General features: G+C 64.9%; 48 protein-coding genes and 2 pseudogenes (1 of these 50 cut by a window edge). 29 read left to right on the top strand and 21 right to left on the bottom strand.

Annotated features, from left to right (window positions below; all coding sequences use genetic code 11):
• On the bottom strand, positions 1-369 hold the 5' portion of the coding sequence (locus ACIP0B_RS03230; protein WP_400829733.1) for a hypothetical protein. It extends 810 nt beyond the left edge of the window; only the first 369 of its 1,179 coding nucleotides appear in the window; the start codon lies at positions 367-369; its stop codon lies beyond the left edge, outside the window.
• A gap of 183 nt (positions 370-552) precedes the next feature.
• On the opposite strand from ACIP0B_RS03230, the gene ACIP0B_RS03225 reads away from it, so the two are divergent.
• From ACIP0B_RS03225 to ACIP0B_RS03200, 6 genes are all read left to right on the top strand, one after another.
• Entirely contained in the window at positions 553-1,485 is a 933-nt protein-coding gene (locus ACIP0B_RS03225) for a LysR substrate-binding domain-containing protein (protein ID WP_400829731.1), read from the top strand.
• A 227-nt stretch (positions 1,486-1,712) separates the two neighbouring features.
• A complete protein-coding gene (gene aldA, locus ACIP0B_RS03220) occupies positions 1,713-3,137 on the top strand; it encodes an aldehyde dehydrogenase (protein WP_400829785.1) in 1,425 nt (474 codons plus the stop codon).
• An 82-nt stretch (positions 3,138-3,219) separates the two neighbouring features.
• Positions 3,220-4,536 carry a nitrate/nitrite transporter gene (locus tag ACIP0B_RS03215; protein WP_400829729.1) on the top strand — a complete coding sequence of 439 codons (1,317 nt, stop codon included), beginning with the start codon at positions 3,220-3,222 and terminating at the stop codon, positions 4,534-4,536.
• Position 4,537: 1 nt separating this feature from the next.
• Positions 4,538-5,755, top strand: a complete 1,218-nt coding sequence (locus tag ACIP0B_RS03210) for a mandelate racemase/muconate lactonizing enzyme family protein (RefSeq protein WP_400829728.1) — start codon at positions 4,538-4,540, stop codon at positions 5,753-5,755.
• A gap of 99 nt (positions 5,756-5,854) precedes the next feature.
• The gene (locus ACIP0B_RS03205) at positions 5,855-7,468 is read left to right on the top strand and encodes a GMC family oxidoreductase (RefSeq protein WP_400829726.1); all 1,614 of its coding nucleotides are present in this window, start codon (positions 5,855-5,857) and stop codon (positions 7,466-7,468) included.
• A 140-nt stretch (positions 7,469-7,608) separates the two neighbouring features.
• Entirely contained in the window at positions 7,609-8,214 is a 606-nt protein-coding gene (locus ACIP0B_RS03200) for a DUF6338 family protein (RefSeq protein WP_400829725.1), read from the top strand.
• A 118-nt stretch (positions 8,215-8,332) separates the two neighbouring features.
• On the opposite strand, the gene ACIP0B_RS03195 is transcribed toward ACIP0B_RS03200, so the two are convergent.
• Positions 8,333-9,256: a LysR substrate-binding domain-containing protein gene (locus ACIP0B_RS03195; protein ID WP_400829723.1), complete on the bottom strand. Its 924-nt coding sequence runs from the start codon at positions 9,254-9,256 to the stop codon at positions 8,333-8,335.
• Between the two features lie 117 nt (positions 9,257-9,373).
• Between ACIP0B_RS03195 and ACIP0B_RS03190 the strand changes: the two genes are divergently transcribed.
• Complete coding sequence (locus tag ACIP0B_RS03190; RefSeq protein ID WP_400829721.1) at positions 9,374-10,741, top strand: MFS transporter; 1,368 nt, start codon at positions 9,374-9,376, stop codon at positions 10,739-10,741.
• Between the two features lie 24 nt (positions 10,742-10,765).
• Positions 10,766-12,040, top strand: a complete 1,275-nt coding sequence (locus ACIP0B_RS03185; RefSeq protein WP_400829720.1) for a glucarate dehydratase family protein — start codon at positions 10,766-10,768, stop codon at positions 12,038-12,040.
• Between the two features lie 124 nt (positions 12,041-12,164).
• On the opposite strand, the gene ACIP0B_RS03180 is transcribed toward ACIP0B_RS03185, so the two are convergent.
• Complete coding sequence (locus tag ACIP0B_RS03180) at positions 12,165-13,049, bottom strand: LysR substrate-binding domain-containing protein (protein ID WP_400829718.1); 885 nt, start codon at positions 13,047-13,049, stop codon at positions 12,165-12,167.
• A 157-nt stretch (positions 13,050-13,206) separates the two neighbouring features.
• Between ACIP0B_RS03180 and ACIP0B_RS03175 the strand changes: the two genes are divergently transcribed.
• Both ACIP0B_RS03175 and ACIP0B_RS03170 read left to right on the top strand, forming a co-directional pair.
• Positions 13,207-16,236 (top strand): FAD-binding and (Fe-S)-binding domain-containing protein, encoded by a 3,030-nt coding sequence (locus ACIP0B_RS03175; protein ID WP_400829717.1) that lies wholly within the window; start codon positions 13,207-13,209, stop codon positions 16,234-16,236.
• A gap of 105 nt (positions 16,237-16,341) precedes the next feature.
• Complete coding sequence (locus tag ACIP0B_RS03170) at positions 16,342-17,511, top strand: DUF1624 domain-containing protein (RefSeq protein WP_400829715.1); 1,170 nt, start codon at positions 16,342-16,344, stop codon at positions 17,509-17,511.
• Positions 17,512-17,516: 5 nt separating this feature from the next.
• Here ACIP0B_RS03170 and ACIP0B_RS03165 read toward each other — a convergent pair whose 3' ends face one another.
• Positions 17,517-18,413: a LysR family transcriptional regulator gene (locus tag ACIP0B_RS03165; protein WP_400829714.1), complete on the bottom strand. Its 897-nt coding sequence runs from the start codon at positions 18,411-18,413 to the stop codon at positions 17,517-17,519.
• Positions 18,414-18,542: 129 nt separating this feature from the next.
• Here ACIP0B_RS03165 and ACIP0B_RS03160 point away from each other — a divergent pair, with 129 nt between their 5' ends.
• A complete protein-coding gene (locus ACIP0B_RS03160) occupies positions 18,543-19,376 on the top strand; it encodes an oxidoreductase (RefSeq protein ID WP_400829713.1) in 834 nt (277 codons plus the stop codon).
• 136 nt (positions 19,377-19,512) lie between these two features.
• Here the strand turns inward: ACIP0B_RS03160 and ACIP0B_RS03155 are convergent, their stop codons facing one another.
• Positions 19,513-20,904: an aldehyde dehydrogenase family protein gene (locus tag ACIP0B_RS03155; protein ID WP_400829711.1), complete on the bottom strand. Its 1,392-nt coding sequence runs from the start codon at positions 20,902-20,904 to the stop codon at positions 19,513-19,515.
• 104 nt (positions 20,905-21,008) lie between these two features.
• Between ACIP0B_RS03155 and ACIP0B_RS03150 the strand changes: the two genes are divergently transcribed.
• The 3 genes from ACIP0B_RS03150 (at position 21,009) to ACIP0B_RS03140 (ending at position 23,247) form a co-directional block, all read left to right on the top strand.
• On the top strand, positions 21,009-21,890 hold the full coding sequence (locus tag ACIP0B_RS03150; RefSeq protein ID WP_217892496.1) for a putrescine utilization regulator PtrR: 882 nt from the start codon (positions 21,009-21,011) through the stop codon (positions 21,888-21,890).
• A gap of 85 nt (positions 21,891-21,975) precedes the next feature.
• The gene (locus ACIP0B_RS03145; RefSeq protein WP_400829710.1) at positions 21,976-22,638 is read left to right on the top strand and encodes a M24 family metallopeptidase; all 663 of its coding nucleotides are present in this window, start codon (positions 21,976-21,978) and stop codon (positions 22,636-22,638) included.
• Positions 22,639-22,818: 180 nt separating this feature from the next.
• Complete coding sequence (locus ACIP0B_RS03140; RefSeq protein ID WP_217892494.1) at positions 22,819-23,247, top strand: molybdopterin-binding protein; 429 nt, start codon at positions 22,819-22,821, stop codon at positions 23,245-23,247.
• Positions 23,248-23,328: 81 nt separating this feature from the next.
• Here the strand turns inward: ACIP0B_RS03140 and ACIP0B_RS03135 are convergent, their stop codons facing one another.
• The 7 genes from ACIP0B_RS03135 to ACIP0B_RS03105 form a co-directional block, all read right to left on the bottom strand.
• On the bottom strand, positions 23,329-23,976 hold the full coding sequence (locus ACIP0B_RS03135) for a helix-turn-helix transcriptional regulator (protein ID WP_400829708.1): 648 nt from the start codon (positions 23,974-23,976) through the stop codon (positions 23,329-23,331).
• A 21-nt stretch (positions 23,977-23,997) separates the two neighbouring features.
• Positions 23,998-24,630, bottom strand: coding sequence for a hypothetical protein (locus ACIP0B_RS03130; protein ID WP_400829707.1), 633 nt, complete (start codon positions 24,628-24,630; stop codon positions 23,998-24,000).
• Positions 24,631-24,788: 158 nt separating this feature from the next.
• A complete protein-coding gene (locus ACIP0B_RS03125; protein WP_400829706.1) occupies positions 24,789-26,204 on the bottom strand; it encodes a purine-cytosine permease family protein in 1,416 nt (471 codons plus the stop codon).
• Between the two features lie 251 nt (positions 26,205-26,455).
• Positions 26,456-27,607, bottom strand: a complete 1,152-nt coding sequence (gene argE, locus ACIP0B_RS03120) for an acetylornithine deacetylase (RefSeq protein ID WP_400829705.1) — start codon at positions 27,605-27,607, stop codon at positions 26,456-26,458.
• Positions 27,604-28,281 carry a DUF1028 domain-containing protein gene (locus tag ACIP0B_RS03115; protein ID WP_400829703.1) on the bottom strand — a complete coding sequence of 226 codons (678 nt, stop codon included), beginning with the start codon at positions 28,279-28,281 and terminating at the stop codon, positions 27,604-27,606. The genes argE and ACIP0B_RS03115 overlap by 4 nt, the downstream gene beginning before the upstream one ends.
• A gap of 113 nt (positions 28,282-28,394) precedes the next feature.
• Complete coding sequence (locus ACIP0B_RS03110) at positions 28,395-28,811, bottom strand: RidA family protein (RefSeq protein WP_085586482.1); 417 nt, start codon at positions 28,809-28,811, stop codon at positions 28,395-28,397.
• A gap of 58 nt (positions 28,812-28,869) precedes the next feature.
• Complete coding sequence (locus tag ACIP0B_RS03105) at positions 28,870-30,174, bottom strand: flavin-containing monooxygenase (protein WP_400829701.1); 1,305 nt, start codon at positions 30,172-30,174, stop codon at positions 28,870-28,872.
• 273 nt (positions 30,175-30,447) lie between these two features.
• On the opposite strand from ACIP0B_RS03105, the gene ACIP0B_RS03100 reads away from it, so the two are divergent.
• From ACIP0B_RS03100 to ACIP0B_RS03060, 9 genes are all read left to right on the top strand, one after another.
• Positions 30,448-31,404, top strand: a complete 957-nt coding sequence (locus tag ACIP0B_RS03100) for an AraC family transcriptional regulator (protein ID WP_400829700.1) — start codon at positions 30,448-30,450, stop codon at positions 31,402-31,404.
• Positions 31,405-31,539: 135 nt separating this feature from the next.
• Entirely contained in the window at positions 31,540-32,898 is a 1,359-nt protein-coding gene (gene benA, locus ACIP0B_RS03095) for a benzoate 1,2-dioxygenase large subunit (protein WP_400829699.1), read from the top strand.
• Positions 32,895-33,383 carry a benzoate 1,2-dioxygenase small subunit gene (gene benB, locus ACIP0B_RS03090; RefSeq protein WP_085640572.1) on the top strand — a complete coding sequence of 163 codons (489 nt, stop codon included), beginning with the start codon at positions 32,895-32,897 and terminating at the stop codon, positions 33,381-33,383. Before benA ends, benB begins: the two co-directional genes overlap by 4 nt.
• 57 nt (positions 33,384-33,440) lie before the next feature.
• Positions 33,441-34,451, top strand: a complete 1,011-nt coding sequence (benC, locus tag ACIP0B_RS03085) for a benzoate 1,2-dioxygenase electron transfer component BenC (RefSeq protein WP_400829697.1) — start codon at positions 33,441-33,443, stop codon at positions 34,449-34,451.
• Positions 34,452-34,733: 282 nt separating this feature from the next.
• Complete coding sequence (locus tag ACIP0B_RS03080; protein WP_400829696.1) at positions 34,734-35,495, top strand: 1,6-dihydroxycyclohexa-2,4-diene-1-carboxylate dehydrogenase; 762 nt, start codon at positions 34,734-34,736, stop codon at positions 35,493-35,495.
• Positions 35,496-35,517: 22 nt separating this feature from the next.
• Positions 35,518-36,639: a muconate cycloisomerase family protein gene (locus tag ACIP0B_RS03075; RefSeq protein WP_400829694.1), complete on the top strand. Its 1,122-nt coding sequence runs from the start codon at positions 35,518-35,520 to the stop codon at positions 36,637-36,639.
• A gap of 16 nt (positions 36,640-36,655) precedes the next feature.
• On the top strand, positions 36,656-36,946 hold the full coding sequence (gene catC, locus ACIP0B_RS03070) for a muconolactone Delta-isomerase (RefSeq protein ID WP_400829693.1): 291 nt from the start codon (positions 36,656-36,658) through the stop codon (positions 36,944-36,946).
• A 172-nt stretch (positions 36,947-37,118) separates the two neighbouring features.
• Positions 37,119-38,045, top strand: a complete 927-nt coding sequence (catA, locus tag ACIP0B_RS03065; RefSeq protein ID WP_400829691.1) for a catechol 1,2-dioxygenase — start codon at positions 37,119-37,121, stop codon at positions 38,043-38,045.
• 79 nt (positions 38,046-38,124) lie between these two features.
• Complete coding sequence (locus tag ACIP0B_RS03060; protein ID WP_400829689.1) at positions 38,125-39,138, top strand: GlxA family transcriptional regulator; 1,014 nt, start codon at positions 38,125-38,127, stop codon at positions 39,136-39,138.
• A 64-nt stretch (positions 39,139-39,202) separates the two neighbouring features.
• On the opposite strand, the gene ACIP0B_RS03055 is transcribed toward ACIP0B_RS03060, so the two are convergent.
• Positions 39,203-40,021 carry an alpha/beta fold hydrolase gene (locus tag ACIP0B_RS03055; protein WP_400829688.1) on the bottom strand — a complete coding sequence of 273 codons (819 nt, stop codon included), beginning with the start codon at positions 40,019-40,021 and terminating at the stop codon, positions 39,203-39,205.
• Positions 40,022-40,342: 321 nt separating this feature from the next.
• Between ACIP0B_RS03055 and ACIP0B_RS03050 the strand changes: the two genes are divergently transcribed.
• The 4 genes and pseudogenes from ACIP0B_RS03050 to ACIP0B_RS03035 all read left to right on the top strand — a co-directional run bounded on the left by ACIP0B_RS03050 (position 40,343) and on the right by ACIP0B_RS03035 (position 43,471).
• Positions 40,343-41,953 carry a DUF637 domain-containing protein gene (locus tag ACIP0B_RS03050; protein ID WP_400829686.1) on the top strand — a complete coding sequence of 537 codons (1,611 nt, stop codon included), beginning with the start codon at positions 40,343-40,345 and terminating at the stop codon, positions 41,951-41,953.
• Positions 41,954-41,968: 15 nt separating this feature from the next.
• On the top strand, positions 41,969-42,217 hold the full coding sequence (locus ACIP0B_RS03045) for a hypothetical protein (protein ID WP_400829685.1): 249 nt from the start codon (positions 41,969-41,971) through the stop codon (positions 42,215-42,217).
• 153 nt (positions 42,218-42,370) lie between these two features.
• A pseudogene (locus ACIP0B_RS03040) lies at positions 42,371-42,800 on the top strand (IS5 family transposase); the annotation flags it as partial.
• A 119-nt stretch (positions 42,801-42,919) separates the two neighbouring features.
• Complete coding sequence (locus ACIP0B_RS03035; protein ID WP_400829787.1) at positions 42,920-43,471, top strand: hypothetical protein; 552 nt, start codon at positions 42,920-42,922, stop codon at positions 43,469-43,471.
• Positions 43,472-43,835: 364 nt separating this feature from the next.
• Here ACIP0B_RS03035 and ACIP0B_RS03030 read toward each other — a convergent pair.
• Positions 43,836-44,344 (bottom strand): annotated as a pseudogene (locus ACIP0B_RS03030) (IS5 family transposase).
• Between the two features lie 642 nt (positions 44,345-44,986).
• On the opposite strand from ACIP0B_RS03030, the gene ACIP0B_RS03025 reads away from it, so the two are divergent.
• The gene (locus ACIP0B_RS03025; protein ID WP_400829684.1) at positions 44,987-45,184 is read left to right on the top strand and encodes a DUF4926 domain-containing protein; all 198 of its coding nucleotides are present in this window, start codon (positions 44,987-44,989) and stop codon (positions 45,182-45,184) included.
• Between the two features lie 77 nt (positions 45,185-45,261).
• Here ACIP0B_RS03025 and ACIP0B_RS03020 read toward each other — a convergent pair whose 3' ends face one another.
• The 7 genes from ACIP0B_RS03020 to ACIP0B_RS02990 all read right to left on the bottom strand — a co-directional run bounded on the left by ACIP0B_RS03020 (position 45,262) and on the right by ACIP0B_RS02990 (position 52,811).
• Entirely contained in the window at positions 45,262-46,896 is a 1,635-nt protein-coding gene (locus ACIP0B_RS03020; RefSeq protein WP_400829682.1) for a BatD family protein, read from the bottom strand.
• Positions 46,893-48,632, bottom strand: a complete 1,740-nt coding sequence (locus ACIP0B_RS03015; protein ID WP_400829681.1) for a VWA domain-containing protein — start codon at positions 48,630-48,632, stop codon at positions 46,893-46,895. The genes ACIP0B_RS03020 and ACIP0B_RS03015 overlap by 4 nt, the downstream gene beginning before the upstream one ends.
• Entirely contained in the window at positions 48,629-49,708 is a 1,080-nt protein-coding gene (locus ACIP0B_RS03010) for a vWA domain-containing protein (protein WP_400829679.1), read from the bottom strand. Before ACIP0B_RS03010 ends, ACIP0B_RS03015 begins: the two co-directional genes overlap by 4 nt.
• Positions 49,701-50,198, bottom strand: coding sequence for a DUF4381 domain-containing protein (locus ACIP0B_RS03005; protein WP_400829678.1), 498 nt, complete (start codon positions 50,196-50,198; stop codon positions 49,701-49,703). The genes ACIP0B_RS03010 and ACIP0B_RS03005 overlap by 8 nt, the downstream gene beginning before the upstream one ends.
• Positions 50,195-51,139, bottom strand: coding sequence for a DUF58 domain-containing protein (locus ACIP0B_RS03000; protein ID WP_400829676.1), 945 nt, complete (start codon positions 51,137-51,139; stop codon positions 50,195-50,197). Before ACIP0B_RS03000 ends, ACIP0B_RS03005 begins: the two co-directional genes overlap by 4 nt.
• Before the next feature lie 5 nt (positions 51,140-51,144).
• On the bottom strand, positions 51,145-52,104 hold the full coding sequence (locus ACIP0B_RS02995) for a MoxR family ATPase (RefSeq protein ID WP_085586889.1): 960 nt from the start codon (positions 52,102-52,104) through the stop codon (positions 51,145-51,147).
• Between the two features lie 353 nt (positions 52,105-52,457).
• Positions 52,458-52,811 carry a hypothetical protein gene (locus ACIP0B_RS02990; protein ID WP_400829674.1) on the bottom strand — a complete coding sequence of 118 codons (354 nt, stop codon included), beginning with the start codon at positions 52,809-52,811 and terminating at the stop codon, positions 52,458-52,460.
• Positions 52,812-53,327: 516 nt separating this feature from the next.
• On the opposite strand from ACIP0B_RS02990, the gene ACIP0B_RS02985 reads away from it, so the two are divergent.
• On the top strand, positions 53,328-56,902 hold a 3,575-nt coding region (locus tag ACIP0B_RS02985; protein ID WP_400829673.1), incomplete at its 3' end, for an NAD-glutamate dehydrogenase.

Raw genomic sequence — 56,902 nt, 5'->3', positions numbered from 1 at the left:
CAGGCCGAACGGCACGGTGTTCAGGCCCACCTGCACCTGCTGGTCGGGATTGAACTTGTAGCCGGCCCAGGCGAACTTGGCGAACCGGATGTCGCCGTAGTCCTTGGTGTACCGGTAGGGGTAGGAGCGACCGTAGAAACGGTACTGGGCCTCGCCGATCCAGGTGTCGGAATTGTATTTGGCGCTGAGGAATACGGTGTCCAGGCCGAAGGTCTGGATGTCGCGGTCCGGATCCACGTCCCAGCGGGCGCGGACGGCGCCGCCCAGGTCGAGGTTGTCGGTGACCTGCACCGCCATCGCCGGGGTGGCGATGCAGCAGAACAGGGCGATGGACGTCGTGCGCAAGCGCGAAGATGCAGGGAAGGGCATAGAGCGGCTCTCGATTGTTCTTATTGGAGTGCCGCGCAGTCTTGCGATCCGCCGGGGGTTGAACAAACGATAAAAACGGCGGGGAAACCTGCGTCGAACGCATGTTAGTCGGAAAATCCTGTAGGACAATTCGTCAAAGTCATGGGAAGCTTTACGCCTTGTCAGTGGTTTCGAGTGCCTTCCATGAAACGCAAAATGCCCGGCCTGAACGCGCTCAAGGCGTTCGAAGTGGCCGGGAGCACCGGCAGCTTCACCCGTGCCGCCGAGTTGCTCAACGTCACCCAGAGCGCCGTCAGCCGGCAGGTTCGGCAGCTTGAGGAACAGCTCGGCGAAAGCCTGCTGGAGCGCCGCCACCATCACCTGGAACTGACCGGGGCCGGGCGGATCCTGCTGCGGGCGCTGCACCAGTCGTTCGACAAGATCGAGCTGACGGTGCGCAGCATCCAGCAGAGGACCCATTCCAACCGTTTGCACATCAACGCGCCGCCGACCTTCACCCGCCGCTGGCTGATGCCGCGCCTGGGGCGCCTGCGCGAAATGCACCCGGAGCTGGAGCTGAGCATCACCACCCGCCTGCAGGACAGCCTGGCGGAGACCAGCACCCTCGATTGCGCGATCCGTTTCGGCGATGGCGAGTGGGACGGGCTCGACAGCTCGTTGCTGATCCAGGAGCGGCACATCGCCGTGTGCGCGCCGTCACTGTATGCCCGCGAGGGCGGCGAGCAGGGCATCGACCTCAATCGCCTGACCCTGCTGCACGTGCTGGCCAAAGAGGACCAGCGCTACCTGACCTGGAAGCACTGGCTCGACGCGGCGCGCATCAGCGGCGTCGATACCCAGGGCGGCTATGAGTTCGACCTGCTGGACCTGGCGATCCGCGCGGCCACCGACGGCCTGGGCATCACCATCGCCGACTGGCACATGGTCGCGGCGGAACTGGCCAGCGGACAGCTGACCCAGGTGCTCAACGTGCACGTGGAGGGGCATCAGTCCTATTGGCTGGTGACCCGCCCGGAGCAGACGCACACGCCGCAACTGCAGATGTTCAGCCAATGGCTGCAGGAGGAAATCTGGCTGGCGCAGCGGCAGCTGGAGCCTTCCACCGCCGCCATCTGATCAGCCTGGCCTTCACCAGCCTCCCTGTGGGAGCCAGCCTGCTGGCGAAAGCGTCAGCCCAGACTCCACAGGGCAACCTGGCCAGTCATCGCCCAAAGTGCCCGTTGCACTCCAGACCGGGTAACGTTCGTTTTTCGCATGTTTGTCCGCCCGATAAGTCGTTTGTCCATGGCCGGCAAGGCGGCAAGACTGGCGCCATCGATAAAAACAAACGATGGGCGATGCACATGCGAGTCGAGCGAAATTTTGTCAACGGCCACTTCACCGAACCGGCCAGCGCCGCGCGGATTGCGATCCATAACCCGGCCACCGAAGCGCTGATCGGCCAGGTCTCGGCCGCCACCGCCGAAGAGGCCACCGCTGCCGTGGAGGCCGCCGCCGCCGCGCAGAAAACCTGGGGCAAGCTCACCGCCATCGAGCGCGCCGAACACCTGAGGGCCTTCGCCGCCGCCCTGGAAGACCGTGCCGAGGCCATCGGCGCCGCCCTGGCCGCCGAGTCCGGCAAAAGCCTGGCCGACGCGAGCAACGAAGCCCGTTACGCCGCGCAGATCACCCGCTACCACGCCGAGTGGGCGCGCCGCATCGAAGGCGAGATCATTCCCAGCGACAGCCCGGACGAAAACCTGTTCCTGCACCGCGAACCCATTGGTGTGGTCGCCTGCCTGATCCCGTTCAACTACCCGGTCTACACCTTGCTGCGCAAGGTCGCTCCGGCGCTGATCGCCGGCAACACCGTGGTGGTGCGCCCGAGCAACAACACCCCGACCTCGGCGTTCGAGATCGCCCGGGCCGTGCAGCAGTCGGGCATGCCCGCCGGCGTCATCAACATTCTGACCATGGATCACGCCACGGCGGCCGCGGTCTGTACGCACGAGGCCGTGGGGCTGATTACCCTGACCGGCAGCGTCAACGCCGGGCGGATCGTTCTCGACTACTGCAAGGCCAACATCGCCAAACCTTCGCTGGAACTGGGCGGCAAGACGCCGGCGATCATCGAGGCCGACGCCGATCTGGAAGCCGCCGCGACCGCCATCATCGGCTCCAAGACCACCCACTGCGGCCAGCTGTGCACGGCGGTGGAGCGGGTCTACGTGCAGGAAAGCGTGCACGACCGCTTCCTGGCGTTGCTCAAGGCGAAAATCGCTGCGGTGAAGTTCGGCGACCGCGCCACCGACGCCAGCCTGATGGGGCCGCTGGCCAATGCCAGCTCGCAGAAGAACATCCACGCCATGGTCGAGCGCGCCGTCGCCGACGGCGCCGTGCTCGAAAGCGGCGGCGTGCTGCCTGAGGGGCCTGGGCATTTCTACCCGCCGACCCTGCTCAGCGGCTGCCGCCAGGACATGGAAATCGTCCAGGAGGAAATCTTCGGCCCGGTGCTGCCGGTGCTCAAATACCGCGACATCGACGAAGCCCTGGCCCTGGCCAACGATCACCAGTTCGGCCTGTCGTCGGTGCTCTACACCGAGAACTACCGCACCGCGCAGAAAGTCGCCAACGCCATCGAGGCCGGCGAGCTGTACGTCAACCGCACCCCGGCCGACCCGTACCAGGGCTACCACGCCGGCTGGAAACGCTCGGGCCTGGGCGGCGACGACGGCAAGCACGGGATGCTCGAATTCACCCAGACCCGTCTGGTGGTCATGAAGTACTGATTCGCCGCGACACGCCTCACGCTACACCTATAAAAACAATTATCAGGGGCGCCCGGACACCGGGTCGCCCGAGGTCTCATCCATGTCCAAGCCTGCATCCTCCGCTGCTGTCCAGGGCTCCACTTCGGCTTCGCAAAGCCGCAGCGACAAGGGAAGTCGCTATGTCCAACTGATGTTGCTGGTGCTGGCCGCCGGCGCGATCTATCCGATCCTGTACCTGCGTCAGGTCTACCAGACCACCATGCTCGAAGTGTTCCAGATCAGCCACAGCGAACTGGGCTACCTGTACTCGATGCTCGGCACGATTTTCCTGCTCAGCTACCTGCCCAGCGGTTGGCTGGCCGACCGCATCGCACCGCGTTTCCTGATCTTCTTTTCGCTGGTCGCGACCGGCGCGCTGGGGCTGTGGTACTCCACGGCGCCGTCGATGACCGGCCTGATGATCATCTTCGGCTGCTGGGGCCTGACCACCGGCCTGACGTTCTGGGCGTCGGTGCTCAAGCGGGTCAAGATGATCGCCCACCACTCCGAGCAGGGCCGCTTCTTCGGCATCCTCGACGGCGGCCGCGGGCTGGTCGAGGCGCTGCTGGCGACGGTGGCCCTGGGCCTGTTCGCCTACGCCACCGAAACCCGCGGCGAATCCACCGCCGAAGGCTTCCGCCATGTGGTCTACCTCTACGCCTTCACCTGTATCGCGCTGGGCTGTGTGCTGGTGCTGATCAAGGATCCGAAGTCGATGGAGGACACGCCGGCGGTGGAGAAGGGCAAGTTCAACCTGCTGGCCGACCTGGCCACGCTGGTGAAGATCCCCGAACTGTGGCTGGTCACCGCCATCGTGTTCTGCGGCTATCACATCTTCTGGGCCACCTACAGTTTCTCGGATTACCTGCAAGGGGGCGGCATGACCGCCGTGATGGCTGGCACCATCACCACCATCAAGCTGTGGATGCGCCCGGTGGGCGGCATCGGCGGCGGCTGGCTGGGCGACAAGTTCTCCAACGTCTCGGTGCTGACCGTGGCGCTGCTGCTGGCCTCGCTGGCGATGGTCGGACTGATCGTGTTCCCGGCGCTCAACAGCATGGGCCTGCTGATCGGCACGGTGATCTTCATCGGCCTGATGACCTACGCGATCCGTGGCCTGTACTGGGCGATCCTCGACAGCTGCGACATCCCGCTGCGCATCACCGGCCTGGCCATCGGCATCGTCTCGGTGGTGGGCTACATGCCGGATGCCTTCATTCCGCTGATCAACGGCTACCTCACCGAACAGTATCCGGGTGCGCTCGGCTACAAGCTCTACTTCGGCTACATCGCCGGCGTCGGCCTGATCGGCACATGCGCCGCGCTGACCCTGCGCGCCCGGATCAATCGCAAATCCTCGAACAAGGCAGGTGCCTGAGATGAAAATCGTCGCCCTTGAAACCCACATCGTCGCCGTACCGCCACCGCACATCGGCGGCATGTACTGGCTGTTCGTCAAGCTCAGGACCGCGTGCGGCATCGAAGGCGTCGGCGAGATCTACGCCGCCACCTTCGGCCCCAAGGCCATGCTGCCGATCATCGAGGACGTGTTCGAACGCTACCTGCTCGACCAGGATCCGCACCGCATCGAACGCTTCTTCCGCCAGGCCTATTCGAGCGGGTTCACCCAGCGGCCCGACCTGACCATGATGGGCGTGGTCAGCGGCCTGGAAATGGCCTGCTGGGACATCATCGGCAAGGCCGCGAACAAGCCGGTCTACGAACTGCTGGGCGGCAAGGTGCACGAGCGCCTGCGTTCCTACACCTACCTGTACCCGCTCAACAGCCGCGGCGAATACGACTACGACGATCCGGACCTGGCCGCCGAATGCGCGGTGCAGAACATGCAGAAGGGCTTCACCGCCGTGAAGTTCGATCCGGCCGGCCCGTACACCGCGTACTCCGGGCACCAGATCTCGCTGGAGGTGCTGGAGCGCTGCGAAACCTTCTGCCGCAAGATCCGTGAGGCGGTGGGCAACCAGTGCGACCTGCTGTTCGGCACCCACGGGCAAATGGTGCCGTCTTCGGCGATCCGCCTGGCCAAGCGCCTTGAGAAGTACGACCCGCTGTGGTTCGAGGAGCCGGTGCCGCCGGGCCAGGAAGAGGCCATGGCGCAGGTCGCGGCCAAGACCAGCATTCCGATCGCTACCGGCGAGCGCCTGACCACCAAGTACGAGTTCTTCAAGCTGCTGCAGGCCGGCGGGGCGTCGATCCTGCAGATGAACGTGGGGCGCTGCGGCGGCCTGCTCGAAGGCAAGAAGATCGCCAGCATGGCCGAAGCGCATTACGCGCAGATCGCGCCGCACCTGTACAACGGCCCGATCGGCGCGGCGGCGAGCTTCCAGTTGGCGGCCTGCACGCCGAACTTCCTGATCCAGGAAAGCATCGAGACCTGGGGCGGCTTCCACGCCGAAGTCCTGAAGAAACCGTTGCAGTGGGAGGACGGCTACATCATCCCGTCCACCGAGCCGGGCCTGGGGGTGGAGCTGGACATGGACGTGGTGCGCAGGCATTCGCCGTACACCGGAGAGCGCCTGCACCTGCAGATGGCCCCGACCCCGGCCGACGTGAAAGACACCTCGCCGGCCAAGGGCTGACAGGGCCGATGCTGTCCTGCGGGAGCCCGCCTGTTGGCTCCCGCAGAGCACCGCATTGCCCATTCGATTTTCGTACAACGACTGACGCGGTAACCGTGCATGACATACGACTACATCATCGCTGGCGCAGGCGCCGCCGGCTGCGTGCTGGCCAACCGGCTCTCGGCCTCGGGCGAACACTCGGTGCTGCTGCTGGAGGCGGGCGGCAAGGACAGTTCGCCGTGGTTCAAGATCCCGGTCGGCTTCGCCAAAATGTATTACAACCCGACGTTCAACTGGATGTACTACAGCCAGCCGCAGAAACAGCTCGGCAACCGTGAGATCTACGCCCCGCGCGGAAAGGTGCAGGGCGGATCGGGTTCGATCAACGCGATGATCTACGTGCGCGGCCAGGCCCATGACTTCGACGACTGGGCCGCCAACGGCAACGACGGCTGGGGCTTCAAGGACGTGCTGCCGTACTTTCGCAAGCTGGAGAACCATCCGCTGGGCGACAGCGAGTACCACGGCGGCAGCGGCCCGATCAGCATCACCCCGATGGCGGGCCAGACCCACCCGATCTGCGACGTGTTCCTCAAGGGCTGCGATGAGCTGGGCTATCCGCGCAGCGACGACTTCAACGGGCCGACGTTCGAGGGCGCCGGCATCTACGACGTCAACACGCGCAACGGCCAGCGCTGCTCCAGCAGCTTCGCGCACCTGCACCCGGCGCTGGGCCGGCCGAACCTGAGCGTGGAGCATTACGCGCTGGTCGACCGTGTGCTGTTCGACGACAGCGCGCAGCGCGCCACCGGCATCGCCATCACCCAGCACGGCGTGACGCGCACGTTCACCGCACGCAAGGAAGTCATCCTGTGCGCCGGGGCGGTCGATACGCCGAAGATCCTGCAACTGTCCGGCGTGGCGGACCGCTCCTTGCTGGCCAAGCACCGGATTCCGGTGGTCAAGCACCTGCCGGCGGTGGGGCGCAACCTGCAGGACCACCTGTGCGTGAGCTATTACTACAAGGCCAACATCCCGACGCTGAATGATGAGCTCAGCTCGCTGTTCGGCCAGCTCAAGCTCGGCATCCGGTACTTGTTCACCCGCAAGGGCGCGCTGGCGATGAGCGTCAACCAGGCCGGCGGCTTCTTCCGCGGCGACGTGCAGCAGGCGCATCCGAACCTGCAGCTGTACTTCAACCCGCTGTCGTACCAGATCCCGAAGAACAACAAGGCCAGCCTCAAGCCCGAACCGTATTCAGGCTTCCTGCTGTGCTTCAACCCGTGCCGGCCCACCAGCCGCGGGCACATCGAGATCGCCTCGAAGAACCCGCGTGACGCCGCGCTGATCGACCCCAACTACCTGAGCACGCAGAAGGACATCGATGAGGTGATCCAGGGCAGTCGCCTGATGCGCAAGATCATGGGCGCGCCTGCGCTCAAAGGCATCACGGTCGACGAAGTCCTGCCGGGGCCGGCGGTGGAGAGCGACGAGCAGATGCTGCAGTACTTTCGCGACAACTGCGGCTCGATCTACCACTTGTGCGGCTCGTGCGCGATGGGGGCGGACGAGCAGGTCTCGGTGGTCGACAAGCGGCTCAAGGTGCATGGCCTGCAAGGGCTGCGGATCGTCGATGCGTCGGTCTTCCCCAACGTGACGTCGGGCAACACCCACGCGGCGGTGCTGATGGTGGCGGAGAAGGGGGCGGACCTGATCCTGCAGGATGCGTAGGCCCGGCGCCTGCGCAATGAGATGTGACACTTGGCCCGGGGCGGTTTCGCTGCCTGGGCTAGGCTTCGGATGCCGGCTCCTGTGGGGGCCGGCATCGTCATTGAGGGAGGTCTGTTTTCTGTTTTGAGGAGCCGCGGGTCATGGATGATCTGGTGAAGGAAGTGATTCCGTTGTTGCAGTACCTGATCCCTGGGTTCGTCTCGACCTGGGTGTTCTACACCCTCACGGCGTTCAGGCGGCCCGATACGTTCGGGCAGATCGTGCAGGCGCTGATTTTCACGTTTGTGATTCACGGCGTGGTGATGGGGATTGGCGCCGTCTGCCGGTGGGTGGGGGTGTGGGGTTTTTCCGTAGGAAAATGGGATGGCGGGGCGCAGGCGTTCTGGGCGTTTGCCGTGTCGCTGGTGCTTGGGTTGTTCGCCTGTTGCCTGGCCACCAATGACCGGTTGCACGGTTGGCTGCGCAGCAGAAACGTGACGAAACAATCTTCTTACCCGAGTGAATGGTTCAGTGCCTTCGCGCAGTACGATCGGGTACTGACCCTGCATTTGACGGACGAAAGGCGCGTTCTAGGCTGGCCTGTCGAGTGGCCGCCGGAGTCGACCCGTGGACAGTTCCTTATGAAGTATCCGCGCTGGCTCAGGGATGATGGCAAGCTGGAGCCTGTCGGTGCCGAATTTTTGCTGATAGATTCCGCGAAGGTTAAATGGGTTGAATTCAACCCGGTATCAGAGGGTTCACTATGACCGCCAGAGCACCGCAACCGATGCCAGAGCACTTGGAGCGCCTTTTCGTGGGGCCGGACGGGAAGCTGTTGGAAACGCCTTTGATCAAGGGCGCGAAGGCACCGCCGCCACCCAAGTATTATCCGTTTCCGTGCAGGCCTGCCTGACCCCAACCGTCCTTCACCGCCCGGCGAATGCCCTCCAGCAGCATCGCAAACGCCGGGTTGTCGTTGTTCTCCCGCCAGATCAGGTGCAGCTCGCTCTGCACCCCGTCACCCAGGTCGATCTCGCGGAACACCACATTCCTGAACACCACGCTGGTGGCGCAACGCGGCACCAGGGCCAGGCCCATGCCGGCGTTGACCAGGGCCAGGATGGTCAGCGAAGACCCCAGCCATTGCACGTAGTCCGGGGCGACCCGGGCCGAGCGCAGGGTGCCGGTCAGCAGTTCGTTGAACGGCGGGTAGGCGGCGTGGGAGTACATCAGGAACGGCTGGCCGTCGAGGTCGCTGACTGACACCTCAGCCGCCTCCGCCAGGCGATGGCCGCTCGGCACGGCCAGCACGAACGGTTCGCGCACCAGGCATTCGGTGGCGTAGCCCGGCTCCAGCAGCGGCGCGCGGACGATGCCGAGGTCGATGCGCCGGGCCCGCAGCGCTTCGTGCTGCTGGTAGGTGTTCATTTCCGTCAGGTCGATTTTCACCTGGGGCTGGTTCAGCCGCGCCTCGGCGATGACCTTGGGCAAAAACTCATACACGGCGCTGCCGACGAAACTGATGTTGACCGACCCGATGTCGCCCTCGGCGAACCGTCGGGCGGTGACGGCCGCCTGCTGGGCGCGCTCCAGCAGGTTCTGCGCCTCGATGAAGAAGGCCCGGCCGGCGGCGGTGAGCGCCACGCTGCGGGTGTTGCGGGTGAACAGTTCGACGCCCAGGTGATGCTCCAGCAGTTGGATCTGCCGGCTCAGCGGCGGCTGGGTCATGTTCAGCCGTTCGGCGGCGCGGCGGAAATTCAGTTCGGTGGCGACGGTGGTGAAGCAGCGCAGCTGGGTGAGTTCGAACATTGATCCAATCCGGGTATCAATCAAGTGCCAAGTTAGATTAGACGGGATCAATACCGGCGTCCATGATCGGCCTGTGCCTCAAGCTTCCCTAAAAAAACAATGATCGGGAGTCGCCCCTTGAATACCCTCCAGAGTCCGCCGGACATCGCCGTCCTCGCCCGGGCCGCCGCCAAGGTCAAGCGCCATGTGCTGCCGCTGTTCGTGGTGATGTTCATCGTCAACTACATCGACCGGGTCAACATCGGCTTCGTGCGCAGCCACCTGGAAACCGACCTGGGCATCGGCGCGGCCGCCTACGGACTGGGCGCCGGGCTGTTCTTCATCGGCTACGCCCTGTTCGAAGTGCCGTCCAACATGCTCCTGCAGCGCTACGGCGCCCGCGCCTGGCTGACGCGGATCATGTTCACCTGGGGCGCCGCCGCCATGGCCATGGCGTTCGTGCAGGGCGAGATCAGTTTCTACGTGCTGCGCTTCATTCTCGGCGCCGCCGAGGCCGGGTTCTTTCCGGGGATCATCTACTACTTCACCCAGTGGCTGCCGGCGTCCGAGCGGGGCAAGACCATGGCGGTGTTCCTCAGCGGTTCGGCGATCGCGTCGGTGGTTTCCGGGCCGGTGTCCGGGGCGCTGCTGCACATCGGCGGGATGGGCCTGCACGGCTGGCAGTGGATGTTCCTCATCGAGGGTGCCGCGTCGGTGGTGCTCTGCGGGTTCGTCTGGTTCTGGCTGCAATCGCACCCGCGCCAGGCCCGGTGGCTGAGCGAGGAGGAGCGCGAAGCGCTGGTGGCGGCGATCGCCGACGAGCAGCGGGCCCGGGAAGCGGCCCAGGCGGTCAAGCCGTCGGTGTTCAAGCTGTTGGCGGACCGGCAGATCGCGCTGTTCTGCTTCATCTATTTCTCCATCGCCCTGACCATCTACGGCGCGACCTTCTGGCTGCCGAGCATGATCAAGAAGATGGGCAACCTCGGCGACTTCCAGGTCGGCCTGCTCAATTCGATCCCGTGGATCATCTCCATCGCGGCGATGTACGGCTTCGCCGCGTTGGCCGGCAAATGGAAATTCCAGCAGGCCTGGGTGGCGTTGACCCTGGTGATCGCCGCGGTCGGCATGTTCATGTCCACCACCGGCGGGCCGGTGTTCGCCTTCGTCGCCATCTGCTTTGCCGCCATCGGTTTCAAGGCGGCGTCGGCACTGTTCTGGCCGATTCCGCAGAGTTACCTGGATGCGCGCATCGCGGCGGCGGTGATCGCGCTGATCAACTCCATCGGCAACCTGGGCGGCTTCGTTGCGCCGACCGCCTTCGGTTTCCTCGAACAGACCACCGGTTCCATCGAGGGCGGCCTGTACGGCCTGGCCGCCACTTCGCTGGTGGCGGCGGTGGTGATCTTCTTCGCCCGCATGGCGCCCGGCGCCAAGGGCCAAACCCCGGCAAAGCCCGGCCGTGAGACCGCCGTCGCGACGGCGGCGAAAACGGCTGCCAGCCACTGATTCCGATCCAGCAGGAGCGTTCCCTTGAAAATCACCCGCGTGACCGTCACCCCGATTGCCTTCCGGGATCCGCCGCTGCTCAACGCCAGCGGCATCCACGAACCCTTCGCGCTGCGTTCGATCATCGAGATCGAGAGCGACAACGGCTACATCGGCCTGGGCGAAAGCTACGGCGACGCCCCGGCGCTGGCGATCCAGCAGCAGTTGCAGGCGCAACTGATCGGCCTCGACCCGTTCAATCTCAACCAACTGCGCCGCATCGTGCAGGCCACCGTCGCCGCGAACAAACCCGCCAGCGTGGCCGGCGCCGAACTGGCCCCCGGTTCCCACGCCAGCAAAGCGGTGAGCAACGCCTATTCGGCGTTCGAAGTGGCGTTTCTCGACTTGCAGGCGCGCTACCTGAACGTGCCGTTGGTGGACCTGCTGGGCGGTGCGCTGCGCGATGAAGTGCCGTTCAGCGCCTACCTGTTCTTCAAGTACGCGCAGCACGTGGATTCGCCCTACAAGCCGGACAACTGGGGCGAGGCGCTGAGCGAACAGCAGATCGTCGCCCAGGCGGCGCGGATGATCGAGGCCTACGGTTTCAAGAGCATCAAGCTCAAGGCCGGCACCTTGCCGCCGGAGCATGAGGTGGCGTGCATCAAGGCGCTGAAGAAGGCGTTTCCCGGTCTGCCGCTGCGCATCGACCCCAACGGCAACTGGTCGCTGGAAACGTCCATCCGCATGGCCGAACTGCTCGGCGACGACTTGCAGTACTACGAGGATCCGACTCCGGGCCTCGACGGCATGGCCGAGCTGCACAAGCGCACCGGCCTGCCGTTGGCGACCAACATGGTGGTCACCGATTTCGATGAGTTCCGCCGCAGCGTCGAGCAGAACAGCGTGCAGATCGTGCTCGCCGACCACCATTACTGGGGCGGCCTGCGCGACACCCAGACCCTGGCGAAAATGTGCGACACCTTCGGCCTCGGCGTGTCGATGCACTCCAACTCGCACTTGGGCATCAGCCTGATGGCCATGGCCCATGTGGCCGCATCGGTGCCGAACCTGGATTACGCCTGCGACACTCACTATCCATGGCAAGAGCCGGACGAGGAGGTGATCAAGGGCGGCAAGCTGCCGATCGTCGACGGCTGCGTGAAGATCACCCGCGCGGCGGGCTTGGGCGTCGAGCTGGATTACGCGCAACTGGACAAGCTGCATGACCAGTACCTGACCTGCGGGATCCGCCAGCGTGACGATGTGCGGCAAATGCAGCGTTACAAACCGGACTGGAAAGCGGTCAAGCCGAGGTTCTGAGGCCGCTTGGCCCAGCCTCTTCGCCAGCAGGCTGGCTCCCACAGAGGATTTCGGGTGAATGCAGGGGTTGGGGACACTGCACAACCCTGTGGGAGCGGGCTTGCCCGCGAAGGCGGTTCCAGGTTCAGAGCGTCTGCACCAGCCAGTCCCGGAACGCCTTCAGCGACGGCAGCGATTCGTTGCGTGCCGGGTACACCAGGTAATAGCTGCGGCGGCTGGTGATCGGTTCGCCCAGTTGCAGCAGCTCGCCGTTCTGCAGTTCGTCCTCCACCAGGATCCTGGGCACCAGGCCGACGCCGATGTTGGCGCGCACGGCCTGGATCAGGTGCGAGGTCATTTCGAAGCTCGGGCCGATGCGCATGCGGCGGTGGGGCAGGGCGTGGTGGCTGAACCATTCGGCCCAGGCCTGGGCGTTGCTGCTGACATTGAGCAGCAGTTGGTCGGCGATCTGCCGCTCGGCGGCCTGGCGTTCGGTTTCGGACAGTTGCGCGCTGGCGATGGCCACCAGTTCCTCGGTGTGCAGGCGATGGGCCGTCAGGCCCGGCCAGTCGCCGCCGCCGACGCAGATCGCGGCGTCGATCTCGCTGGTGTCGAAGTCGATGGCTTCGATGCGCGAATGCAGGTGCACGGTCATGCCGGGGTGGGCGGTGTAGAAGTCCTTCAGGCGCGGCAGCAGCCATTTCGAGCCGAAGGTCGGCAGCGTCGCCAGCCGCAGGCTGTGGATGCCGGAGCCGAACGCCATGGCCTGCAGGGTGGCGCTGCGGATCTGGCCGAGGGCTTCGGCCAGTTCGCGCTGGTACATGCGCCCGACGTCGGTGAGGATCACCCGCCGGCCCTCGCGGGTGAACAGGCGCATGCCGAGCATCTTCTCCAGGATCTGCACCTGACGGCTGACCGCGCTCTGGGTCAGCGACAGCTCGTGGGCGGCGCGGGTGTAGCTTTCATGGCGGGCGGCGGCCTCAAAGGCCAGCAGCAACGACATCGAGGGGGTGAGGGTTCGCGGATTCATTCGTTTTAGTCATTAAAGTCGGGTCGAATTTACGTTTGTCGCAGACCGCCTCTGCAATGAACATGGGCACCATGAGATGGCGGAGCCTGACGCAATCATTCGTTGCCTACAAGTGTTTACTGCCACAACGCCTTTTCCGACCGAGATGCCCCGACCCATGATTGCCCAGCTGTCGCCTGTTGCCGCCCTGAACGCCGATTACCAACGATTCCTTCAGGCCCTGAAGGATCAGGGCTTCAAGGGCGAAATCAGCGCCGACTACGCCAGCCGCGTGGTGCTGGCCACCGACAACTCGATCTACCAGCGCCTGCCGCAGGCGGCGGTGTTCCCACGGGATGCCGACGACGTCGCGCTGCTGGCGCGCCTGATCGCCGAACCTGCCCATCGCCAGGTGGTGGTGACGCCACGGGGCGGCGGCACCGGCACCAACGGCCAGTCGCTGACCGACGGCCTCGTCGTCGACCTGTCGCGGCACATGAACCGCATCCTTGAGATCAACGTGGAGCAGCGTTGGGTGCGGGTGCAGGCGGGCGTGGTGAAAGACCAGCTCAACGCCGCGCTTAAAGCCTCCGGGCTGTTTTTCGCCCCGGAGCTGTCCACCTCCAACCGCGCCACGGTCGGCGGGATGATCAACACCGACGCCAGCGGCCAGGGCAGCTGCACCTACGGCAAGACCCGCGACCACGTGCTGGAGCTGCACATGGTGCTGCGCGGCGGCGAGCGCTTGCACGGGCATCCGTTGGCAGAGCAACAGTTGGCCGAGCAGTGCGCCCGCCAGGACCGCGTCGGCGAGGTCTACCGCTGCGCGCGGCAGATCATCGACGAACAGGGCGAGCTGATCCGCGAACGCTTCCCCGACCTGAACCGCTGCCTGACCGGCTACGACCTGGTGCACCTGCGCGAGGCCGACGGGCGCTTCAACCTCAACAGCGTGCTGTGCGGCGCCGAGGGCTCGCTGGGGTTCGTGGTGGAAGCCAAGCTCAACGTGCTGCCGATCCCCAAGCACACGATGCTGGTGAACATCCGCTACGCCGGCTTCATGGAGGCCTTGCGCGATGCCCGGGCGCTGATGGCGCTCAAGCCGCTGTCGATCGAGACCGTGGACTCCAAAGTGCTGATGCTGGCGATGCAGGACATCGTCTGGCACGGCGTGGCCGAATACTTTCCGGAAAGCGCCGACCAGCCGACCCGGGGCATCAACCTGGTGGAGTTCTGCGGCGATGACCCGGACGACCTGCAACGCCGGGTCGAAGCCTTCCTCGGGCATCTGGGCAGCGACGCCACGGTGCAGCGCCTGGGTCACACGATCGCGGTGGGCCAGGCGGCGGTGAACAAGGTCTACGGCATGCGCAAGCGGGCGGTGGGGCTGCTCGGCAACGTCGCCGGCGAGGCGCGGCCGCAGCCGTTCGTCGAGGACACCGCCGTGCCGCCGCAGCACCTGTCCGAGTACATCGCCGAACTGCGCGACCTGCTCGACAGCCACAAGCTGCAGTACGGCATGTTCGGCCATGTCGATGCCGGCGTGCTGCACGTGCGGCCGATCCTCGACATGAAGGACCCGCAGCAGGCGGCGCTGGTGCGCCCGGTGTCCGACGGCGTCGCCGCGCTGACCCAACGCTACGGCGGCCTGCTGTGGGGCGAGCACGGCAAGGGCCTGCGTTCGGAATACGCGCCGGCGTTCTTCGGCGAACTGTACCCGGCGCTGCAAGCGCTGAAGGCGGCGTTCGACCCGTTCAACCAGTTCAACCCCGGCAAGATCGCCACCCCGGACATCCCCGGCGCCGCCTTGCTGAAGATCGACGAAGTGACCCTGCGCGGCGAGCTGGACCGGCAGATCGACGAAAAGGTCTGGCAGGACTACGGTGCGGCGATGCACTGCAACGGCAACGGCGCCTGCTACAACTTCGATCCGGACGACGCCATGTGCCCGTCGTGGAAGGCCACCCGCCAACGTGCGCAGTCGCCCAAGGGCCGGGCGTCGCTGATCCGCGAGTGGCTGCGCCTGCAAGGCGAGGCAGGGGTCGATGTGTTGGCCGAGGGCACACGCCGGCCGCCGTTCTTCGCCAACCTGGTGCAGCGTTGGCGCAACGGCCGTAGCCCGGCGGCGGATTTCTCCCATGAGGTGTACGACGCCATGGCCGGGTGCCTGGCGTGCAAATCCTGCGCGGGGCAGTGCCCGGTGAAGGTCAACGTGCCGGACTTCCGTTCGCGTTTCCTGGAGCTGTACCACACCCGCTACCTGCGGCCGCTGCGCGATTACCTGATCGCCTCGCTGGAGTACAGCATGCCGTTCCTGGCGCGGGTGCCGCTGATCTACAACGGTGTGATGGGGTCGGCGTTGAGCCGGCGGATGCTGGAACGCCTCGGCGGCATGGTCGATGTGCCGCTGCTCAGCCGCTTCGATTTCCACGGGGCGATGCGTCGCTGGCACGTGCAGCCGGCCACGGTGCCGGCGCTGTCGGCGCTGACCCAGGCGCAGCGCGAACGCAGCGTGGTGCTGGTGCAGGATGCGTTCACCCGTTACTTCGAGGCGCCGCTGCTGGCGGACCTGGTCGAGCTGATCTCGCGTCTGGGCTATCAGGTCTACTTGGCGCCGTTCAGCGCCAACGGCAAGCCGCTGCATGTGCAGGGTTTCCTGTCGGCGTTCAACCGTGCGGCGTTGCGCAACGCCGGGCAGTTGCGCGAGTTGGCCGATCTCGGCGTGCCGTTGGTGGGGCTGGATCCGGCCATGACCCTGGTCTATCGCCAGGAGTACCTCAAGGTGCCGGGGATGGAGCGTTGCCCGGAGGTGGCGCTGGTGCAGGAGTGGCTGCTCAAGGCGATGCCCGAGCGCAGCGGTCTGCCGGCGGTGGAGGGCTTCCGCCTGCTGGCGCACTGCACCGAGAAGACCAACGCCCCGGCAGCGACCCGGCAGTGGGAGCAGGTGTTCGAGCGCGTCGGCCTCAAGCTCGCGACCCAGGCGACCGGCTGCTGCGGGATGTCCGGCACCTACGGCCATGAGGCGCGCAACCGCGGAACCTCGGCAGTGATCTACGAGCAGTCCTGGGCGCGGCAGGTCGAGGCGCCGGCGGAACGGGGCGAGGCGCTGGCCACCGGCTATTCGTGCCGCAGCCAGGTCAAGCGCCAGTCGGAGCGGGCGCTGCGCCATCCGTTGCAGGTGTTGCTGGAGCGTCTGCGCACCGTTTGAGGGCGGCTGGCCGTTCATCGACAAATTAGTGTTATAAGGTAACGCAAATTCGGGGCCCTCCGCTGTCGGCCCCGGTCGGATTCTCTTTTCGATTGCGATACCGCCATGACCCTTGCCGCTTCCCAACCCGTTCCACCTGTGACCGGCCGCCTGCTGTCCATCGATGCCCTCCGGGGCCTGGTCATCCTGTTCATGCTGCTGGACCACGTGCGCGAAACCTTTCTGCTGCACCGTCAGGTCAGCGATCCGATGGACATCGCGGCCACGGAGCCCGACCTGTTTTTCAGCCGCACCCTGGCGCACTTGTGCGCGCCGGTGTTCGTGCTGCTGACCGGGTTGTCGGCGTGGCTGTTCGGCGAAAGACACGCAGGCAAAGCGGCGGTCAGCGCCTTTCTGTTCAAGCGCGGGCTGTTTCTGGTGGTGCTCGAATTCACCCTGGTGAACTTCGCCTGGACGTTCCAGCTGCCGCCCAGCGTGATCTACCTGCAAGTGATCTGGGCCATCGGCCTGAGCATGATCGCGCTGTCGCTGCTGGTCTGGCTGCCCCGTTGGCTGCTGCTGACACTGAGCCTTGCGGTCATCGCCGGGCATAACCTGCTCGACGGTCTGCACTTCGCCAAGGAATCCGCGCTGCACGTGCCTTGGGCGATCCTGCATGACCGAGGCTGGATCGAACTGGGCGAAAGCCTGCGCCTGCGCACGTCCTATCCGCTGTTGCCGTGGATCGGCGTGATCGGCCTGGGTTATGCCCTGGGCCCGTGGTTCGCCCGTGGCGCCGATGCGGCGGTGCGCAGCTCCAGCCTGCTGCTGGCCGGCATCGCGGGACTGCTGGGGTTCGTCGGGCTGCGCCTGCTCAACGGCTATGGCGAGAAGCCGTGGGCGTTCGGCGACAGCGCTGCGCAAACCCTGATGAGCTTTTTCAACATCACCAAGTACCCGCCATCGCTGCTGTTCATCGCGCTGACCTTGGGCGTCGGCCTGTTGCTGTTGCGTGGGTTCGAGCGTGCCGGGGATCGGCGCTGGATCGGCTGGCTGACGGTGTTCGGTTCGGCGCCGATGTTTTTCTACCTGCTGCACCTGTATGCGCTGAAACTGCTGTACCTGATCGGGGTGGCGCTGTTCGGGCTCAATCAGGGCAGCCATTTCGGTTTTTCCTCGGTCTGGGCTGTCTGGCTGGCGGCGATTGCGCTGGCGGTGGCGCTGTTCCCGGCGGTGCGCCGGTTTTCGCTGCTGAAGGCCCGGCGCAAGGACATCGCCTGGCTGAAGTACCTGTAGCGGCCTCAGCCGGCCTTGCCCGTGCGGGCGAAATCGATGAAGGCCCGCAGCGGCGCCGGCACATGGCGCCGGCTCGGGTAGTACAGGTGCAGGCCGGGGTAGTACGGGCACCAGTCGCCGAGCACCTGCACCAGACGCCCGGCGGCCAGGTGCTCGCTGACCATGCCCTCGAACACATAGGCCAGCCCCGCGCCTTGCAGTGCCGGGCCGACCATCAGGCTGACGTCGCCCAAGGTCAGCGGGCCGTTGACTTCGATGTCCTGGGCGATGCCGCCGCGCTCGAACTCCCAGCGGTACAGCGTGCCGCTGGGGAAGCGGTGACGGATGCACGGCAACCCGTGCAGGTCCTCAGGCTTGTGCGGTGTGGCATGGCGCTCGAAAAACGCCGGCGACCCGATCACCACCGAGCGCAGGGAAGGGCCGATGGGCACTGACACCATGTCCGCCTCCAGCCGGTTGCCGAAGCGCACGCCGGCATCGAAGCCGCCCGCGACGATGTCCAGCAGGGCGTCGCTGTCGATGACTTCCAGGCGAATGTCCGGATAGGCCTGCAAGAACTCGCTGACGATGGGCAGCAGCACCAGCTCGCACGCCTGGCGCCCGGCGGTGATGCGCAAGGTGCCGGAGGGCTTGTCGCGGAACCGGTTGAGGTCCTCCAGCGCATCGTCGATGTCGCGGAACGCCGGTTGGAGCCGCGCCTGCAGGCGTTCGCCGGCCTCGGTCAGGGCCACGCTGCGGGTGGTGCGGTTGAACAGGCGCACGCCCAGGCGGCTCTCCAGGGTGCGCAGCGCATGGCTCAGGGCCGAAGGGGTCAGCCCCAGCTCCACCGCGGCGCGGCTGAAGTTCAGGTGCCGGGCGATGCACAGGAACATCGACAGATCGGCGGTGGACGGTTGCTTCATTTGTGAGCGCCTTTCACAAAGCCATGCAAATTTGCTGGGATTATCACATCAGTAGCACGGCCTTAGAGTTCACTCAACTCATCAAGAAGGCCCGGCACTGTCGCAGGGTCGCTGACAGGAGGAGTTGATATGCGTACCTGGCTCATTACTGGCGCTTCCCGTGGTTTTGGTTCCCTGATCGCCGAACACGCCCTGCGTGCCGGCGACGCGGTGATCGCCACCGCCCGCAAGCCGCAAGACATCACCGACCGCCTCGGCGAGCACCCGAACCTGCTGGCCGTGCGGCTGGACGTCACCCGCGAGGACGAAGCCCACCAAGCGGTGGCGGAGGGCGTCAAACGCTTCGGCCGCATCGACGTGCTGGTCAACAATGCCGGTTTCGGCGTGCTGGGTGCGGTGGAGGAGACCAGCGCCAGCGAAACCGAGCGGCTGTTCGCCACCAATGTGTTCGGCCTGCTCAACGTGACCCGCGCGGTGCTGCCGCACATGCGTGCCCAGCGCAGCGGACGGGTGATCAACATTTCCTCCATCGGCGGCTATCAGGCATATATGGGCTGGGGCGTGTACGGCTCCACCAAGTTCGCGGTGGAGGGCATCAGCGAAGCGCTGCATCAGGAACTGGCGCCGTTGGGCATCCATGCGACGGTGGTCGAACCGGGTTTCTTCCGCACCGATTTCCTGGATGAGCAATCGTTGATCAAGACCGCGCTGGTGCTGCCGGACTACGACGACACCGTGGGCAAGATGCGCACCTTCGCCGAGGCCGCCAACCATGCGCAGCCGGGGGATCCGGTGAAATTCGCCGAAGCGATGCTGGCGCTGGCCGATGCCCCGAACCCGCCGCAACGGCTGGCGCTGGGCAGCGACACGGTGGCGCGGATCGAAGCGAAGAACCGCCTGGTGGCGCAGGAACTGGCCGAGTGGCACGCGCTGGCGCTGTCCACCGACTTCAAGCCTGACTGAGTAAATACCGACTCGGTAATGACCTTGTGGCGAGGGAGCTTGCTCCCGCCGGGTCGCGAAGCGGCCCCGCTTTTGTCAGCGGGACGGCTGCGCAGTCCGGCGGGAGCAAGCTCCCTCGCCACAGTTTTAGGCAGGATCAGCGACGGTCCAGCCACACGGTCTGCGCGTTGCAGAACTCGCGCACGCCGAAGTGCGACAGCTCACGACCGAAGCCGCTCTTCTTCACGCCGCCGAAGGTCACGCGGGGGTCGCTGGCGGAGTAGCCGTTGATGAACACGCCGCCGGTCTCCAGCTCACTGGTCAGTTGCTGGGCCAGTTGGACGTTGGCGGTATAGACCGTCGCGGTCAGGCCGAACTCGCTGTCGTTGGCCAGGGCCACGGCGTGGGCGCAGTCGCGGGCGGTGATGATCGACGCCACCGGGCCGAACAGTTCCTGCCTGAACGAAGTCATGCGGTCGGTGACGTTGGCCAGCACGGTCGGCTCGTAGTAGTTGCCCGGCCCCTGGGCCTTGCCGCCGCCGAGCAGCAGGGTGGCGCCTTCTTCGAGGGTGGCGCGCACTTGCCCGTCGAGCTCGTCGCGCAGGTCGAAGCGGGCCATCGGGCCGATGTAGGTGTCGGCCGACAGCGGATCGCCCATCACCAGTCGGCGGGTGGCTTCGACGAACTTGCGGGTGAACTCCTCCACCACGCCTTCTTCGACGATCAGGCGCTTGGCGGCGGCGCACACCTGCCCGGAGTTCTGGTAACGGCCAATCACAGCGGCCTGCACGGCTTCGTCCAGGTCGGCGTCGTTGAGCACGATGAACGGGTCGGAGCCGCCCAGTTCCAGCACGCATTTCTTCAGCGCGGCACCGGCCTGGGCACCGATGGCCATGCCGGCGCGCACGCTGCCGGTGAGGGTGACGGCGGCGATGCGCGGGTCGGCGATGGCTTTGGAGACACCTTCGGGGGTGACGTTGATGACCTCGAACACACCGTCGGCGAAACCGGCGCGGGTGAACGCATCACGCAGCAGGTAGGCGCTGCCCATCACGTTCGGCGCATGCTTGAGCACGTAAGTGTTGCCGGCGATCAGCGCCGGCACCGCGCCCCGCAGCACTTGCCAGATCGGGAAGTTCCACGGCATCACCGCCAGGATCGGCCCCAGCGGACGGTATTCGATGCGCGCCTTGCCGCCTTCGACCAGGGTCGGCTCGGCGTCGAGCATGGCCGGGCCGTGTTCGGCGTACCACTCGCAGAGCTTGGCGCACTTCTCGATTTCGCCGCGGGCCTGGGCGATCGGCTTGCCCATTTCCTGGGTGATCATGGTGGCCATGGCGTCGGCGTTGTCGCGCAGGGCGCCAGCCAAGGCAGTCAGGGCACGGGAGCGGTCCTGCAGCGGCTTGCGCTTCCACTTGCCGAAACCGAAGGCGGCGCGGGTCAGGGCGGCGTCGAGGGCGGCATCGGATTCGAACGCGTAGTGACCGATCTGCTCGCCCGTGGCGGGGTTGACGGAAATGGCGTGGGTCAGGCTGGAAATCGGGCTCATGGCATCGTCCTGCGAGGTCAGTGGATGGGCCCAAGAGTAGGGTGGTATTCGTTTTCTGGAAACTGAATAATAAAGAGCGTTTCTTTCACGATTGGAGAATGATCATGGATCTGGTGCAGCTGGAAATCTTCAAGGCCGTGGCCGAGCACGGCAGCATCAGCGCTGCGGCGGCGCAGATCCATCGGGTGCCGTCGAACCTGACGACCCGGATCAAGCAGCTTGAGCAGGATCTGGGCGTCGAACTGTTCATCCGCGAGAAAAGCCGCCTGCGACTGTCGCCGGCCGGCTGGAGCTTTCTGGAGTACGCGCGGCGCATCCTCGACCTGGTGCAGGAAGCGCGGGCCACCGTGGCGGGGGAGGAGCCCCAGGGCGCGTTTCCGCTCGGCTCGCTGGAAAGCACGGCGGCGGTGCGCATTCCCGAGTTGCTGGCGGCGTACAACCAGCAATACGCCAAGGTCGATCTGGACCTGTCCACCGGGCCGTCCGGGACGATGATCGATGGCGTGCTGTCCGGCCGGCTGGCGGCGGCGTTCGTCGACGGCCCGGTGCTGCACCCGGCCCTGGAAGGGATCCCGGCCTTCGAGGAGGAAATGGTCGTGATCGCGCCGCTGCACCATGGGCCGATCGGGCGGGCGGCGGACGTCAACGGCGAGAGCATCTACGCTTTCCGCGCCAACTGCTCCTACCGCCATCACTTCGAAAAGTGGTTCAGCACCGACGCGGCGGTGCCCGGCAAAATCTTCGAGATGGAGTCCTACCACGGCATGCTCGCCTGCGTCAGCGCCGGCGCCGGCCTCGCCCTGATGCCGCGCAGCATGCTGCAGAGCATGCCCGGCTGCGCCACCGTGAGCGTGTGGCCGCTGGCGGCGGATTTCCGCTACCTGACCACATGGCTGGTGTGGCGGCGCGGCACCGTGTCGCGCAGCCTGAGCAGTTTTGTGCGGTTGCTGGAGGCGCGCGGGGTGGTGCGGGCACAGAGTGATTGACACTTTGTGTCATGGCTCGGTTAGTATCGCAATATACAAATGTATATAGCGCAATCGATGCGCGTTCTGGCAAAAGGAATGAGCGATGAACACAACCCTGAGCGGCAAAGAAGCGGTCGGCGAGCGGTTTGCGCTGGCGTCGATGGGGCAGGCGCAACGCCTGACCTGGCAGGCGGTGGAACGGATCGCCGAGGTCATCCGGCCCGGCCTGCTCGAATCCGAGGCCCAGGCGTTGGGCAAACAGATACTTGCCGAGTTGGGCATGGAACGGATCTGGCACCCGCTGCTGATCCGCTTCGGCGCCAATACCCTCAAGACCTTCAAGCAGCGCTCCGACGGCGACCCGGTGCTGGGCGAAAACGACATTTTCTTCATCGACATGGGCGTGGTCTGGCAGGGCCACGAAGGCGATGCCGGGGCGACGTTCACCACCGGCTCCGACCCGCAGATGATCGCCTGCGCGGAGGCCGCCAAGACACTGTTCGACCGGGTCGAGGCCTACTGGCGCGAAGGTGTCGCCGGCACTGAACTGTACCGGTACGCCGCCGATCAGGCCCAGGCCATGGGTTGGACGCTGAACCTGGACATCAAGGGGCATCGGGTCAGCGATTTTCCCCACGCCATCCATCGCGGCGGCGACCTCGGCCATTTCGACGCAGCGCCAAGCCCCGGCGTGTGGATCCTGGAAATCCAGATCGCCCACCCCGAGCTGCCTTACGGGGCGTTCTACGAAGACCTGCTGATCTGAAGCTTGCGCACGCGATCAATCGACTGCGCAAACCGGGCTATTGTTTTCCTACGGCGCCCTTCAGGGTTCTGTTGCAGGCGCAACACGTCAAGCTCAGCGCTGTAGTTGTTTTTATACAGCGCTAGGTTTGACTATGTGCTCCGTTTCCTAACCTATAAGTCAAGAAAAAGGATGCCCGTCATGAAAGTCAGTGCTCGCAACGTGTTCAAGGGCCAGGTCACGCTGGTCAAGGAAGGCGCGGTCAACGCCGAGGTTGTCCTGACCCTGGCCGGCGGTGAACAACTGGTCGCCGTGGTCACTCTGGAAAGCATCAAGTCCCTGGGCATCGCGGTCGGCAAGCAAGCGGTGGCGCTGGTCAAGGCGCCATGGGTGATGCTGATGACCGACGCCGAGGGCATCCGCCTGTCGGCCCGCAACTGCCTGCAGGGCAAGGTGCTGAGCGTGACCGACGGCGCGGTCAACGCCGAAGTGGTGATCGAGCTGTCCGGCGGATCGAAGGTCTACTCCATCGTGACCCGCGACGCCGTCAACGAACTGGGACTGGCGGCCGGCGTCAGCGCCACGGCGGTGATCAAGGCCTCCCACATCATCCTCGGCGTTCCGGCCTGACCGGACGCACACAAGCCCGGTCCGATGCAGCGTCGGACCGGGCTTTTCATTGCCCGTCGAAAAGCACCCCGGCCGGCGCGGTCAAGGCGCGCCGTTTCGCCCCTGCGGTGGCCCGGCACTGTCGGCCTTGAGCGAAAAGCGGCAGACATGGCCGCCGCGCAGCATGCATTCCTGATGTTCGGTCGTGCCGCCGCCCAGTGCGCCGATCAGCGCCAGGTCGAGCTCACACACCACCGGGTGGGCTTTGGCCAGGTGATGGAACACGCAATTGTGCGCAATGATTTGCGGCTCGCCCGTCGAGCGGAAAAACACCTCGGCCTGGTAACCCGAACGGTTCATGTGTTCGACGATCTGCGCTTCGTCGATGACGTCGTGCGTCAGGTCGGCCGCCAGTTTGCGCCCCAGGCTGCGCATCAGTTCCGCTAGGGCCTGCGGGCCCAGCAGCCCCGCGACCTCGTCGATCAGCAGGTTGGCCAGCAGCGGATACTGCCGGGGAAAGGCTTCTTTGGCCTGTTCCGTCAGCTGGTGCAGTTGCTCCGGACGCCGCCCGGTGGGCCGGGTGCTCCCGCGCATGACCAGGCCGTCGCGCTCCAGCGCCGCAAGGTGCTGGCGCACCGCCGTGCGAGTGATCGCCAGGCGGTGCGCCAGGTCGTCGATGCTCAGGCCCGCCGGCTCATAGAGCAGTGCGTGCAGCAGGTCCCGCTGTGTGCGGCCCAGTCCTTCCAGCATCGGCATGGCTCCCGTCGGACGTCAGAACTTGTCCGGAAACTGTTTGATCAATGCCCCGGTCAAGGCATCGGCCAGGTTGAGTATATGTTCGCGCATCATCTGCCAGGTCTGCGCCTCGCCTGCATAGTCCGCGGCGGCCAGTTGGTCGATCTGCGCGACATGGTGCCCGCCGTGGGCGCTGAGCAGAGCGTTGAGGGTCGGCTCCGGCAAATAGGGATTGGCCTTGGCGAGGAAGGCGGCCAACGACTTGGCGTTGGCGGTCAGTTCCGCCACGGCGGCTTGTTTGCCGGAGGCGTCCTTGGCCACGGTCGCATCGCTGTAGTGCTTGACCGCGCCCCAGTGCCCCGCGAGCAGCTTGAGCAGTTGCTCCGCCGCCGGCTGGCCGTAGAGCGGCGCGATGCTGCCGGCGATGGCGGTGGCGTTGGCCACGACCTCCTTGGCTGCGACGTCCGCCTGTTTGCGGTTGCCGGCCTGGTTGGCGGTGGCGTAGTCGCGGATCCAGAAAATGTGCTCGACCCACAAGTCGCGCAGGGCCAGGCGCGTCGTCAGCGCAGCGGAGGCGTCGGCGGCAGGGGCGGGAGGGGGAGCGGTTTGGCTCAAGGCAGGCTGGGCACACAAGGCAAGCAACAGCAATGTCGCGATCTTGATGTTCATGACAGCACCCTCGAAGGTGAGATGTTCAACAAGATTAATTTAAGCATCAAAATATGCTTTTATCGGGGCGATCGGCGTTTGCCGATGAATGGTCAGCGGACTCAGAAAAGACGACGGCCCTCCAGGAGGGTCGTCGTTGGTTGCGTCATCGTGTGCGCTTAGAGGCCGCCCGCCAGCTTCGCCCCCGACAACCGCCGACGGTACGCGCTGTCCCGCGTCGCCAGCCAGAAGTACAGCGGCGAGGTCACCAGCAGCCCCACCAGCCACGACAGGTCCGCGCCGTCGATGTGCACCGACACCGGGCCCACGTATAGCGGCGTGTTCATGAACGGGATCTGCACCGCGATGCCGATGGCGTAGGCCAGCAGCGCCTGCGGGTTGTAGCGGCCGTACAGGCCGCCGTCGACCCGGAAGATCGAGCCGATGTCGTACTGGCCCTTGTGGATGGCGTAGAAGTCGATCAGGTTGATCGCCGTCCACGGCACCAGCACCACGAGCAGCACCAGCACCATGTCGACGAAATGGCCGATGAAGTCCGCCGAGGCGCCGACGGCGGCGAAGCAGCAGGCCAGCAGGACGATGACCGAGATCACCGCGCGGCTGCGGGCGGTGGGGATCCAGCGCCAGGCGAAGGTCTGCGCCAGGGTGATGATCGACAGCACCGCACCGTACAGGTTGAGCGCGTTGTGGCTGATCACGCTGAGCAGGAACAGCACCAGCATCAGCGGGCCGATGGCGCCGGTGGCGAGTTTCACCGCGTCCATGGTGTCCATCCCGACCGGGGTCGCCAGCACCGCGACGGCGCCGAACACGAACGACAGGCTGGAGCCCAGCGCCGATCCCAGGTAGGTGGTCCAGAACGTGGCGGCCACCGGCACGTCGGCCGGCAGGTAGCGCGAGTAGTCCGACACATAGGGCGCGAATGCGATCTGCCACAGCGCCGCCAGCGACACCGTGGCCAGCCAGCCGGACAGGTTGAAGCCGCCGCGGGTGAGGAAGTCGTCGGTCTGGATGTGGGTCAGGATGTAGCCGAAGCCGACCATGATGCCGATCCCCAGCACCCAGGTGCCGATGCGGTTGAGCACATGGATGAAGCGGTAGCCGATGATGCCGATGACGCCCGAGCCGAGGGCGCCGATCACGATGCCGACCGGCACCGGCACGCTGTCGGCTACCCCGTGCAGGGACTTGCCGGCCAGGACGATGTTGGAGGCGAAGAAGCCGACGTACATCACGCCGGCGATCACCACCACCAGCAACGCGCCGAGGGAGCCGAACTGGGCGCGGCTCTGGATCATCTGCGGAATGCCCATCTGCGGGCCCTGGGCCGAGTGCAGCGCCATCAGCACGCCGCCCACCAGGTGGCCGACCAGGATGGCGACGATGCCCCACACCAGGTTCAGGTGGAACAGCTGCACGCCGAGGGCGCCGGTGACGATGGGCAGCGGTGCGATGTTGCCGCCGAACCAGAGGGTGAACAGGTCGCGCACCTTTCCGTGGCGGTCCTGCGGCGGCACGTAGCCGATGGTGTGCTTTTCAATGAGCGGTGCGGCGTTTGTTGCAGAGGTGGCCATGACGAACTCCAAGGCAAGGACGAGTACGTGGACGTACTTCAGTGAGCGCCGGCGCGGCCGGCGCATTTCTTGTCGGGTCGATCATGTGCAATGGTGCGGGAGAGATAAATTAGTAGATTTGTTGCTTCAGACCTTAAAAAAACTGGGCCCGCGGATCGGCTCGAAAGGCTCTGCGCCGTGGCTTTCAGACGCACAAGCGACAACGCAGCCGGCCCCTGGCGAGGGCGGCTGTCGCTTGTCCGTCACACGGTTCAGCCGCGCAGGGAAGCCAGCATCCGTTGCAGCATCGCGTCACAGGCGTCGAGCTGTTCGAGGCTGACGAACTCGTCCGGCTTGTGCCCCTGGTCCATGCTGCCGGGGCCGCACACCACGGTGGGGATGCCGACCGCGTCGAACAGGCCGCCCTCGGTGCCGAACGCCACCGTGCCGAAATCCTCAGAGCCGCAGAACGCCGCGATCAGTTGCGCGGCCTGGCCTTGCGCGTCGGTGGCCAGGCCCGGATAGGCCGACAGCTCGCTGAAGCGGATATCGCTCTGCGCGCTCACCGCCCGCATGCGCGGCAGCATCTGTTGTTCGGCGTAAGTCTTGAGCTGCGAAGCGACCTCGGCCGGATCCTGCGAGGGCAGGGCGCGGATCTCGAAATCGAAACGGCAGTCGGCGGGGACGATGTTCAGCGCCTTGCCGCCGCTGATCACTCCGGTCTGCACCGTGGAGAACGGCGGGTCGAAACGCGGGTCGTGATGCTCGGGTGCCTTGAGCCTTTGGCCGATGCGCCCCAGTTCACCGATCAGCTCGGCCGCGCACTCGATGGCGTTCACCCCCTGCGGCGCGTAGGCCGAATGGCAGGCGTGGCCGTGGACGTCGCAGCGCATCGCCAGCTTGCCCTTGTGGCCGAGCACCGGCTTGAGTTCGGTGGGTTCGCCGATGATGCACAGCAGCGGTTTGACCGGGCGTCGCGCCAGCACCTTGAGCAGCGAGCGCACGCCGAGGCAGCCGACCTCTTCGTCGTAGGACAGGGCGATGTGCACCGGTTTGCTCAGCGGCGCCTCAAGCAGCGACGGCACCAGCGCCAGCACGCAGGCGATGTAGCCTTTCATGTCGGCGGTGCCGCGGCCGTAGAGCTTGCCGTCGCGCCGGGTCAGCTCGAACGGCGGCACCGTCCAGGGCTGGCCGTCGGCGGGCACCACGTCGGTGTGCCCCGACAGCACGATGCCGGGCCGGTCGGAAGGCCCGACCGTGGCGAACAGGTTGGCCTTGCTGCGCTCGTCGTTGTAGACCTGTTCGCAAGGCACGTCGAAACGCGCCAGGTAATCGCGCACGAACCCGATCAGTTGCAGGTTGGACTCGCGGCTGGTGGTGTCGAACCCCACCAGCGTCGCCAGCAGTTCGGCGCTGGCGCTCATCGGTCGTCTCCGGCCACGCCATAGCCCGGCGCCTTCGCAGGATCCAGGGCGCGGTCGATGTAGTCCTGAAGCTGGGGACGATAGGCCTCCCACAGAGTCTGCAACTGGCCGATGGGGTCTTCGTCGGCCCAGTCCACCCGCAGGTTGACGATGGGCCAGGTCAGATCGCCGACCACCACGACCGCCGCCGAATGCACCGGACCCGCTTCGCCGCCGAGGGCCTGGCCGGCCTGCAGCGCGCCGATCAGGCGGTCGGCCAACTGGCCTTCGCCGTCCTCGAACGCCCGCACCATGGCTTCGATCACCGAAGTGCCGGCGAGCATGTTGCCGGCGGCCACGCATTGCTCGCCCGCCACGGCGTTGTGCGTGCCCAGGGTTTGCCCGCCGCTGAAATGGGCGGTCTGGCCGAGGTGGTTGATCGCGGTGATCTGGCGGTACTGGCTGTAGCCGTTGCGGGTCAGCGCCTTGTCCAGCGCGGCCTCCGGGGTCAGTCCCTGTTCCATCAGCGCGAGGACGTCGGGCCCCAGGGAGGGCAGGGTGATGTTCTGGGTCGATACCGCGCCCACGCCCGGCAGCAGCCAGGGACAGCGGGCGCCGACGGCGATGCTCGACGAGCTGATGGCGATGCCGAACTGGCCGGTTTCCGGGCAGCGGGCGGCGATGGAAAATGTCATGTCTCTAACTCCTGTTCGACTGGAGAGCGGGGTTTTGCGGGCCGACCTCTGCACAGGCGAGCCCGCTCCCGCAGGGTTCAGCGGTGGGCGGGCAAGCGTGGCGGTCTGCCGCCTTACTCGGGGATCACCGCCACCACATCGATCTCCATCAGCCACTGCGGCTGCCCCAGCGCCGACACCACCAGCCCGGTGGAGATCGGGAACACACCCTTGAGCCACTTGCCGACCTCCTGGTACACCGGCTCGCGGTAGCGCGGGTCGATCAGGTAGGTGGTGGTCTTGACGATGTGGCTCAGGTCGCTGCCGGCCTCTTCCAGCAGTTGCTTGACGTTGCGCATCGCTTGCTCGGCCTGGGCGCGCGGGTCGCCGAGGCCGATCAGGTTGCCGTCGAAATCGGTGCCGACCTGGCCGCGCACGTACACGGTGTTGCCGGCGCGCACGGCCTGGCACAGGTCGTTGTCCAGGGTCTGGTTGGGGTAGGTGTCCTTGGTGTTGAACATGCGGATGCGGGTGTGGGTGGGCTGGGCCATGTGAAACTCCTGAAGAAAAGGGGCCCGGCGCGACGGGCGCCGGTGCGCAAAGGGAAGGTCAAGCGTCGACGGTGTCGGTGTTCTTGCTGTGGGCCGCCGCACGCTGGTCGGCGTCGCGGTAGGCCAGGTACTTGCGCTGGGTGGCGATGTGATCGGCCACATGCTTGGCGTCGTGCCACACGCCCCAGATGAACGAGGAGCCGCGCCGGGACTGCCACGGCAGGCCGAGGAAATACACGCCCGGTTCGCTGGACACCCCGCGCTGGTGCTGCGGCTTGCCCTTGTCGTCGAACGCGGCGACCTTCAGCCACGAGTAGTCCACGGCGAACCCGGTGGCCCAGATGATCGAGGTGACGCCGGCGGCGGCCAGGTCCAGGTCCGCCAGCGGGTGCTTCACGCACTCGGGATCCGGATAGGTCTCCCGGGCCTCGGGCTCCGGCGGCAGGTCCAGGCCGTTGCGTTCGATGTAGGCGTCGGCGGCATCGAGCAGCGCCAGGTAGTTCTCGTCGCCGCGCTTGAGGTTATCCGCCAGATCCTGCTTGAAGGTCACCACGCCGTCCTTGAACGACTCGGTCACGCCCACCAGGGTCATGCCGCGGTGGGCCAGGCCCCGGAAGTCGATGGTGCGGCCGCCGTGGGCGCCGCTCACGGCGATGGTCACGTGCTCGCGGCCCGGCTTCATGGCGGCCTGGTCCCACTCGCCGAGCACGCCCAGCCACCAGCAGAAATCACGGTTGCGGTAGGCGCGGGGCGGGCGGTCATGGGCGCCGACCGACAGGAACACCTGCCGGCCCGAACGCTGCAGCTCATCGGCGATCTGCACGCCCGACGACCCCGCGCCCACCACCAGCACCGCGCCCTCCGGCAATTGCTGCGGGTTGCGGTAGTCGGCCGAGTGGATCTGCAGCAGGCGTGCGTCCTGCGGGGCGATCGGCGGGATCACCGGCCGCTGGAACGGGCCGGTGGCGGCCACCACGCGGGCGGCCTCGATCACGCCCTCGGAGGTCTCGACGGTGAAGCCCGGACGCCCGACATTGCGCACCACGCTCTTGACCTCGACGCCGGTGCGGATCGGCGCGTTGAATTTTTTCGCGTAGGCCTCGAAGTAGTCGGCCACGCGCTCCTTGTGGGCGAAACCGTCGGGATCCACATCGTCGAATTCCATCCCCGGAAAACGGTCGTGCCAGGCCGGGCCGTTGGTCACCAGCGAATCCCAGCGGCCGGTGCGCCAGCGTTCGGCGATGCGGCTGCGCTCCAGCACCAGGTGCGGCACACCGAGCTTGCCCAGGTGTTCGCTCATGGCCACACCCGCTTGACCGGCACCGACGACAAGCGTGTCTGTTTTTATTGTTTCAGTGGTCATTTCTCATCCCTTCTCACGAGGCAATTGGATTCAGGCGGCGTGCGGCCTGCTCTCTGTGCTTGGGATCAGACTAGGGTCGGGGTGCCCATCGGTAAAATATTATTAAGCTGGGATCTGAGCATAAATTGCTGATGCAGCCGCTCGCCCGCCACGGCCCAAAACGCCGAAAGTGTTCGGTGATCGACCGTTCGACGGGCCGCCGATTGTCGCTGCCGCCACGCCGGCGTACTGTGGACGGCATCCGTGAAAACCTGACAAGAACGAGTGCCCTCCATGGACAGCCGCCTGCTGAGCGAGCGCAGCAGCGTGTTTCACCACGCTGACCCGTATGCCGTGTCCGACTACGTCAACCGGCACGTCGGTCAGCACCTCATTGGCCTCGCCAAGACCGCCCATCCCCAGGCCAGCCTCAACCACCGCAAGTTCGCCGAGCTGGACCTGTGCCGCATCAGCTACGGCGGCAGCGTGCGGGTCACCTCCCTGGCGCTGGAAACGGTCTATCACCTGCAAGTGCTGCTGCAGGGCAACTGCCTGTGGCGCGGGCACAAGCGCGAACAGCACCTGGTGCCGGGCGAGTTGCTGCTGATCAACCCGGACGATCCGGTCGACCTCACGTACTCCGACGACTGCGAGAAATTCATCCTCAAGGTGCCGGTCAGCGTGCTGGAGTCGGTGTGCGACGAGCAGCGCTGGCTGCGTCCGTCCGGCGGCATCCGCTTCCGGCGCAACCATTACCGGCTCGACGACCTGGAAGGCTTCACGTCGTTGCTCGGCATGATCTGCCAGGAAGCCGAAACCAGCGACCCGTTGCTGCGGGTGCAGGAACACTATGTGCAGATCATCGGCAGCAAGCTGCTGTCGCTGCTCGACACCAATGTCAGCCGCGAATCCTTGAGCGCGCCGTCGGCCAGCCTGGAGCGGATCCTGGATTTCATCGAGCGCAACCTCAAGCAGGACCTGAGCGCCGAAAGCCTGGCCGCGCAGGCGCGCATGAGCCCGCGTTCGCTGTACGCGCTGTTCGAACGCCAGTTGGGCGTCACGCCGATGCAGCACATCCGCCAGCGCAAGCTGGCGCGCATCCACGCCTGCCTCACCGACCCGAGCTGCCCGGTGCGCAACCTCACCGAGCTTGCGCTGGACTACGGCTTCCTGCACCTGGGCCGCTTCTCGGAAAGCTACCGCCAGCAGTTCGGCGAGCTGCCGTCCCACACCTTCAAGCGCCGCCACTGATTCCCCGCACGCCCTGAAGCACCTGCCGCGCCGTCCTGCGCAAAACGGATAGCGATGTGCAGGAATCGGCTATTGCGCCCGCCGCCGCCTCCCTAACCTGACCTGGCCTGAACAATAACAATGGAGGCCCTGGCCATGTCCCTGGGAATCGACTACCTCACTGCCTTGCTCGAAGAAGACAAGGAGAAGGGTGCCTACCGCTGCAAGCGGGAGATGTTCACCGATCCGCGGCTGTTCGAGCTGGAAATGGCGCACATCTTCGAAGGCAACTGGATCTACCTGGCCCACGAAAGCCAGATCCCCCGCCACAACGATTACCTGACCCTCACCATGGGCCGTCAGCCGGTCTTCATCGCGCGCAACAAGGACGGCGTGCTCAACGCCTTCCTCAATGCCTGCAGCCACCGCGGCGCCATGCTCTGCCGGCACAAGTCCGGCAACCGCTCCAGCTACACCTGCCCGTTCCATGGCTGGACGTTCAACAACAGCGGCAAACTGCTCAAGGTCAAGGATCCGGCCGAGGCAGGCTACCCCGAAGGCTTCAACTGCGAAGGCTCCCACGACCTGACGCGGGTGGCGCGCTTCGAGTCCTACCGCGGCTTCCTGTTCGGCAGCCTCAACCCCGATGTGAAGCCCCTCGCCGAGCACCTGGGCGAGTCGGCGCGGATCATCGACATGATCGTCGACCAGTCCCCCGAAGGCCTGGAAGTGCTGCGCGGTTCCAGCTCCTACATCTACGAGGGCAACTGGAAACTCACCGCCGAAAACGGCGCCGACGGCTACCACGTCAGCTCCGTGCACTGGAACTACGCCGCCACCCAGAACCAGCGTCAGCAGCGTGAGGCCGGCGAAGAGATCAAGACCATGAGCGCCGGCAGCTGGGCGAAGAAGGGCGGCGGCTTCTACTCCTTCGACCACGGCCACCTGCTGCTCTGGACCCGCTGGGCCAACCCCGAGGACCGTCCGGCCTACGAGCGCCGCGACGAACTGGCCCGGGACTTCGGCCAGGCCCGCGCCGACTGGATGATCGAGAACTCGCGCAACCTGTGCCTGTACCCCAACGTGTACCTGATGGACCAGTTCAGCTCGCAGATCCGCATCGCCCGGCCGATCGCCGTGGACAAGACCGAGATCACCATCTACTGCATCGCCCCCAAAGGCGAGAGCGCCGAGGCCCGGGCCAAGCGCATCCGCCAGTACGAAGACTTCTTCAACGTCAGCGGCATGGCCACGCCGGATGATCTCGAAGAGTTCCGCTCCTGCCAGACCGGCTACGGCGCCGGGCGCGGCTGGAACGACATGTCCCGCGGGGCGGCCCATTGGGTCGACGGCGCCGATGCCGCCGCCGAAGAGATCGGCCTCAAGCCGCTGCTGTCCGGGGTGCGCACCGAAGACGAAGGCCTGTTCGTGCTGCAGCACAAGTACTGGCAGGAAACGATGCTCAAGGCCGTCTCCGCCGAACCGCAGCTGATCCCCGTGGAGGCCGTGCCATGAACAGCCTCTACGACACCGTGCGCGATTTCCTCTACCGCGAGGCCCGTTATCTGGACGACGCCGAGTGGGACCGTTGGCTGGAGCTCTACGCCGCCGACGCCAGCTTCTGGATGCCGGCCTGGGACGACAACGACACGCTCACCGAAGACCCGCAAAGCGAGATTTCGCTGATCTGGTACGGCAACCGCGGCGGCCTCGAAGACCGGGTGTTCCGGATCAAGACCGAGCGCTCCAGCGCCACCGTTCCCGACACCCGCACCTCGCACAACCTGAGCAACATCGAGATCGTCGAGCAGGGCGAAGGCCAGTGCCGGGTGCGCTTCAACTGGCACACCCTGAGCTTTCGCTACCAGGTCACCGACAGCTATTTCGGCACCAGTTTCTACACCCTCGACCTGCGCGGCGAGCAGCCGCTGATCAAGGCCAAGAAGGTCGTGCTGAAAAACGATTACGTCCGTCAGGTCATCGACATCTACCACATCTGACCGAGACGGCGCGGGCCTTGGCCGTTGGCCGGGCCGGCGCCGTGAGCGAGGTGCAACATGGGTTTTCGCATCGCATTGAATTTCGAGGACGGGGTGACCCGCTTCATCGAGGCCGACGGCCAGGAAACCGTCGCCGACGCGGCGTACCGCCAAGGCATCAACATCCCGCTGGACTGCCGCGACGGCGCCTGCGGCACCTGCAAGTGCTTCGCCGAATCCGGGCGTTACGGTATGGGCGACAACTTCATCGAAGACGCGCTGAGCGAGGACGAACTCGCCCAGGGCTACGTGCTCACCTGCCAGATGCGTGCCGAAAGCGATTGCGTGGTGCGGGTGCCGGTCGGTTCCCAGGTCTGCAAGACGGGTCAGGCCAGCTTTGAGGCGGCGATCAGCGACGTGCGCCAGCTCTCCGAGAGCACCATCGCCTTGTCGGTCAAGGGCGAGTCCCTGAGCCGGCTGGCGTTCCTGCCGGGCCAGTACGTCAACCTGCAAGTGCCGGGCAGCGACCAGAGCCGGGCCTATTCCTTCAGCTCGTTGCCGAAGGACGGCGAAGTCAGCTTCCTGATCCGCAACGTGCCCGGCGGCCTGATGAGCAGCTTCCTCACCGGGCTGGCCAAGGCCGGCGACAGCATGACCCTGGCAGGCCCTCTGGGCAGCTTCTACCTGCGCGAGATCAAGCGGCCGCTGCTGCTGTTGGCCGGCGGCACGGGGCTGGCGCCGTTCACGGCGATGCTGGAGCGGATCGCCGAGGAGGGCAGCGCCTATCCGGTGCACCTGATCTACGGCGTCACCCACGACTTCGACCTGGTCGAGCTCGACCGCCTCGAAGCCTTCGCCGCACGCATCCCCGGCTTCAGCTTCGGCGCCTGCGTGGCCAGCCCCGAGAGCCGGCATCCGCTCAAGGGCTACGTCACCCAGCACATCGAGCCGCGCCACCTCAACGACGGCGACGTCGACGTGTACCTGTGCGGCCCGCCGCCGATGGTCGAGGCGGTCAGCCAATACATCCGCGAGCAGGGCATCACCCCGGCCAATTTCTACTACGAGAAGTTCGCCGCCGCGGCCTGAGACCTTTCTTAGCTGCTGTGGCAAGGAAGCGATTGTGGTGAAGGAACTGCTGAGGTGAAGGAACTGTTGTGACGAGGGAGCTTGTTGTGGCGAGGGAGCTCGCTCCCGCTGGGGCGCGCAGCGGCCCTCGCTTTTGAGAATGGGGCCTGCTGCGCAGTCCAGCGGGAGCAAGCTCCCTCGCCACACAGGTCTCCTTGCCACACAGGCCTCCTTTTCAAACAGGCCGCGATTTCATACAGGCTTCTGTGCCACACAGGCCCGGTACTTATTCTGGAGAACACCATGAACAACAGATTCGCCGACAAGGTCGCGCTGGTCACCGGCGCCGCGCAAGGCATCGGTCGCCGGGTGTGCGAGCGCTTGCTGGAAGAGGGCGCCCGGGTGGTGGCCGTCGACCGTTCGGCGCTGGTCCATGAGCTGCAGGGCCAGCACGTCCTGACGTTGACCGCCGACCTTGAGCAGTACGCCGATTGCGCCCAGGCGATGGCCGCCGCCATCGACGCCTTCGGGCGTCTCGACATCCTGGTCAACAACGTCGGCGGCACGATTTGGGCCAAGCCGTTCGAACACTACGAAACCGCGCAGATCGAAGCCGAGGTGCGCCGTTCGCTGTTCCCGACCCTGTGGTGCTGCCACGCGGCGTTGCCCCACATGCTCAAGCAGGGGCGGGGCGCCATCGTCAACGTGTCGTCGATCGCCACCCGCAGCGTGAACCGCGTGCCCTACGGCGCGGCCAAGGGCGGCATCAATGCGCTCACCGCGTGCCTGGCATTCGAGAACGCCGAGCGTGGCATCCGCGTCAACGCCACCGCTCCCGGCGGCACCGAGGCGCCGCCGCGGCGCATCCCGCGCAACGCCGCGCAGCAGTCGGCGCAGGAGCAGGCCTGGTATCAGGAGATCGTCGCGCAGACCCTCGACAGCAGCCTGATGAAACGCTACGGCACCCTCGACGAACAGGTCGGCGCGATCCTGTTCCTCGCTTCCGACGAGGCCTCCTACATCACCGGCGTGACCCTGCCGGTCGGTGGCGGCGACCTCGGTTGAACACGTTGAAACGGACACTGAAATGAACCCAATCCTGATCGAAAGCCTGTCGGCGGTGATCGTCGACCTGCCGACCCTCCGCCCGCACAAACTGGCGATGCACACGATGCAGAACCAGACCCTGGTGATCCTGCGCCTGCGTTGCAGCGACGGCATCGAGGGCATCGGCGAGGCCACCACCATCGGCGGCCTGGCCTACGGCAACGAGAGCCCGGAAAGCATCAAGGCCAACATCGACGCGCACCTGGCGCCGGCCCTGACCGGTCTGGATGCCTGCAACATCAACGCCGCCATGCAGACCCTGGACAAGGTCGCCAAGGGCAACACCTTCGCCAAGTCCGGCATCGAAAGCGCCTTGCTCGACGCCCAGGGCAAGCGCCTCGGCCTGCCGGTCAGCGAGCTGCTCGGCGGCCGGGTGCGCGACAGCCTGGAAGTGGCCTGGACATTGGCCAGCGGCGACACCGCCCGGGACATCGCCGAAGCCGAGCAGATGCTGGAGGCGCGCCGGCACCGCATCTTCAAGCTTAAGATCGGCGCCAACCCGCTGGAGCAGGACCTGGCCCATGCGGTGGCGATCAAACGGGCCCTGGGCGACCGCGCCAGCGTGCGGGTCGATGTCAACCAGTACTGGGACGAGTCCCAGGCGATCCGTGGCTGCCGGGTGCTCGGCGACAACGGCATCGACCTGATCGAACAGCCGATCTCGCGGGTCAACCGCGCAGGCCAGGTGCGCCTCAACCAGCGCAGTCCGGCGCCGGTCATGGCCGACGAATCCATCGAAAGCGTCGAGGACGCCTTCAGCCTCGCCGCGGACGGCGCGGCCAGCGTGTTCGCCCTGAAGATCGCCAAGAACGGCGGCCCCCGCGCGGTGTTGCGCACCGCGCAGATCGCCGAGGCCTGCGGCATCGCCCTGTACGGCGGCACCATGCTCGAAGGTTCGGTCGGCACTCTGGCTTCGGCCCACGCGTTCCTCACCCTGCGGCAATTGACCTGGGGCACCGAGCTGTTCGGGCCGTTGCTGCTGACCGAAGACATCGTCGCCGAAGGGCCGCAGTACCGCGATTTCCACCTGCACATTCCCCGCACGCCGGGCCTGGGCCTGACGCTGGACGAAGCGCGCCTGGCGCGGTTCCGCCGTGCCTGAACCGAAGGAGAGCACCATGCTGTTCCACGTAAAGATGACCGTGAAGCTGCCCGCCGACATGGACCCGGCCCTCGCCGCGCGGCTCAAGGCCGACGAAAAGGAACTGGCCCAGCGCCTCCAGCGCGAAGGCCTGTGGCGGCACCTGTGGCGCATCGCCGGGCACTACGCCAACTACAGCGTGTTCGACGTGCCCAGCGTCGAGGCGCTGCACGACACCCTGATGCGCCTGCCGCTGTTCCCCTACATGGACATCGAGATCGACGGGCTCTGCCGCCATCCGTCGTCGATCCATGAGGACGACCGCTGACCCTGAGCACACCTGTCCCCCTGTGGGAGCGGGCTTGCCCGCGATTGCGGTGGATCTGTGACGAACGCATCGACTGACACGCCGCCATCGCGGGCAAGCCCGCTCCCACAGGGGACGGTGCACTGCTCCAGGACTTTTGCGACCCGCACAACAACAAAATGAGGTGACCCCCATGACCGTGAAGATTGCCCACACCGCCGAGCTGCAAACGTTCTTCGAAGAGGCCGCCGGCTTCTCCAACGACCTCGGCAGCACCCGCTTGAAGACCATCGTCCTGCGTGTGCTCCAGGACGCCGCCCGGCTGATCGAAGACCTGGACATCACCGACGCCGAGTTCTGGAAGGCCGTCGACTACCTCAACCGCCTCGGCGAACGCTCCGAGGCCGGTCTGCTGGTGGCGGGGCTTGGCATCGAGCACTTCCTCGACCTACTGCAAGACGCCAAGGACGCCCAGGCCGGCCTGACCGGCGGCACGCCGCGCACCATCGAAGGGCCGCTGTACGTGGCGGGCGCGCCGCTGTGCGAAGGCACCTGCCGGATGGACGACGGCAGCGAGGAGGGCAGCGCTATGGTGATGTTCCTCGAAGGCCGGGTATTCGACCTGCACGGCCAACCGCTGGCCGGCGCCACCGTCGACCTGTGGCACGCCAACACGAGGGGCACCTATTCGTTCTTCGACCCGAGCCAGTCCGAATACAACCTGCGCCGACGCATCGTCACCGACGCCCAGGGCCGCTACCGCGCCCGCAGCATCGTGCCGTCCGGCTACGGCTGCGATCCGCAAGGCCCGACCCAGGAATGCCTGAACCTGCTCGGTCGTCACGGCCAGCGTCCGGCCCATGTGCATTTCTTCATCTCGGCACCGGGCCACCGGCACCTGACCACCCAGATCAACCTCGCCGGGGACCGCTACCTGTGGGACGACTTCGCCTACGCCACCCGCGAAGGCCTGGTCGGCGAAGTGACGTTCCGCGAGGACGGTGCGCAGGGTGTGGCGGGGCGTTACGCCGAACTGAACTTCGACTTTCAATTGCAGCCGGCCACCGATGCGGCGGCCGAACGGCGCAGCGCCCGTCCGCGGGCGTTGCAGGAAGCCTGATCGCATTCGATGCGGTGCTAGGTTCGCGCCCGTCCGACAGGTAGCATGGACGCATCCATGTCACAGAGCGGACCGCAAATTGATCGAGCGTCGCCACTTCAGCGGAGGCATGAAAGGCAAGAACCTCCGCTACCTCAACGAAAACCCGGACGGGCCGGTCTCCCTGCTCCGCACGGGTTTTCTGTTGCTGGAGCATTTCTCCCTGCCGGCGTTCACCCAGACGCTGGACACGATCGTCACCACCAACCTGCTGCGCCCCGGACTGTTCTCCTCCCGCACGTTCGGCCTCAACGACGGCGAAGTGATCAGCGACCTGGGGCTGGTGATCCGCCCGGACGAGCGTCTGGACGCCTCGTCGATCCAGGCGCTGGACCTGCTGGTGATCTGCGGCGGCTACCGCACCGAACTGAAGGCGAGCGAAGAACTCATCCACCTGATCAAGTCCGCCGCCGCCCAAGGCGTGGCGCTGGCCGGGCTGTGGAACGGCGCGTGGTTCCTCGGCAAGGCCGGGGTGCTGGACGGCTACCGCTGCGCCATTCACCCGGAGCACCGCCCGGCGCTGGCGGAAATCAGCAAGGCGACCCAGGTCAGCAGCGAACCCTACGTGATCGACCGCGACCGCCTGACGGCCTCCAGTCCCTCCGGCGCGTTCCACATGGCGCTGGACTGGATCAAAGGCCTGCACGGCAAGGCGCTGGTCGAGGGCATCGAAGACATTCTGGCGTTCGAGGAGTCCCGTTACCGGCGGATCAAACCGAGCGAGAACATATGCGTCAGCGCACCCCTGCGCGAAGTGGTCAAGCTGATGGACGCCAACCTCGAAGAACCGCTGGAGCTGGAGCAACTGGCGGCCTACGCGGGACGCTCACGGCGCCAGCTCGAACGCCTGTTCAAGGAGCAATTGGGCACCACCCCGCAGCGTTATTACCTGGAACTGCGCATCACCGAAGCCCGGCGCCTGTTGCAGCACACGGAGCTGTCGCAGATGGAAGTGCTGGTGGCCTGCGGCTTCGTGTCGCCGAGCCATTTCAGCAAATGCTACAGCGCGTTCTTCGGCTACCGGCCGTCCAAGGAAAAGCGCCTGGTCAAATAGGCAAAAAAAAGGCCGGGAGAACCCGGCCGAAAAGGAAGGAAAACGGATCGGTCGCAGACCGCACTCAGCGGTTGAGGAACGCCAGCAGATCCTCGTTCAGCGCTTGGGCGTGGGTCACCGCAAAGCCATGGGGCGCGCCGGCGTAGACTTTCAGTTCGGCGCCCTTGATCTGTTCGGCGGCCAGTTTGCCGGTGGTCTCGAACGGCACGATCTGGTCGTCGTCGCCATGGATCACCAGGGTCGGCACGTCGATCTTGGCCATGTCCGGACGGAAGTCGGTTTCCGAGAACGCGGTGACGCAATCCACAGTGCCTTTGAGCGAGGCCAGCAACGCAATGTTGAGGGTCTGGGTCAGCACGCCGTCGGAGACCGTCTGGCCCTTGTTGGTGCCGTAGAACGGCGCGGCGAAATCGGCGATGAACTGCGCGCGGTCCTTCAGCAGGCCGGCCTTGATCCCGTCGAACACCGGCTTGCCGACGCCGGCGGTGAAGTCGGGCTTCTGGCCGAACAGCGGCGTCACCGCACCGAGCAGCACCAGGCCGGACACGCGCTCGCTGCCATGGCGGGCGAGGTAGCGGCTGACGTCGCCGCCGCCCATGGAGAAGCCGACCAGGGTCACGTCACGCAGGTCCAGGTGGTTGATCAACTGCGCGATGTCGTCGGCGAAGGTGTCGTAGTCGTAGCCGTTCCACGGCTGGGCGGACCGGCCGAAACCGCGGCGGTCGAACGCGATGGTGCGATAGCCGCGGCTGCTCAGGTACTCCATCTGGTATTCCCACATGTCGGCGTCCAGCGGCCAACCATGGCTGAACAGGACGGGCCGGCCGCTGCCCCAGTCCTTGTAGTAGATCTCGGTGCCGTCTTGGGTCAGGAACGTGCTCATGGAAACTCCTTGTGTTCGAGGGGAGGGGGGAAAGGCAGCGGTCACTATCCCCGCAAAGCGCGGCGGCTTCTTGTACGCAGGTGCTAAGTTTCCGGCGGGTGGGCTCCAGGCCGGACAATTCGCAGTCCCCAGGTGCCGTTTTTCCCGTTCGATCCGGGAAACATCCTGCATCCCTGTCGGAGTCGGACGATTTCGCCGATACCGTTCGTCGGCGATCCTGAGAGGGTGAATCGATTAATTGACGCCAGAATAGTGCCTCCCTATGATGCGCCACCATTTTGATATCATTCTCCGTCTCGAGGGATCGAACATGGTACCGCCATGGCCGCCGCCGGCACCTCGCTGGCGGGCACGGCAACGGCGGCCGGCTGGGCGAACGTTGCCGCGACGGCTATGGTGACCTCCGCCGCCAGCGGCGCGGCGATCAGCACGATCAACAACAAAGGCAACCTGGGTGCCGTCATCAAGGACGTCACCTCGACCGAAAGCCTGAAGAACTACGTAGTGGCCGGCGTCAGCGCCGGTCTGGCAGGTGAAAGCATCGGAGTCCGGTTGGCCGTGAACTCGGCCTTGCAAACGGTCGTTCACGGAGGAAAGTTCAAGGACAACCTGACCCAAGCCGCCATCAGCCTGGCCGCGGATGCCCTGAGTGGCGCCATCTACCAAAAAGTGGGTGATAGCTTGGTCGGCAGTGGCCTGCCGACCAAGGTTGCCGTGCATGCGATCGTCGGAGGGTTGATCGGCGAGGCGGCCGGGGGAGACTTCACCACTGCGGCGTTGGCGGCGGGCGCCAACAAGGCTCTGATCCAGATGGTTGGGGACCAGATCTTCCCCGGCGTTGCGCATGATCAAGTGCTGGCGATGACCTCGCAACTGCTCGGCATGACGGTCGCGGCGGCAGCGGGAGGCAGCGAAACGGATCAGCGGGTTGCAGGGTGGGTAGCGCAGCAGGGGACGGTTTACAACTATCTTGATCATGGTCAAAAGGAAACGTTGGCCAATCAGCTTGATGCCGAGTGCAAGGGGAACTCTCAGTGCATTCACGACAAACTGGATCAATGGAAACCAGTGGCGGACAAGCAGAACAGTTTTACGCCTGCTGAGCAGGCTCAGTATGACCAAGCCCAGGCAATACTGACCGGGAAACTGGAGTCGAATTGCCAGTCCGATTTCTGCAAGGCCTATACCCAGATCGAGATGAAGCTGGCAGGACTCAACTGCGCGGATGTTTCCTGTCTGCGCGAGTCGGCTGGTGCCATTCAAAAAGCTCAGTACCTCAACCAAGGGCAGTGGGGTAAGCTGCTGTTGGACGCCGTTGGGGATGGCGGAGCCATTGCGGGGGCATTGGTACCTGTATTGACGGGAGGTGCTAAGGCTGTCGCCGGGGCGGGTGCGGCTGTTGATGATGCGGTGGTGGTAGGGGCAAAAAATGCGGGAGAGTTAGCAGAGGTAGGCGCCTCCACAAAAGGCTCGACCGGCACGCCTGTGTGGAGCAGCTCAGAAGGTGTGTATAGCGGGAGTCTGCCTGGGGGCTATCCTCCTGGAACCACAACTGTTAATGGTAAGGTTGTAGAGAATGCCGGGGACTTTAGTAATGGGGTGCTTGGTGCAAAAGGCGCAGGCGAAATTGCTGGTTCCGCAAAAAACTTCTCAATTGCTGATCGCGTATTTGGCCAGCTCAACGATCCTCGAATGGGTCAGCTTGCAGGAAAGCTTGATGCCGATGCTTTGCAGAAACTTGCCAATAATCCCAGCGCTACTCGGTTTATGGACGCAAGGACAGGGCATATCAATGTAATCCAAGAAGTTGAAGGGAAGCTGATTCGAATTACTGTGCCAAGAGACGAGATGAAAATTATTTCCGTTGGCCCAATTAGACCTAACCAAGTTAAAAACTTATTAGGCAAAGGCGATTTTGTCCCGTTACCTTGAGTTCGCGGAGGGCTTATGGCGTCAATTCATATTGAAGAAATTCAAAAAATCTTGTCTGAGCAAGGCAGTAAAGATGCCTTGCCAAATCAAGCTAATGGGGAGGGCTATTTTCTAGAGATTAGATTTGACAGCCCTGATCGTAAGGCATCCGGAATGGTTGATGATGAGTACAAGGACAAGGTAATAACTCTAGATTGTCCGTACGGTACAGTCATTATTTTGTGCGATGGCGAGGGGCAGCTGAAATCAATTGAGTTAAGTTGACTGTACAGTGATAGCACTCTCCCGGTACCGGCCTTGCGCCGGTGCTGTTTTATCTGCGTTAGGCTCTGTACGAAAACCTTTGAAATTCCGCCAACGCCCCAGCCCGCCTGAGTTTCCGTAGAGTTCTGGCGCTTTTCAGCGCAGGACTCTGCCATGCCCAAACAGCGAAACGAAATCTCTGACGCCGACTGGGAGTTGGTCGCCGATCTCTTCAGTACTCCCCGCCGCACCGGACGCCCACGAGCCGATGATCGACTGATGCTCAACGGCGTGTTCTAGGTGTATTGCTGGGGCGCGACGTGGCGTGACATGCCTGAGCGATACGGTCCTTGGCCCACGGTTTATCAGCGGTTTCGAGACTGGCGAATCCAGGGCACCTTCAACAAGATGCTCAGGCGGATGCATGTCAAGCTCAAGGCACAGGGGCTGATTGATCTGGACACCTGATGCATCGACTCAACGCCAGTCAAAGCAACCCGGGCCTCCTCTGGGAAAAAAAAGGGGGGCGGAAGAACCCGCGGACCACGCACTTGGGAGAAGTCGGGCAGGGTTAACGACGAAAATTCATATGGTCTGCGACGCCCGAATTAATAGATCTGTCCCCTTTCTTATGTGCAGTTGGCCACGCGAGGTGCAGTTAGCTGCGCAATCAACCCGGTCTTGTGCGCGAACGAAGTCGCGATCTGGGCCGCAGATGCAGGGATGTCGGAGGCGCTGCCCGCCGGGTTGGGTGTCGCAGCAGGAGGGGCAGCGACCAAGGAACTGAGTGATCTCCGCGGTTTGATGGAGATCGAAGCGAAAACTGGGGCTAAACTAACGCCTGAGCAGATTGCGGCAGTCGTTGGGCCGGCAGCGACAGGTGCAAAAGGAGTGTCAGGTTCAACTCTGACGAGAGACGAGTTGATCTCTGGCTTGCCTGTAGGCACTAAGATCACGCCAGAAAATGTGGTTGATATTCGTAGGTTGCCAGATGGCCGAACCGTATGGCTCGAAAATGGCACCGATGCTGCCGGATTGCAACATATCTACAAGCGACACGAAGTCGACTTCGTCAATAAAGGTGTCTCACGTGACGACATTCCAACTGTGGTAATGAGTGCTCTTGAACGTGGACAAGTTGTCGGGACCAACGGTTCGGCTAATGTTTATCGCATCACGTACAACGGCGTTGAGCAAAACATCGCAATTGGGGTTGGCTCAAACGGTTTCGTGGTGCGAGCAAATCCGGTCAGTTCTTGGAAACCATTGCCATGATCAGATTAAGACTTACAAGTGAATATTTGGCTGGGCCGATATTCTGTCCAGATGCGGATAGAATGGGGCACGTTGATATTGAAGATTTACCCATCTCTCAAGAACTGAGGGCCAAAATCAGCGCGTGGGACAGTGAGTATCAGGCTACGTTCAACAGCGACTACCCGCCCGACTCTGGCTTTACCACGTCTGAGGCAGAGCTTCGGCATATAGCTGAGGGGGAGGAACTGGCCAAAGTGATGCAGCAAGAACTAGAGAATAGTTATACGGTTGAGTACTGCCCATAGCCGATAATTAGTTGGTGCAAAAGAGACTGTGGTAGCGAGTACCGGGCCGAAGGCACCGCCAAAGCTGCAGCCATTCACTAGGTTCTGTACGAAAAGAGATGTCGCAAACACCGCATGGAGCTTGCGAGTGAGACCATGGCGGCATAACTTTTTGCGAGCTTGTCGAAGCGTGTCACGATCCGGCGGTTCTCTTTCAGCCAGCCAAACATACGTTCGATGATGTTGCGCTGTCGGTATTTTTTTTCCCGGCGCCAGATTAGGCTCGGGTTGCGCGTACTGCGGTTGAGTCGATCATCCAGGTTTGCAGATCGATCAAGCCCTGCTCATTCAATCTCAGATGCAGACGTTTGAGCATTTGCTCGAAAGTCCCTTGGTTTCGCCAGCCCCGAAATCGTTGATACACCGTTGACCATGGGCCGAAGCGCTCAGGCATATCTCGCCATGCAGCGCCTGAGCAAAGCACCCACAGCACGCCATCGAGCATCAGTCGGTCGCTCAGTCGGGGCCGGCCCCGGCCATGGGGTTCGATGAAAAGATCGGAGACCTCATCCCAGGCCTCGTCCGTGAGTTCGTAGCGCCTTGCCATCACAGAATTCCTTTCCGTTAATGGCGCGTGACTCTACAAAATCTCACCGCTGGAGGAGCGACGATTAGGTTTCGCGGGATTTCGTACAGAGCCTAGTTTCTTTTTTGGGGAAGTGGAGAATTCAAGTATTCGAGTGCTTGACTATGTTTTTTTGATGAAAATTGCAGCCGATGTTTATTCTGATTTCTTTCCCGAGGAGAGGGGTGGTGTTCTAAGTTCGGCTAAGAAATTGGAGGAGCGTTACTCAAAGAAATCTCCGGTATAGCCGTAATGCTGTTCACTTAAGCATTTTAGTCTAAACTGGGACTTCTAGGGGCAAAAGAAATTGGAGCGATTACTACCAGAACAACAAAGAACACCACTCGACTGGGCGGTGAGGCTGGTGAGCTGGGAGTAAAAATAACCTATAAAGATGGCGCGGAATTCGATATGACTAGTACTCGAGTTAAAGAAGCAGAAGCCAATCCTTATGAGTAAGAAAAGGGGACGAATCTATTTGATAGATCTGTCTCCTTTTTTTGCTCGGCAAATATGGTGCTCGCTTTACTGTCAAAACTCCTGTTGCGGGGGGCGAATGGGAATGGATTTAAAAGCCGGACTCAAATACTCCAGGGTTGACAATAATTTTTGTGAAGTAATCTTATGCCTCTAGGAATAAATGAAGTCGTACGCTTGTTGGAGGATCTTCCTTCAGAGGGATTTTTTATTGGCAGTATCGGCGTAATAGTTTCTGTTTTCTATGAGCCGGAGGAAGCTTATGAAATTGAGTTTTGCGATGAGAAAAGTGTCACTATCGCACAGTTGTCACTGAGGTCGTCTCAGTTTGAAGTTGTAAAGTAATTGCTTCGTCGCAATAGGTCTTCTACGTGCCAGTAAAGGATGTGTAGGTAAGAGGAGCGGACGGTGAGTAGTCCGGACTATTTGGGATAAAGCGGCGGCAACCCGCTGTCGCCCACCGGATCCTTCGCCCGCTCGGCCGCCGGAATGGCGCGGATCGCCCGCCACAGGTCTTCGCCTTGCCAGTGCTGGCCGGATTCGCTGTAGAGCGCGCCGTTGAGGCCGTCCAGCGCGTCGGACAGCGGCACGAAGCGGGCGGCCATGTCGGCCAGGGTTTCCGGCTGCTGCCGGGCCCAGGCGTCGAGGGCCTGGCGGGTGGCGTGGGGGTCGTTGGCCTGGCTGGCGCGCTTGATGTCGTCGAGCAGCGTGCGCGGGCTCGGGCCGGTCTGGGCAGCGCGCAGGATCGCCGGTTGCCAGCGGGCCCGCCACCACAGGCCGAAGCCGAGGGCGGTGGTGCACGCCAGGATCAGCGTACTGAGCTTCCACCACCACAGCGTCTCGCTCTCGGCCGCGCCGAGCGGTTGCGTGCCGGCCGGGGTGTCGACCTGCAGGCTCGGGTTGCTCGCCACTTGCAGCGTGCGCGCCGGCAGGCTGCTGTGTTCCAGGTGATCTTCGAAGGTGTTCCACCAGACCACGTCCACGGTCGGCAGCTCGATGGCGCCGCTGCGGCTGGGCACCAGCGCTTCGCGCTCCTCGCGGCTGCCGGTCAGGCCCCGGTCGCCGCTCTGGTTGTTGAGCACCGGTTGGTCCGGGTAGCGGCGCAAGCCGTTGGCTTCGGTGGCCGGCAATGCGGGCAGCTGCGAACTGGCCAGGCCTTCGGCCTTGAGGGTCAGGCTGCGGGTCAGTGAGTCGCCGACCTGAAGATGGTCCGGCTCCGGGTTCCAGCTCTCGCTCAGGGTCAGGCTGCGGGCCGGCAGCCAAGGGGCATCGACCGGGTAGGTGATCGGCTTGGGCTTGACCGTCAGCGCCATCCCCTCGGAGCTGATGCGCATCAGCTTGCCCGGTTTCGGCCCCTGGGCGGCGTCTCCGGCCGGCCGGGTGTCGACCAGCGTCGCGCTGAAGGTCTGCGGCGCGATGGTCAGCAGGCCGCTGTGCTGCGGATAGATCGCATACCGCATTTCGATCACGCCGTGGCGCACGCCGTTGATGTCTTTCTCGTAGGTGCGCGTGTCGCCCAGCTGTTCGATGCGCGCATCGGCGATCTGCAGCGGCGTCAGGCTGCTGTCGTCGTACAGCGACACCGAATGGTAGATGCGCACGGTCAGCACCGCCTGGGCCTGCACGTAGACGCTGTTCTGGTCGAGGCTGGCCTCGATGAACACCGGGTCCTGTGCGTTGGCGCTCTCGCGGGCATCGCTCTCGACCACCTGCACGGTGATCGGCTGGCTCTGCGCATCGCCCAGTTGCAGGGGCGGAATCACCACGCTGCCGTTGTTTTTCGGCAGCAGGGTGACGATCCAGCGCGTGGTGGCGCGGTTGTCGCCGTTGAGGGTGTTCAACTGGTTGACCTGACGGGTGCCGCGCACTTCGAATAGCGGCTCCAGCGGGGTCAGGTCCGGCTTGCCGAACTGCGTGACATCGTTGGATTCGAGGGTGAGTTCGACCGTCTCGCCGGAGTTCAGGCGACTGCGATCCACGCTGGCCGTCAGCTCGGCCGCCTGGGCGGGGGCCGTGCAGATCAGCAGGGGCAGCAAGAGAGCGGTGAAACGGGTCATCGAATGTTTTCCTGATCCTGATGTTGTTGCTGTTCATACCAGAACTTGCGACGCAGCAGTTCGCCCGGATCGTCCGGGATCTTGCCCAGCCATTGTTCCAGCGCCTGGCGCTGTTCGCCTTCGAGGTTCTCTTCGGCGGGGCGCAGCAGCGGCGGTGTGGCGTTCTGTTCGTCCTGCGGCTCGGTGTCCGGCAGTTCGTTGGCGCCCGGCAGCGGCGGGGCGGTCGGCGGCGGTTCGCTGGCCGACTGCGGCGGCGCGGTGTCGCTCGGGGATTCGCTTGTCACCGCCGGCGGTGGTGCGCTCGGTGGCGGCGGCTCATCGCCCGGCAGGCTCTGTTGCGTCGACGGCTTCTCCGGTTCGGCAGGCGGCGGAGCGTTCTTCTGTTTCAGCAGGTTTTCCACCAACGCCTTGTTGGTCAGCGCCGGACGCAGGTCCGGCTGGCGTTCCAGGGCCTGGTCGTAGGCATCCAGCGCCGCCTCCAGCTCACCGCCCCTGGCCAGGGCATTGCCGCGATTGTAGTGGGCGCGGGCGTCGTTGCCTTCGGCGAAGCGCTGGGCGGCGCCACTGTAGTCCCCGGCCTCGTACAGCGCCACCCCTTGCCACTGCGGATCCTCGAAGTGCTTCGCCGCCTCGGCCGGGCGCTTCTGCTTGAGCAGGTGCAGGCCCTGCTGGTCCGGGCGCAGCCACAGGTCTTCGAAGTCGAACGCGTAGCCGGGCTGCGGCAGGCACCACAGCAGCGGCAGGCAGAACAGCCAGCCGCGGCGCCCGGCGCACGCGGCGAGCAGCAACAGCGGCAGCAACAGCCAATAGCCCTGATCGGCCCAGGTGTCCAGGCGCAGGGTCTGGCCGTCGTCGCGCAGGCTGCGCGGACCGTCGAGCAGGCCGAGGGCGCGCAGGTCGGATACGTCCAGGCGGGCGCCGTGGTACTCGCCGCCCACGGAGCCTAGAAACGCGCTGAGGCCGGGGCCGTCGAGCTGCGGCACGCGGATCGCGCCCTGGGCGTCCTTGAGGAAACTGCCGTCTTCCTGGGCGATCGGCGCCCCTTCGGCGGTGCCGACGCCGAGCATCAATAATTGCGGGGACTGCCCGCCCAGCGCACGGCGAATGCCCAGGCGCTCCTCCTCCGACAGCGACGAGCCGATCAGCAGGATCCGCCCCTGGCCCAGGGCGCCCTGCTTGAGCAGGGCCAGCGCCTTATTCACCGCCAGATCGGCGCGATGGCCGCTTTCCGGCATCAGCGACGGCTTGAGCGCGTCCAGCAGGTTGCGGCTGGTGGCCAGGTCATCGGACAGCGGCACCAGCGTGTGGGCGCTGCCGGCAAAGACCACGATGGCGGTCTGCGCGTCGCTGCGCGCCTGCAGCAGGTCGAACAGCTTGCGCCGGGCCTGCTCGAGCCGCGTCGGCGGCGAGTCGGTGGCGAGCATTTCCGGGGTCAGCTCCAGCAGCACCACCAGAGGATCGGCGGGTTTCTGGCTGGTCTGCTCGACCCGTTCCCAGCTCGGCCCGAGCAGCGCCGCGACGGCCAGCAGCCAGGCGACGCCCAGGGCGATCCACGGCAGTTTGCTGTCACGCCCGCCACCGCCGCGAAGCAAGGTGGAATGGAAGGCCGGCGGCAGGATCATCTGCCAGCGCCCGGCGCGTTTCTGCCGGTGCCAGAGTTGCCAGAGCAGCCATCCCAGCAGCGGCAGCAGCAACAGCCACCAGGGGCGGAACCAGTGCGGCCAGAGCGTGATCATCGACGCCTCCGCAGACGCAGGCGCTTGAGGCGGGCGCGCCAGTCAGGCAACGGGCTTTGCAAATACAGTTCCTTGGTGAAGAGGCGTTGCAGCGGGTTGTCCGGCCACAGTTCGCGGACCACCAGCAGCAGGCTCAGCAGCAGCGCCAGCGCCAGCGGCCATTGATACAGCGCCTGGGCCGGGCGGGCCTGGGTCGGTTGCTGGGCCACCGGTTCGAGGCGGTCGAGGGTGTCCTTGACCGCTTGCAGCTCCTGGCCGTCGCGGGCGCGGAAATAGCGGCCGCCCGTGGCCTCGGCGATGGCCTTGAGCGCCGGTTCGTCGAGGTCCAGGGTCGGGTTCGAGCCGAGCAGGGCGGTGCTGCCGCTCGACTCGGGATCGGCGCCGATGCCGATCGGGTAGATCTTCACGCCTTCGTTCGCGGCCAGGCGGGCGGCGGTCAACGGATCGATCTCGCCGCCGTTGTTCGCGCCGTCGGTGACCAGCACCAGCACGCGGCTCTGGGCCGGGCGCAACCGCAGGCGCTTGAGGGCCAGGCCGATGGCGTCGCCGATGGCGGTGTTCTTGCCGGCGATGCCGATCCGCGCCTCGTCGAGCCAGACCCGCACGGTGCGGCGGTCGAAGGTCAGCGGCGCCTGCAGGTAGGCCTGGCTGCCGAACAGGATCAGGCCGACCCGGTCGCCGTCGCGGCTTTCCAGGAAGTCGCCGAGCAGATGCTGCACCAGCGACAGGCGGCTGACGTCTTCGCCCTGCCATTGCATGTCGGGGAAGTCCATGGAGCCGGACACGTCCACCGCCACCAGCAGGTCGCGGCCGCTGGCGGCGATCGGCAACGGTTCGCCGAGCCATTGCGGGCGCGCGGCGGCGATCAGCAAAAACAGCCACAGCAGCAGGAACGGCGCCTGCTGCCGCCAGGCCGGCAGGTTGGCCCGGGCCCGGCGGCGGGCGAGGCCTTCGAGGTCGGCGAGAAAGCTCACTTTCAGCGCCGGCTCGCCGCTGTCGGCCACCGGCAGCACCAGGCGCATCAGCCACGGCAGCGGCAGCAGCGCGAAGATCCACGGCCAGGCGAACTCAAACATGCTTGCGGATCCAGGTGTCGACCGCTTGGGTCAGGCCGGCGATGGCCTTGTCGTCGAGCTTGCATTCGGGCTTGTAGGCGCCTTCGACCAGCACCATCCAGCGGGTCAGGCCGGCGGCGGGGCAGCGGTTGTCGAGGAATGCCAGCCACTTGCGGCCGTTGAGGGTGTGGCTGTGGCTGTTCGGGTAGTGGTTGCGGCACAGGCGCTTGAGCAGGCCGTTGAGCTGCTGCAGCCAGGCGCCGGCGGGCGCGCCGTCATAGGGCTTGGGCATCTGCGCCAGTTCGGCGAGGGCGGCCAGGCGCACCGGATCCAGCGGTTGCTCGGCCCGCACGATCGGACGCTTCTTCACGGGAATGAGCCGGCGCAGGCGCCACAGGGCGAAACCGGCCAGGGGCAACAGCAGAAGCAGCAGCCACCAGCCCGGCGCCGGCGGCCAGAAGGCGACCGGTGGCGGGGACATCAGCGGCTGCAGTTGTTCGAGGCCGTTCATCGGGTGCTGCCCGGACGCTGCGGGTTGAGGAACTCACGCATCTGCTCGACCATTTCGCTCTGGGTGCTCAGGGGCATCAGCAGCACCCGCAGCTTCTGCGCCAGCAGCTCCCAGCGGGCGATCCGCGCTTCGGCCTGGGCGCGGTAGGTCTGGCGCAGGTCGAAGTTGAGGGTGTCCAGCTCCAGTTGCGCGCCGCGTTCGGCGAACCGCAGCAGCCCGGCGGCGGGCAGGGCATGGTCCAGCGGGTCGGACAGCGGCAGCAGCAACAGGTCGCAGTGGCGCGACAGCAGGCTCAGCTGCTGTTCGGCGCTGTCGGACAGCACCCGCTCGTCGCAGATCACGATCACCAGGCTGCCCGGCCGCAGCACTTCACGGGCCCGGCGCAGCGCCACGCCGAACGCATCGCGGTCCGGTTCGCGTTCGCTGTGCAGCGCCTGGTTGGCGCGCACTAGCCGGTTGAGCAGTTGCAGCAGGCTCTGCTTGCTGCGCCGGGGCTTGATTTCGTAATGCTCGTTGTCGCCGAACACCAGCCCGCCGACCCGGTCGTTGTGGCCCAGCGCCGCCCAGCCGATCAGGGCCGCCGCCTGCGCGGCGAGCACCGACTTGAACATCAGGCCGGAGCCGAAGAACAGCCGCCGGCTCTGCTCGACCATGATGAAGATCGGCCGTTCGCGCTCCTCGTGGAACAGCTTGGTGTGCGGCTCCTGGGTGCGGGCGGTCACGCGCCAGTCGATGGTGCGCACGTCGTCGCCGGCCTGGTAGACCCGCACCTGGTCGAAGTCCACGCCACGGCCGCGGAACTTCGAATGGTGCAGGCCGATCAGCGGGCTGCGCTGGCTCGGCGTGGAGAACAGCTGCACCTCACGGACGCGGTGACGCATCTCGATCAGCTCGGCGAGGCTGACGCGGATGCCCGGTTCGGACGGCAGGGGGGCGTTCATGGCGGTCAAGCGACGGCGACGACGTCGAGGATGCGCTGCACCACCCGGTCCTGGTCGATGCCGGCGGCTTCCGCCTCGAACGACAGGATGATGCGGTGGCGCAGCACGTCGAACAGCACGGCCTGGATGTCTTCCGGGCTGACGAAGTCGCGTCCGGCGAGCCAGGCGTGGGCCCGGGCGCAGCGGTCGAGGGCGATGGAACCGCGGGGGCTGGCGCCGTAGGCGATCCACTCGGCCATTTCCGGGTCGAACTTGGCCGGGTTGCGGGTGGCCATGACCAGTTGCACCAGGTATTCCTCCACGGCGTCGGCCATGTACAACCCGAGGATTTCCTTGCGCGCCGCGAAGATCGCCTGCTGGCTGACCCGCCGCTCAGGCTTGGTTTCGCCGTTGAGGGCTTCGCCGCGGGCCTGCTGGAGGATGCGCCGTTCGACGGCGGCATCCGGGAAACCGATCTTGACGTGCAGCAGGAAGCGGTCGAGCTGGGCTTCGGGCAGCGGGTAGGTGCCTTCCTGCTCGATCGGGTTCTGCGTGGCCATCACCAGGAACAGCGGCGACAGTTCATAGGTGCTGCGCCCGACGCTGACCTGGCGTTCGGCCATGGCTTCGAGCAGCGCCGACTGCACCTTGGCCGGGGCGCGGTTGATTTCGTCGGCCAGCACCAGGTTGTGGAAGATCGGGCCCTGCTGGAACACGAAGCTGCCGGTTTCCGGACGGTAGATCTCGGTGCCGGTGACGTCCGCCGGCAGCAGGTCGGGGGTGAACTGGATGCGATGGAACTGGGCGTCGATGCCTTCGGCAAGCTCTTTGATCGCCTTGGTCTTGGCCAGGCCCGGAGCGCCCTCGACCAGCATGTGGCCGTCGGCGAGCAGGGCGATGAGCAGGCGCTCGATGAGTTTTTCCTGGCCGAGGATCTGCGTTGAAAGAAAGGTTCGCAGCGCCAGCAGCGCTTCACGATGTTCCATCGGTGACTGTTCCTGGAAAGGGTGGCCGCAGGCGTTCGGATAACGCCGGGGCTGGGGGCGTTACTTTAATCCATCGCGGGGGGTGGCGACTAACGGCATTTTGCGCAAAGTGCGGGAAATGACCGGGTAACAATCGCATCGGGGGATGACGGTGACCGCCCATCGCGGGCAAGTCGGATCAAGGGGGCTTCGGCCGCACGCAAAATCTTGTGGGAGCCAGCCTGCTGGCGATGGCGTCTGCACGGACGCCATCGCCAGCAGGCTGGCTCCCACAGGGAGATGTGCGCAATACAGATCCTGGGGGCGGGCTTGCCCCGGGCGGCGATCCGACGATGGGGCCCGTCCCGGCGACTTCAGGCCTGGCGGATGTAAGTGCCGGTGCCGTCCAGAATGTTCTTCAGGGTCTGCTCGACCTCGTCGAGATCCACCATGTCCGGGTTGAAGGTGATTTCCATCACGTCGTCACCGTTCAGCGCATCGGCGTCTCCCGCCGCGATTTCGATCTTCAGCAGGCGCGACGCCAGGGTCACCTTCACGCCGTCGAGGGTCGACGGTTCGTCGTTCAGGGTGATTTCCAGGTCGTCCTCGTCCGGATACCGGCTCATCAGGAACATTTCGCCTTTCTTGCTGTGGCAGCACAGCATGGCCATGTTGTTTTCTTCGTCGTCGCACGGGTTGACGATCAACAGTTCGGTGGTCATTTGCATGGGGGATTCCTGCCTCGGCGGGCATGTCGGTCGCGATGGGGCGCGATTCTGCCAAACCCTGGGAATTTATGCTCGTCCGAGTGTCAGAGCGTGTGTCGTGACCGCTCGACGGGTGGTGGGTCATTTCCCGCACGAAACGGCGCCAAATCCTGCCCTTGGACTGCCGTTTTCCTACGCGACTGCTAGTGTTGTCCGATGCGCAGGCCGCCGTTTACGTGCCGATGACCGAATATGTCGCAGCGCTGCAAGCAGTCACATTGTCGCAGCCATTAAGCTGCGCAACGGATGGGCACCCGTAAAGGCATTGCCGACGGCCCGCGGCCGGCGCCCGGCAGTCGTTTTTGCAGATGCCCATCCAATGGAAGGTGAATGTGACCTGAGTGTCTCGTCCAGCTTCACCCACCTGTCACCCTGTTTCCTCTGCCCGAGAATCAGGAACAGGGAGACGGAACGCCCCGAAAGGGGATTTGCACGCGACGCTTTCCATCAATAACAAGCCCAAGCGGAGTACCACAGATGGCGTTCTTCACCGCAGCCATAAAAGCCGACATCCAGCAACAACTGCAAGCGGCACTGGCGCAGCACATCAGTGAACAGGCACTGCCACAAGTGGCGCTGTTCTCTGAACAATTCTTCGGCATCATTTCCCTGGACGAGCTGACCCAGCGTCGCCTCTCCGACCTCGCTGGCTGTACGCTTTCCGCATGGCGCCTGCTTGAGCGCTTCGACCACGCGCAACCTCAGGTTCGCGTCTACAACCCCGATTACGAACGTCACGGCTGGCAGTCGACCCACACCGCGGTCGAAGTGCTGCACCACGACCTGCCGTTCCTGGTGGACTCGGTGCGCACCGAGCTGAACCGCCGCGGCTACAGCATCCATACCCTGCAGACCACCGTGCTGAGCGTGCGTCGCGGCGACAAGGGCGAGCTGCTGGAAATCCTGCCCAAGGGCACCACCGGCGAAGGCGTGCAGCACGAGTCGCTGATGTACCTGGAAATCGACCGCTGCGCCAACGCGGTCGAGCTGAATGTGCTGACCAAGGAACTGGAGCAGGTCCTGGGTGAAGTCCGCGTCGCGGTCGCCGATTTCGAGCCGATGAAGGCCAAGGTGCAGGAGATCCTCACCAAGCTCGACACCAGCGCATTCGCCGTCGACGGCGACGAGAAGGGCGAGATCAAGAGTTTCCTGGAATGGCTGGTGGGCAACCACTTCACCTTCCTCGGCTACGAAGAGTTCGTGGTCACCGACCAGGCCGACGGCGGCCACATCGAGTACGACCCGGCCTCCTTCCTGGGCCTGACCAAGCTGCTGCGCACCGGCATGACCTATGACGACCTGCGCATCGAAGACTACGCCGTCAACTACCTGCGCGAACCCAAGCTGCTGACCTTCGCCAAGGCCGCGCACCCGAGCCGCGTGCACCGTCCGGCCTACCCGGACTACGTGTCGATCCGCGAGATCGACGCCGACGGCAACGTCATCAAGGAATGCCGCTTCATGGGCCTGTACACCTCGTCGGTGTACGGCGAAAGCGTGCGCACCATCCCGTACATCCGCCGCAAGGTCGAGGAGATCGAGCGCCGCTCCGGCTTCCAGTCCAAGGCCCACCTGGGCAAGGAACTGGCGCAGGTGCTGGAAGTGCTGCCTCGCGACGACCTGTTCCAGACCCCGGTCGACGAGCTGTTCAGCACCGTGATGTCGATCGTGCAGATCCAGGAGCGCAACAAGATCCGCGTGTTCCTGCGCAAGGATCCGTACGGCCGCTTCTGCTACTGCCTGGCCTACGTGCCGCGTGACATCTACTCCACCGAAGTGCGCCAGAAGATCCAGCACGTGCTGATGGAGCGCCTGAAGGCCACCGACTGCGAGTTCTGGACGTTCTTCTCCGAGTCCGTGCTGGCCCGCGTGCAGCTGATCCTGCGCGTCGACCCGAAAAACCGCATCGACATCGACCCGCTGCAACTGGAGAACGAAGTCATCCAGGCCTGCCGCAGCTGGCAGGACGACTACGCCGCGCTGACCGTAGAGACCTTCGGCGAAGCCAACGGCACCAACGTGCTGGCGGACTTCCCGAAAGGCTTCCCGGCCGGTTACCGCGAGCGTTTCGCGGCGCACTCGGCCGTGGTCGACATGCAGCACCTGCTCAACCTGAGCGAGAAGAAGCCGCTGGCCATGAGCTTCTACCAGCCGCTGGCCTCGGGCCCGCGCGAGCTGCACTGCAAGCTGTATCACGCCGATACTCCGCTGGCGCTGTCCGACGTCCTGCCGATCCTGGAAAACCTCGGCCTGCGCGTGCTGGGCGAGTTCCCGTATCGCCTGCGCCACAACAGCGGCCGCGAGTTCTGGATCCACGACTTCGCGTTCACCGCGGCCGAAGGCATGGACCTGGACATCCAGCAGCTCAATGACACCCTGCAGGACGCGTTCGTCCACATCGTGCGCGGCGACGCCGAAAACGATGCGTTCAACCGCCTGGTGCTGACCGCCGGCCTGCCGTGGCGCGACGTGGCGCTGCTGCGTGCCTACGCCCGCTACCTGAAGCAGATCCGTCTGGGCTTCGACCTGGGCTACATCGCCAGCACCCTGAACAACCACACCGACATCGCCCGCGAACTGACCCGGTTGTTCAAGACCCGCTTCTACCTGGCGCGCAAACTGGGCAGCGATGATCTGGACGACAAGCAACTGCGTCTGGAGCAAGCGATCCTGACGGCGCTGGACGACGTTCAAGTCCTCAACGAAGACCGCATCCTGCGTCGTTACCTGGACCTGATCAAAGCGACCCTGCGCACCAACTTCTACCAGACCGACGCCAACGGCCAGAACAAGTCGTACTTCAGCTTCAAGTTCAACCCGCACTTGATCCCTGAATTGCCGAAGCCGGTGCCGAAGTTCGAAATCTTCGTCTACTCGCCGCGCGTCGAAGGCGTGCACCTGCGCTTCGGCAACGTCGCGCGCGGCGGCCTGCGCTGGTCCGACCGTGAAGAAGACTTCCGTACCGAAGTCCTGGGCCTGGTGAAAGCCCAGCAAGTGAAGAACTCGGTCATCGTGCCGGTGGGCGCCAAGGGCGGCTTCCTGCCGCGTCGCCTGCCGCTGGGCGGCAGCCGTGACGAGGTCGCGGCCGAGGGCATCGCCTGCTACCGCATCTTCATCTCGGGCCTGTTGGACATCACCGACAACCTGAAGGACGGCAAACTGGTGCCGCCGGCCAACGTCGTGCGCCATGACGACGATGACCCGTACCTGGTGGTCGCGGCGGACAAAGGCACCGCGACCTTCTCCGACATCGCCAACGGCATCGCCATCGACTACGGCTTCTGGCTGGGCGACGCGTTCGCCTCCGGCGGTTCGGCCGGCTACGACCACAAGAAAATGGGCATCACCGCCAAGGGCGCGTGGGTCGGCGTGCAGCGTCACTTCCGTGAGCGCGGCATCAATGTCCAGGAAGACAGCGTCACCGTGGTCGGCATCGGCGACATGGCCGGCGACGTGTTCGGCAACGGCCTGTTGATGTCCGACAAGCTGCAACTGGTTGCCGCGTTCAACCACATGCACATCTTCATCGATCCGAACCCGAACCCTGCCACCAGCTTCGTCGAGCGTCAGCGCATGTTCGACCTGCCGCGTTCGGCCTGGTCCGACTACGACACCAGCATCATGTCCGAAGGCGGCGGCATCTTCTCGCGCAGCGCGAAGAGCATCGCCATCTCGCCGCAGATGAAAGAGCGCTTCGACATCCAGGCCGACAAGCTGACCCCGACCGAACTGCTGAACGCCTTGCTCAAGGCGCCGGTGGATCTGCTGTGGAACGGCGGCATCGGCACCTACGTCAAGGCCAGCACCGAAAGCCACGCCGATGTCGGCGACAAGGCCAACGATGCGCTGCGCGTGAACGGCAACGAACTGCGCTGCAAAGTGGTGGGCGAGGGCGGCAACCTCGGCATGACCCAACTGGGCCGTGTCGAGTTCGGCCTCAACGGCGGCGGCTCCAACACCGACTTCATCGACAACGCCGGTGGTGTGGACTGCTCCGACCACGAAGTGAACATCAAGATCCTGCTGAACGAAGTGGTTCAGGCCGGCGACAT

This window comes from Pseudomonas sp. NPDC089534 (genome assembly GCF_044749305.1).
In the GTDB taxonomy this organism is placed as follows: Bacteria; Pseudomonadota; Gammaproteobacteria; order Pseudomonadales; family Pseudomonadaceae; genus Aquipseudomonas; species Aquipseudomonas ekonensis.
Note: the sequence above shows the minus strand (reverse complement) of the source record. Positions and strands in the feature narration are given on the sequence as shown.

What these genes read in the sequence shown, in the direction of transcription:
- ACIP0B_RS03225 (WP_400829731.1), top strand. Translation starts at nt 553, where the DNA reads ATGAAACGCAAAATGCCCGGCCTGAACGCGCTCAAGGCGTTCGAAGTG.
- aldA (WP_400829785.1), top strand. Translation starts at nt 1,713, where the DNA reads ATGCGAGTCGAGCGAAATTTTGTCAACGGCCACTTCACCGAACCGGCC.
- ACIP0B_RS03215 (WP_400829729.1), top strand. Translation starts at nt 3,220, where the DNA reads ATGTCCAAGCCTGCATCCTCCGCTGCTGTCCAGGGCTCCACTTCGGCT.
- ACIP0B_RS03210 (WP_400829728.1), top strand. Translation starts at nt 4,538, where the DNA reads ATGAAAATCGTCGCCCTTGAAACCCACATCGTCGCCGTACCGCCACCG.
- ACIP0B_RS03205 (WP_400829726.1), top strand. Translation starts at nt 5,855, where the DNA reads ATGACATACGACTACATCATCGCTGGCGCAGGCGCCGCCGGCTGCGTG.
- ACIP0B_RS03200 (WP_400829725.1), top strand. Translation starts at nt 7,609, where the DNA reads ATGGATGATCTGGTGAAGGAAGTGATTCCGTTGTTGCAGTACCTGATC.
- ACIP0B_RS03195 (WP_400829723.1), bottom strand. Translation starts at nt 9,256, where the DNA reads ATGTTCGAACTCACCCAGCTGCGCTGCTTCACCACCGTCGCCACCGAA.
- ACIP0B_RS03180 (WP_400829718.1), bottom strand. Translation starts at nt 13,049, where the DNA reads ATGAATCCGCGAACCCTCACCCCCTCGATGTCGTTGCTGCTGGCCTTT.
- ACIP0B_RS03175 (WP_400829717.1), top strand. Translation starts at nt 13,207, where the DNA reads ATGATTGCCCAGCTGTCGCCTGTTGCCGCCCTGAACGCCGATTACCAA.
- ACIP0B_RS03170 (WP_400829715.1), top strand. Translation starts at nt 16,342, where the DNA reads ATGACCCTTGCCGCTTCCCAACCCGTTCCACCTGTGACCGGCCGCCTG.
- ACIP0B_RS03165 (WP_400829714.1), bottom strand. Translation starts at nt 18,413, where the DNA reads ATGAAGCAACCGTCCACCGCCGATCTGTCGATGTTCCTGTGCATCGCC.
- ACIP0B_RS03160 (WP_400829713.1), top strand. Translation starts at nt 18,543, where the DNA reads ATGCGTACCTGGCTCATTACTGGCGCTTCCCGTGGTTTTGGTTCCCTG.
- ACIP0B_RS03155 (WP_400829711.1), bottom strand. Translation starts at nt 20,904, where the DNA reads ATGAGCCCGATTTCCAGCCTGACCCACGCCATTTCCGTCAACCCCGCC.
- ACIP0B_RS03150 (WP_217892496.1), top strand. Translation starts at nt 21,009, where the DNA reads ATGGATCTGGTGCAGCTGGAAATCTTCAAGGCCGTGGCCGAGCACGGC.
- ACIP0B_RS03145 (WP_400829710.1), top strand. Translation starts at nt 21,976, where the DNA reads ATGAACACAACCCTGAGCGGCAAAGAAGCGGTCGGCGAGCGGTTTGCG.
- ACIP0B_RS03140 (WP_217892494.1), top strand. Translation starts at nt 22,819, where the DNA reads ATGAAAGTCAGTGCTCGCAACGTGTTCAAGGGCCAGGTCACGCTGGTC.
- ACIP0B_RS03135 (WP_400829708.1), bottom strand. Translation starts at nt 23,976, where the DNA reads ATGCTGGAAGGACTGGGCCGCACACAGCGGGACCTGCTGCACGCACTG.
- ACIP0B_RS03130 (WP_400829707.1), bottom strand. Translation starts at nt 24,630, where the DNA reads ATGAACATCAAGATCGCGACATTGCTGTTGCTTGCCTTGTGTGCCCAG.
- ACIP0B_RS03125 (WP_400829706.1), bottom strand. Translation starts at nt 26,204, where the DNA reads ATGGCCACCTCTGCAACAAACGCCGCACCGCTCATTGAAAAGCACACC.
- argE (WP_400829705.1), bottom strand. Translation starts at nt 27,607, where the DNA reads ATGAGCGCCAGCGCCGAACTGCTGGCGACGCTGGTGGGGTTCGACACC.
- ACIP0B_RS03115 (WP_400829703.1), bottom strand. Translation starts at nt 28,281, where the DNA reads ATGACATTTTCCATCGCCGCCCGCTGCCCGGAAACCGGCCAGTTCGGC.
- ACIP0B_RS03110 (WP_085586482.1), bottom strand. Translation starts at nt 28,811, where the DNA reads ATGGCCCAGCCCACCCACACCCGCATCCGCATGTTCAACACCAAGGAC.
- ACIP0B_RS03105 (WP_400829701.1), bottom strand. Translation starts at nt 30,174, where the DNA reads ATGACCACTGAAACAATAAAAACAGACACGCTTGTCGTCGGTGCCGGT.
- ACIP0B_RS03100 (WP_400829700.1), top strand. Translation starts at nt 30,448, where the DNA reads ATGGACAGCCGCCTGCTGAGCGAGCGCAGCAGCGTGTTTCACCACGCT.
- benA (WP_400829699.1), top strand. Translation starts at nt 31,540, where the DNA reads ATGTCCCTGGGAATCGACTACCTCACTGCCTTGCTCGAAGAAGACAAG.
- benB (WP_085640572.1), top strand. Translation starts at nt 32,895, where the DNA reads ATGAACAGCCTCTACGACACCGTGCGCGATTTCCTCTACCGCGAGGCC.
- benC (WP_400829697.1), top strand. Translation starts at nt 33,441, where the DNA reads ATGGGTTTTCGCATCGCATTGAATTTCGAGGACGGGGTGACCCGCTTC.
- ACIP0B_RS03080 (WP_400829696.1), top strand. Translation starts at nt 34,734, where the DNA reads ATGAACAACAGATTCGCCGACAAGGTCGCGCTGGTCACCGGCGCCGCG.
- ACIP0B_RS03075 (WP_400829694.1), top strand. Translation starts at nt 35,518, where the DNA reads ATGAACCCAATCCTGATCGAAAGCCTGTCGGCGGTGATCGTCGACCTG.
- catC (WP_400829693.1), top strand. Translation starts at nt 36,656, where the DNA reads ATGCTGTTCCACGTAAAGATGACCGTGAAGCTGCCCGCCGACATGGAC.
- catA (WP_400829691.1), top strand. Translation starts at nt 37,119, where the DNA reads ATGACCGTGAAGATTGCCCACACCGCCGAGCTGCAAACGTTCTTCGAA.
- ACIP0B_RS03055 (WP_400829688.1), bottom strand. Translation starts at nt 40,021, where the DNA reads ATGAGCACGTTCCTGACCCAAGACGGCACCGAGATCTACTACAAGGAC.
- ACIP0B_RS03050 (WP_400829686.1), top strand. Translation starts at nt 40,343, where the DNA reads ATGGCCGCCGCCGGCACCTCGCTGGCGGGCACGGCAACGGCGGCCGGC.
- ACIP0B_RS03045 (WP_400829685.1), top strand. Translation starts at nt 41,969, where the DNA reads ATGGCGTCAATTCATATTGAAGAAATTCAAAAAATCTTGTCTGAGCAA.
- ACIP0B_RS03035 (WP_400829787.1), top strand. Translation starts at nt 42,920, where the DNA reads ATGTCGGAGGCGCTGCCCGCCGGGTTGGGTGTCGCAGCAGGAGGGGCA.
- ACIP0B_RS03025 (WP_400829684.1), top strand. Translation starts at nt 44,987, where the DNA reads ATGCCTCTAGGAATAAATGAAGTCGTACGCTTGTTGGAGGATCTTCCT.
- ACIP0B_RS03020 (WP_400829682.1), bottom strand. Translation starts at nt 46,896, where the DNA reads ATGACCCGTTTCACCGCTCTCTTGCTGCCCCTGCTGATCTGCACGGCC.
- ACIP0B_RS03015 (WP_400829681.1), bottom strand. Translation starts at nt 48,632, where the DNA reads ATGATCACGCTCTGGCCGCACTGGTTCCGCCCCTGGTGGCTGTTGCTG.
- ACIP0B_RS03010 (WP_400829679.1), bottom strand. Translation starts at nt 49,708, where the DNA reads ATGTTTGAGTTCGCCTGGCCGTGGATCTTCGCGCTGCTGCCGCTGCCG.
- ACIP0B_RS03005 (WP_400829678.1), bottom strand. Translation starts at nt 50,198, where the DNA reads ATGAACGGCCTCGAACAACTGCAGCCGCTGATGTCCCCGCCACCGGTC.
- ACIP0B_RS03000 (WP_400829676.1), bottom strand. Translation starts at nt 51,139, where the DNA reads ATGAACGCCCCCCTGCCGTCCGAACCGGGCATCCGCGTCAGCCTCGCC.
- ACIP0B_RS02995 (WP_085586889.1), bottom strand. Translation starts at nt 52,104, where the DNA reads ATGGAACATCGTGAAGCGCTGCTGGCGCTGCGAACCTTTCTTTCAACG.
- ACIP0B_RS02990 (WP_400829674.1), bottom strand. Translation starts at nt 52,811, where the DNA reads ATGCAAATGACCACCGAACTGTTGATCGTCAACCCGTGCGACGACGAA.